General features: G+C 71.3%; 54 protein-coding genes, 1 tRNA gene and 2 pseudogenes (2 of these 57 only partly in view). 18 read left to right on the top strand and 39 right to left on the bottom strand.

Annotation, left to right across the window (positions count from 1 at the left end; translation table 11 throughout):
- From K311_RS17150 to rnr, 3 genes and pseudogenes are all read right to left on the bottom strand, one after another.
- On the bottom strand, positions 1 to 49 hold the 5' end (the start) of the coding sequence (locus tag K311_RS17150) for a CBU_0592 family membrane protein (RefSeq protein ID WP_051240185.1). The gene continues 260 nt to the left of window position 1, outside the view; only the first 49 of its 309 coding nucleotides appear in the window; it begins with the start codon at positions 47 to 49; its stop codon lies beyond the left edge, outside the window.
- Positions 46 to 798 carry a 23S rRNA (guanosine(2251)-2'-O)-methyltransferase RlmB gene (rlmB, locus tag K311_RS0113915; RefSeq protein ID WP_026817798.1) on the bottom strand — a complete coding sequence of 251 codons (753 nt, stop codon included), beginning with the start codon at positions 796 to 798 and terminating at the stop codon, positions 46 to 48. The genes K311_RS17150 and rlmB overlap by 4 nt, the downstream gene beginning before the upstream one ends.
- Before the next feature lie 57 nt (positions 799 to 855).
- Positions 856 to 3249: pseudogene (gene rnr / locus K311_RS17155) on the bottom strand (ribonuclease R); the annotation flags it as partial.
- Between the two features lie 117 nt (positions 3250 to 3366).
- On the opposite strand from rnr, the gene K311_RS0113925 reads away from it, so the two are divergent.
- From K311_RS0113925 to K311_RS0113935, 3 genes are all read left to right on the top strand, one after another.
- Positions 3367 to 3451 (top strand) — tRNA-Leu (locus K311_RS0113925).
- A 108-nt stretch (positions 3452 to 3559) separates the two neighbouring features.
- Complete coding sequence (locus tag K311_RS0113930) at positions 3560 to 5617, top strand: carbon starvation CstA family protein (RefSeq protein WP_026817799.1); 2058 nt, start codon at positions 3560 to 3562, stop codon at positions 5615 to 5617.
- The gene (locus K311_RS0113935; RefSeq protein ID WP_043797320.1) at positions 5614 to 5823 is read left to right on the top strand and encodes a YbdD/YjiX family protein; all 210 of its coding nucleotides are present in this window, start codon (positions 5614 to 5616) and stop codon (positions 5821 to 5823) included. Before K311_RS0113930 ends, K311_RS0113935 begins: the two co-directional genes overlap by 4 nt.
- Before the next feature lie 9 nt (positions 5824 to 5832).
- Here K311_RS0113935 and K311_RS0113940 read toward each other — a convergent pair whose 3' ends face one another.
- Complete coding sequence (locus K311_RS0113940; protein WP_026817801.1) at positions 5833 to 6183, bottom strand: DUF2200 domain-containing protein; 351 nt, start codon at positions 6181 to 6183, stop codon at positions 5833 to 5835.
- Positions 6184 to 6239: 56 nt separating this feature from the next.
- On the opposite strand from K311_RS0113940, the gene K311_RS0113945 reads away from it, so the two are divergent.
- Entirely contained in the window at positions 6240 to 6668 is a 429-nt protein-coding gene (locus K311_RS0113945) for a tetratricopeptide repeat protein (protein WP_026817802.1), read from the top strand.
- Positions 6669 to 6675: 7 nt separating this feature from the next.
- Here K311_RS0113945 and K311_RS0113950 read toward each other — a convergent pair whose 3' ends face one another.
- The 11 genes from K311_RS0113950 to rlmE all read right to left on the bottom strand — a co-directional run bounded on the left by K311_RS0113950 (position 6676) and on the right by rlmE (position 18329).
- Positions 6676 to 7968, bottom strand: coding sequence for an adenylosuccinate synthase (locus K311_RS0113950; RefSeq protein ID WP_026817803.1), 1293 nt, complete (start codon positions 7966 to 7968; stop codon positions 6676 to 6678).
- Between the two features lie 163 nt (positions 7969 to 8131).
- Positions 8132 to 8323 (bottom strand): DUF2065 domain-containing protein, encoded by a 192-nt coding sequence (locus tag K311_RS0113955; protein ID WP_026817804.1) that lies wholly within the window; start codon positions 8321 to 8323, stop codon positions 8132 to 8134.
- A 3-nt stretch (positions 8324 to 8326) separates the two neighbouring features.
- On the bottom strand, positions 8327 to 9202 hold the full coding sequence (gene hflC / locus K311_RS0113960; RefSeq protein ID WP_026817805.1) for a protease modulator HflC: 876 nt from the start codon (positions 9200 to 9202) through the stop codon (positions 8327 to 8329).
- 1 nt (position 9203) lies between these two features.
- A complete protein-coding gene (hflK, locus tag K311_RS17160; RefSeq protein WP_051240186.1) occupies positions 9204 to 10337 on the bottom strand; it encodes an FtsH protease activity modulator HflK in 1134 nt (377 codons plus the stop codon).
- A 58-nt stretch (positions 10338 to 10395) separates the two neighbouring features.
- Positions 10396 to 11739 (bottom strand): ribosome rescue GTPase HflX, encoded by a 1344-nt coding sequence (gene hflX / locus K311_RS0113970; protein ID WP_026817806.1) that lies wholly within the window; start codon positions 11737 to 11739, stop codon positions 10396 to 10398.
- On the bottom strand, positions 11736 to 12008 hold the full coding sequence (gene hfq, locus K311_RS0113975; protein WP_026817807.1) for an RNA chaperone Hfq: 273 nt from the start codon (positions 12006 to 12008) through the stop codon (positions 11736 to 11738). The genes hflX and hfq overlap by 4 nt, the downstream gene beginning before the upstream one ends.
- Before the next feature lie 122 nt (positions 12009 to 12130).
- A complete protein-coding gene (miaA, locus tag K311_RS0113980; RefSeq protein ID WP_026817808.1) occupies positions 12131 to 13075 on the bottom strand; it encodes a tRNA (adenosine(37)-N6)-dimethylallyltransferase MiaA in 945 nt (314 codons plus the stop codon).
- Positions 13076 to 13082: 7 nt separating this feature from the next.
- On the bottom strand, positions 13083 to 14573 hold the full coding sequence (putP, locus tag K311_RS17165; RefSeq protein ID WP_051240187.1) for a sodium/proline symporter PutP: 1491 nt from the start codon (positions 14571 to 14573) through the stop codon (positions 13083 to 13085).
- 216 nt (positions 14574 to 14789) lie between these two features.
- Positions 14790 to 15686: a dihydropteroate synthase gene (folP, locus tag K311_RS0113990; protein ID WP_026817809.1), complete on the bottom strand. Its 897-nt coding sequence runs from the start codon at positions 15684 to 15686 to the stop codon at positions 14790 to 14792.
- A gap of 123 nt (positions 15687 to 15809) precedes the next feature.
- Entirely contained in the window at positions 15810 to 17699 is a 1890-nt protein-coding gene (gene ftsH, locus K311_RS0113995; protein WP_026817810.1) for an ATP-dependent zinc metalloprotease FtsH, read from the bottom strand.
- Complete coding sequence (gene rlmE, locus K311_RS0114000; protein ID WP_026817811.1) at positions 17700 to 18329, bottom strand: 23S rRNA (uridine(2552)-2'-O)-methyltransferase RlmE; 630 nt, start codon at positions 18327 to 18329, stop codon at positions 17700 to 17702.
- A gap of 81 nt (positions 18330 to 18410) precedes the next feature.
- Between rlmE and yhbY the strand changes: the two genes are divergently transcribed.
- Both yhbY and K311_RS0114010 read left to right on the top strand, forming a co-directional pair.
- Positions 18411 to 18716, top strand: a complete 306-nt coding sequence (gene yhbY / locus K311_RS0114005) for a ribosome assembly RNA-binding protein YhbY (RefSeq protein ID WP_026817812.1) — start codon at positions 18411 to 18413, stop codon at positions 18714 to 18716.
- Positions 18717 to 18723: 7 nt separating this feature from the next.
- On the top strand, positions 18724 to 19110 hold the full coding sequence (locus tag K311_RS0114010) for an Mth938-like domain-containing protein (protein WP_026817813.1): 387 nt from the start codon (positions 18724 to 18726) through the stop codon (positions 19108 to 19110).
- Between the two features lie 51 nt (positions 19111 to 19161).
- On the opposite strand, the gene K311_RS0114015 is transcribed toward K311_RS0114010, so the two are convergent.
- From K311_RS0114015 to surE, 4 genes are read right to left on the bottom strand one after another with little or no spacing between them, the layout of a single operon-like run.
- On the bottom strand, positions 19162 to 20154 hold the full coding sequence (locus tag K311_RS0114015; protein ID WP_043797317.1) for a peptidoglycan DD-metalloendopeptidase family protein: 993 nt from the start codon (positions 20152 to 20154) through the stop codon (positions 19162 to 19164).
- Positions 20155 to 20198: 44 nt separating this feature from the next.
- On the bottom strand, positions 20199 to 20792 hold the full coding sequence (locus tag K311_RS0114020) for a YqaA family protein (protein ID WP_026817815.1): 594 nt from the start codon (positions 20790 to 20792) through the stop codon (positions 20199 to 20201).
- Positions 20793 to 21467: a protein-L-isoaspartate(D-aspartate) O-methyltransferase gene (locus K311_RS0114025; protein WP_026817816.1), complete on the bottom strand. Its 675-nt coding sequence runs from the start codon at positions 21465 to 21467 to the stop codon at positions 20793 to 20795. It abuts the gene before it with no gap.
- Entirely contained in the window at positions 21464 to 22243 is a 780-nt protein-coding gene (surE, locus tag K311_RS0114030; protein ID WP_026817817.1) for a 5'/3'-nucleotidase SurE, read from the bottom strand. Before surE ends, K311_RS0114025 begins: the two co-directional genes overlap by 4 nt.
- Before the next feature lie 78 nt (positions 22244 to 22321).
- On the opposite strand from surE, the gene K311_RS0114035 reads away from it, so the two are divergent.
- Positions 22322 to 22921: a Smr/MutS family protein gene (locus K311_RS0114035; protein ID WP_051240188.1), complete on the top strand. Its 600-nt coding sequence runs from the start codon at positions 22322 to 22324 to the stop codon at positions 22919 to 22921.
- A 4-nt stretch (positions 22922 to 22925) separates the two neighbouring features.
- Here K311_RS0114035 and K311_RS0114040 read toward each other — a convergent pair whose 3' ends face one another.
- From K311_RS0114040 to pyrG, 8 genes are all read right to left on the bottom strand, one after another.
- Positions 22926 to 23138 carry a hypothetical protein gene (locus K311_RS0114040; RefSeq protein ID WP_026817819.1) on the bottom strand — a complete coding sequence of 71 codons (213 nt, stop codon included), beginning with the start codon at positions 23136 to 23138 and terminating at the stop codon, positions 22926 to 22928.
- A gap of 80 nt (positions 23139 to 23218) precedes the next feature.
- A complete protein-coding gene (truD, locus tag K311_RS0114045) occupies positions 23219 to 24226 on the bottom strand; it encodes a tRNA pseudouridine(13) synthase TruD (protein WP_026817820.1) in 1008 nt (335 codons plus the stop codon).
- Positions 24223 to 24708, bottom strand: a complete 486-nt coding sequence (ispF, locus tag K311_RS0114050) for a 2-C-methyl-D-erythritol 2,4-cyclodiphosphate synthase (protein WP_026817821.1) — start codon at positions 24706 to 24708, stop codon at positions 24223 to 24225. The genes truD and ispF overlap by 4 nt, the downstream gene beginning before the upstream one ends.
- On the bottom strand, positions 24705 to 25409 hold the full coding sequence (ispD, locus tag K311_RS0114055; protein WP_026817822.1) for a 2-C-methyl-D-erythritol 4-phosphate cytidylyltransferase: 705 nt from the start codon (positions 25407 to 25409) through the stop codon (positions 24705 to 24707). Before ispD ends, ispF begins: the two co-directional genes overlap by 4 nt.
- Complete coding sequence (gene ftsB / locus K311_RS17170; protein ID WP_051240189.1) at positions 25409 to 25768, bottom strand: cell division protein FtsB; 360 nt, start codon at positions 25766 to 25768, stop codon at positions 25409 to 25411. Before ftsB ends, ispD begins: the two co-directional genes overlap by 1 nt.
- Before the next feature lie 4 nt (positions 25769 to 25772).
- Positions 25773 to 27059 carry a phosphopyruvate hydratase gene (gene eno, locus K311_RS0114065; RefSeq protein ID WP_026817823.1) on the bottom strand — a complete coding sequence of 429 codons (1287 nt, stop codon included), beginning with the start codon at positions 27057 to 27059 and terminating at the stop codon, positions 25773 to 25775.
- Positions 27060 to 27165: 106 nt separating this feature from the next.
- Positions 27166 to 27999, bottom strand: a complete 834-nt coding sequence (gene kdsA, locus K311_RS0114070; protein WP_026817824.1) for a 3-deoxy-8-phosphooctulonate synthase — start codon at positions 27997 to 27999, stop codon at positions 27166 to 27168.
- A complete protein-coding gene (pyrG, locus tag K311_RS17175) occupies positions 27999 to 29732 on the bottom strand; it encodes a CTP synthase (RefSeq protein WP_081683475.1) in 1734 nt (577 codons plus the stop codon). Before pyrG ends, kdsA begins: the two co-directional genes overlap by 1 nt.
- Positions 29733 to 30297: 565 nt before the next feature.
- Between pyrG and parE the strand changes: the two genes are divergently transcribed.
- Together parE and K311_RS0114085 are read left to right on the top strand one after the other, a co-directional pair.
- The gene (gene parE / locus K311_RS0114080) at positions 30298 to 32187 is read left to right on the top strand and encodes a DNA topoisomerase IV subunit B (RefSeq protein WP_026817825.1); all 1890 of its coding nucleotides are present in this window, start codon (positions 30298 to 30300) and stop codon (positions 32185 to 32187) included.
- 225 nt (positions 32188 to 32412) lie between these two features.
- The gene (locus K311_RS0114085; RefSeq protein WP_026817826.1) at positions 32413 to 33177 is read left to right on the top strand and encodes a hypothetical protein; all 765 of its coding nucleotides are present in this window, start codon (positions 32413 to 32415) and stop codon (positions 33175 to 33177) included.
- Between the two features lie 39 nt (positions 33178 to 33216).
- Here K311_RS0114085 and hutG read toward each other — a convergent pair whose 3' ends face one another.
- Genes hutG through K311_RS0114105 form a run of 4 tightly spaced genes read right to left on the bottom strand, consistent with a single transcriptional unit; the run spans position 33217 to position 37025 of the window.
- Positions 33217 to 33996 carry an N-formylglutamate deformylase gene (gene hutG, locus K311_RS0114090; RefSeq protein ID WP_026817827.1) on the bottom strand — a complete coding sequence of 260 codons (780 nt, stop codon included), beginning with the start codon at positions 33994 to 33996 and terminating at the stop codon, positions 33217 to 33219.
- 10 nt (positions 33997 to 34006) lie between these two features.
- Positions 34007 to 35299 (bottom strand): NAD(P)/FAD-dependent oxidoreductase, encoded by a 1293-nt coding sequence (locus tag K311_RS0114095; RefSeq protein WP_026817828.1) that lies wholly within the window; start codon positions 35297 to 35299, stop codon positions 34007 to 34009.
- The gene (locus K311_RS0114100; RefSeq protein ID WP_051240190.1) at positions 35296 to 36492 is read right to left on the bottom strand and encodes a DUF418 domain-containing protein; all 1197 of its coding nucleotides are present in this window, start codon (positions 36490 to 36492) and stop codon (positions 35296 to 35298) included. Before K311_RS0114100 ends, K311_RS0114095 begins: the two co-directional genes overlap by 4 nt.
- 53 nt (positions 36493 to 36545) lie before the next feature.
- On the bottom strand, positions 36546 to 37025 hold the full coding sequence (locus K311_RS0114105; RefSeq protein ID WP_026817829.1) for an FKBP-type peptidyl-prolyl cis-trans isomerase: 480 nt from the start codon (positions 37023 to 37025) through the stop codon (positions 36546 to 36548).
- A 142-nt stretch (positions 37026 to 37167) separates the two neighbouring features.
- Between K311_RS0114105 and K311_RS0114110 the strand changes: the two genes are divergently transcribed.
- The 5 genes from K311_RS0114110 to K311_RS17900 all read left to right on the top strand — a co-directional run bounded on the left by K311_RS0114110 (position 37168) and on the right by K311_RS17900 (position 42370).
- Positions 37168 to 37677, top strand: coding sequence for a C40 family peptidase (locus tag K311_RS0114110; protein WP_026817830.1), 510 nt, complete (start codon positions 37168 to 37170; stop codon positions 37675 to 37677).
- A 227-nt stretch (positions 37678 to 37904) separates the two neighbouring features.
- Positions 37905 to 38375 carry a Csu type fimbrial protein gene (locus K311_RS17180; protein WP_051240191.1) on the top strand — a complete coding sequence of 157 codons (471 nt, stop codon included), beginning with the start codon at positions 37905 to 37907 and terminating at the stop codon, positions 38373 to 38375.
- Positions 38375 to 39082, top strand: a complete 708-nt coding sequence (locus tag K311_RS17185) for a fimbrial biogenesis chaperone (RefSeq protein WP_051240192.1) — start codon at positions 38375 to 38377, stop codon at positions 39080 to 39082. The genes K311_RS17180 and K311_RS17185 overlap by 1 nt, the downstream gene beginning before the upstream one ends.
- Before the next feature lies 1 nt (position 39083).
- Positions 39084 to 41423 (top strand): fimbria/pilus outer membrane usher protein, encoded by a 2340-nt coding sequence (locus tag K311_RS17190; protein WP_051240193.1) that lies wholly within the window; start codon positions 39084 to 39086, stop codon positions 41421 to 41423.
- Complete coding sequence (locus K311_RS17900) at positions 41420 to 42370, top strand: Csu type fimbrial protein (protein WP_026817831.1); 951 nt, start codon at positions 41420 to 41422, stop codon at positions 42368 to 42370. Before K311_RS17190 ends, K311_RS17900 begins: the two co-directional genes overlap by 4 nt.
- Before the next feature lie 42 nt (positions 42371 to 42412).
- Here the strand turns inward: K311_RS17900 and K311_RS17200 are convergent, their stop codons facing one another.
- Together K311_RS17200 and K311_RS0114140 are read right to left on the bottom strand one after the other, a co-directional pair.
- Positions 42413 to 42841, bottom strand: a complete 429-nt coding sequence (locus K311_RS17200) for a YbaN family protein (RefSeq protein WP_051240194.1) — start codon at positions 42839 to 42841, stop codon at positions 42413 to 42415.
- 5 nt (positions 42842 to 42846) lie between these two features.
- The gene (locus K311_RS0114140) at positions 42847 to 43440 is read right to left on the bottom strand and encodes a YkvA family protein (protein WP_026817832.1); all 594 of its coding nucleotides are present in this window, start codon (positions 43438 to 43440) and stop codon (positions 42847 to 42849) included.
- A gap of 934 nt (positions 43441 to 44374) precedes the next feature.
- Here K311_RS0114140 and K311_RS0114145 point away from each other — a divergent pair.
- Complete coding sequence (locus K311_RS0114145) at positions 44375 to 45799, top strand: DEAD/DEAH box helicase (protein ID WP_026817833.1); 1425 nt, start codon at positions 44375 to 44377, stop codon at positions 45797 to 45799.
- A gap of 95 nt (positions 45800 to 45894) precedes the next feature.
- Here K311_RS0114145 and K311_RS0114150 read toward each other — a convergent pair whose 3' ends face one another.
- The 3 genes from K311_RS0114150 to K311_RS0114160 all read right to left on the bottom strand — a co-directional run bounded on the left by K311_RS0114150 (position 45895) and on the right by K311_RS0114160 (position 50672).
- Positions 45895 to 48945, bottom strand: coding sequence for a TonB-dependent receptor (locus K311_RS0114150; RefSeq protein WP_026817834.1), 3051 nt, complete (start codon positions 48943 to 48945; stop codon positions 45895 to 45897).
- A gap of 67 nt (positions 48946 to 49012) precedes the next feature.
- Positions 49013 to 50020 carry a FecR family protein gene (locus tag K311_RS0114155; protein WP_026817835.1) on the bottom strand — a complete coding sequence of 336 codons (1008 nt, stop codon included), beginning with the start codon at positions 50018 to 50020 and terminating at the stop codon, positions 49013 to 49015.
- Entirely contained in the window at positions 49998 to 50672 is a 675-nt protein-coding gene (locus K311_RS0114160) for an RNA polymerase sigma factor (RefSeq protein ID WP_245570672.1), read from the bottom strand. Before K311_RS0114160 ends, K311_RS0114155 begins: the two co-directional genes overlap by 23 nt.
- Positions 50673 to 50811: 139 nt before the next feature.
- On the opposite strand from K311_RS0114160, the pseudogene K311_RS18985 reads away from it, so the two are divergent.
- A pseudogene (locus tag K311_RS18985) lies at positions 50812 to 51420 on the top strand (cyanophycinase); the annotation flags it as partial.
- Between the two features lie 204 nt (positions 51421 to 51624).
- Positions 51625 to 52605, top strand: coding sequence for an isoaspartyl peptidase/L-asparaginase family protein (locus K311_RS18990; protein ID WP_425476589.1), 981 nt, complete (start codon positions 51625 to 51627; stop codon positions 52603 to 52605).
- A gap of 28 nt (positions 52606 to 52633) precedes the next feature.
- Here K311_RS18990 and K311_RS0114170 read toward each other — a convergent pair whose 3' ends face one another.
- From K311_RS0114170 to K311_RS0114180, 3 genes are all read right to left on the bottom strand, one after another.
- Complete coding sequence (locus tag K311_RS0114170; RefSeq protein WP_026817838.1) at positions 52634 to 53011, bottom strand: cupin domain-containing protein; 378 nt, start codon at positions 53009 to 53011, stop codon at positions 52634 to 52636.
- Positions 53012 to 53177: 166 nt separating this feature from the next.
- Positions 53178 to 54041 (bottom strand): DMT family transporter, encoded by an 864-nt coding sequence (locus K311_RS0114175; RefSeq protein WP_026817839.1) that lies wholly within the window; start codon positions 54039 to 54041, stop codon positions 53178 to 53180.
- Positions 54042 to 54051: 10 nt separating this feature from the next.
- Positions 54052 to 54501: a CopD family protein gene (locus K311_RS0114180; protein WP_026817840.1), complete on the bottom strand. Its 450-nt coding sequence runs from the start codon at positions 54499 to 54501 to the stop codon at positions 54052 to 54054.
- Between the two features lie 268 nt (positions 54502 to 54769).
- Here K311_RS0114180 and K311_RS17205 point away from each other — a divergent pair, with 268 nt between their 5' ends.
- Positions 54770 to 55542, top strand: partial view of a DEAD/DEAH box helicase gene (locus K311_RS17205; RefSeq protein WP_051240195.1) — the 5' end (the start) only. It continues 1039 nt past the right edge of the window; only the first 773 of its 1812 coding nucleotides appear in the window; it begins with the start codon at positions 54770 to 54772; its stop codon lies off the right edge, out of view.

Below are 55542 nucleotides of genomic sequence, written 5' to 3' on the forward strand. Positions count from 1 at the left end.
CCAGGCCGACGCCCGCCAGGCCGACCAGGTCGAACCACTGCAGGCTCACGCCGCGTTTCCGCGCTGGCGCACCGCCTCGAACAGGGCGATGCCGGTGGCGACCGACACGTTCAGGCTTTCCATCTCGCCGGGCATCGGGATCGCGACGAGGCCGTCGCAGGTTTCGCGGGTCAGCCGGCGCATGCCCTCGCCTTCGCCGCCCAGTACCAGGGCGACGTTGCCGCGCAGGTCGGTGGCGTGGATCGTCGCCGCCGCGTCGCCGGCGAGGCCGTAGATCCAGACGCCGAGCTTCTGCAGCTCGCGCAGGCTGCGCGCGAGGTTGGTGACGCTCACCACCGGCACGCGGTCGGCGGCGCCGGCCGAGGTCTTGCGCACGGTGGCGTTGACCGGCGCGGCCTTGTCCTTCGGGATCAGCACCGCCGTGACCCCGGCGGCGGCGGCGGTGCGCAGGCAGGCGCCGAGGTTGTGCGGGTCCTGCACGCCGTCGAGCACCAGCACCAGGGCGCGACCTTCCGCGGCCTCGATCAGGCCCGGCAGCTCCTTCTCGTCGACGCCTTTCGCCGCCTCGTAGCGGGCGATCGCGCCCTGATGGCGCAGGCCGCCGGCGATGCCCTCGAGCGCCTGCAGCGCGACCCGGCGCACCGGGACGTCGCGACGGCGCGCGGTCTCCTCGATCTCGACGATGCGCGGGTTCTTCGCGCCGGCCTCCAGCAGCACCTCGCGCACGTGTTCGACATCGTGCTCGAGCGCCGACGCGACGGCGTTGATGCCGGCGATCCACTGGTCTTTCCTGCTCATCCGCGCCTTTCCGTAGGAGCGCCTTCAGGCGCGATCCGCATTTTACCGCGGGGGAACGAGCTTGAAGTCGATCCGCCGGTCCTCGACGCTGGCCTTCAGCACCAGCACCCGCACCGGGTCGCCGAGGCGGAAGCGGCGGCCCTGACGCTCGCCGGTCAGCGAACGGCGCAGCGGGTCGAAGTGGTAGAAGTCGTGCGGCAGCTGGGTCACGTGCACCAGGCCGTTGACCTTCGACTCGGCGAGCTCGACGAACAGGCCGAAGTTGGTGACGCCGCTGATCACGCCGTCGAACTCGTGGCCGACGTGCTTCTCCATCCAGGCACTGCGGTAGCGTTCGTCGACCTCGCGCTCGACCTCGTCGGCGCGGCGTTCCAGTTCGGAGCAGCGCAGCGTCAGCGCCGCCATCTCGGCCTCGCTGTAGGTGTAGCCGTCGTCGCCGATCTCGAGCGCATGCTTGATCGCGCGGTGCAGCAGCAGGTCCGGGTAACGACGGATCGGCGAGGTGAAGTGGCCGTAGTGGCGCAGCGCGAGGCCGAAATGGCCGGTCTCGGAATCGGTCGAATACACCGCCAGGCTCTGCGAGCGCAGCAGCACGGTTTCCAGCAGCGCCGCGTCGGGACGCAGCCGGATCGCCTTAAGCAGCTGGGTGAAGTCCTTCGGCCGCACGCGACCCCAGGACGGCAGGCTCAGGCCGAACTCGGCGAGGTATTCGAGCAGGTCGGCGTACTTGGCCTCCGGCGGCTTCGCATGCACGCGGTACGGCGCCGGCACGCCCTTGCTGCTGATGTATTTCGCGGCTTCGACGTTCGCCGCGATCATGCATTCCTCGATCAGCTTGTGGGCGTCGTTGCGCGCCAGCATGCCGGCCTGCACGACCTCGCCGGTGTTGTCGAGCACGAAGCGCACCTCGCTCGACTCGAACTCGATCGCGCCGCGCTGGGCACGCGCCTTCGCCAGCACCTGGTAGAGCTGGTGCAGGCGCTGCACCTGCGGCAGCAGGCTGCCGATGCGGGCGATCGCGGCCTTGCCGTCCTCGGTGTCGGCTTCGCCGACCGCCTGCCAGACCTGGGTGTAGGTGAGCCGCGCATGCGAGCGCATCACCGCCTCGTAGAAGCGCGAGCGCGTCACCAGGCCGTCGAATCCGACCTGCATGTCGCAGACGAAGCACAGGCGGTCGACCTTGGGGTTCAGCGAGCAGATGCCGTTCGACAGCACCTCCGGCAGCATCGGCACGACGAAGCCGGGGAAGTACACCGAGGTGCCGCGCTTCTGCGCCTCGTCGTCGAGGTCGCTGCCGGGACGCACGTAATGCGAGACGTCGGCGATCGCGACGATCAGGCGGAAACCTTCGGGATTCGGCTCGCACCAGACCGCGTCGTCGAAGTCCTTGGCGTCCTCGCCGTCGATCGTCACCAGCGGCATGTCGCGCAGGTCGACGCGGCGCGCGGCCTCGGCGGCGGGCACTTCCAGCGGCACCTCGGCGGCTTCGACGAGCACCGGCTTCGGGAACTCGTGCGGCAGGTCGTGGCCGTGGATCGCGGCCTGCACGACCAGCGACGGCGTCAGGCGATCACCGAGCACCAGCAGCACGCGGCCGATCGGCGGCCGGCCGTTCTGCGGCGGATCGGTGACCTCGACGACGACCAGCTGGCCTTCTTTCGCGCCGTTGCGTTCGTCCGGCGGGATCAGCACCTCGGTCAGCACGCGGCGGTCGTCGGGCACGACCATGCCGATCCGGGAGCGTTCCTCGTAGCGGCCGGTGAGGCGGGTCAGGCGGTGTTCGAGCACGCGCACGATCGCGCCCTCGCGGCGGCCGCGGCGGTCGACGCCGGTGATGCTGGCGAGTACGCGGTCGCCGTGCAGGGCCTTGCGCATCTCGTGCGGCGGCAGGAACAGGTCCTCGCCGCCGTCCTCGGCCTTCAGGAAGCCGAAGCCGTCCGGATTGGCGATCACGTTGCCGGTGATCATGTCGAGCTTGCGCGCGGCCGCGTAGCCGCCGCGGCGGTTCACCAGCAACTGGCCGTCGCGCAGCATCGCCGCGAGGCGCCGGCCCAGCGCCTCGAAACGGTCGTCGGCGGTGAGGTCGAGGCGGCGGGCGATTTCGTCGGCCGACAGCGGGCCGGGACTGTCGCCCAGCAGTTCGAGGATCGCCTCGCGGCTGGCGATCGGCTGTTCGTAGCGCTGCGCCTCGCGGGCGGCGTGCGGGTCGGTGATCTCGCCGAAGCGGGCGGCGGCGCCGCGCTTCGGTGCACGCGCGGGGCGCCCGGCGGCGGCCGGCGCGCTGCGCGTGGCCTTCTTGCCCGGACGGGCTGCGGCCGACGCCGGTTTCGCGGCTTTCGTGGCCTTCTTCTTCGCGCCACCCCCCGGACCGGACGGGGCCTCGGCGTTGCGCAGGTTTTCCGGCATCCAGCCCGGCAGGCTGGTCCCTTTCTTCTTTGCGGGCTTTTTCATGCGCGGAGGATACACCCCGGCTTCTTCGCGCCCGGGTGAAATCAACGACGCGGCGTTGACAATCGCCGGGCCGATCTTTAGATTACGCGGCTCCCACGCCCCCGGCGTCGGACACCTGCCCAGGTGGCGGAATTGGTAGACGCACTAGTTTCAGGTACTAGCGGGTAAAACCGTGGAGGTTCGAGTCCTCTCCTGGGCACCATCTTCGAAAGCCCCGCTCCGGCGGGGCTTTTCTTTTGCGCTTCCGCAGCCCTGCCGCTTCCGGCGAAGCCTGGCCTAGACTGGCGCCACCTCGGGGAGGAGGCGTTCGATGGGCCATCTGCTGTCACGACTCGGCTGGGCACTGCTGGCGCTGCTCGGTGCCTTCGCGCTCGGCACGATCGCGCTGCGCCGCGGCGAGGCGATCAGCGCGCTGTGGATCGTCGCCGCGGCGGTCTGCTGCTACCTGGTCGCCTACCGTTACTGGGCGAAGTTCATCGCCGAGCGGGTGCTGCGCATCGACCCGGCGCGGCCGACGCCGGCGGTGACGCGCAACGACGGGCTCGACTTCGTGCCGACCCATCGGCACGTGCTGTTCGGCCACCACTTCGCGGCGATCGCCGGTGCCGGTCCGCTGGTCGGCCCCGTGCTCGCCGCGCAGATGGGCTACCTGCCGGGCACGCTGTGGCTGATCGCCGGCGTCGTCTTCGCCGGTGCGGTGCAGGATCTGGTGATCCTGTTCTTCTCGACCCGCCGCGACGGCCGTTCGCTCGGCGACATCGTGCGCAGCGAGATGGGCGCCGGCGCCGGCAACCTGGCGCTGTTCGGCTGCTTCGCGATCATGGTGATCCTGCTCGCGGTGCTCGCGCTGATCGTGGTCAAGGCGCTGGCCGGCAGCCCCTGGGGCATGTTCACGGTGATCGCGACGATTCCGATCGCGGTGCTGATGGGCGTGTACATGCGCTTCCTGCGCCCGGGCCGCGTGCTCGAGGTGTCGCTGCTCGGCGTGGTGCTCCTGGTCGCCTCGATCTGGCTCGGTGGCCACGTCGCCGCCGATCCGGTCTGGGGACCCCGCTTCAGCTTCACCGGCGTGCAGATCACGGTGATGCTGGTCGGGTACGGCTTCGTCGCCGCGGTGCTGCCGGTGTGGCTGCTGCTGGCGCCGCGCGACTACCTGTCGACCTTCCTGAAGGTCGGCACCATCGTCGCGCTCGCGGTCGGCATCCTGGTGCTGAACCCGGACCTGAAGATGCCGGCGCTGACCCAGTTCACCGACGGCACCGGCCCGGTGTGGAAGGGACCGCTGTTCCCCTTCCTGTTCATCACCCTCGCCTGCGGCGCGGTCAGCGGCTTCCACGCGCTGATCGCCAGCGGCACCACGCCGAAGCTGCTCGCGACCGAGACCGACATGCGCTACATCGGTTACGGCGGCATGCTGATGGAATCCTTCGTCGGCATCATGGCGATGGTCGCGGCGGCGGTGATCGAGCCCGGCGTCTACTTCGCGATGAACTCGCCGGCGGCGGTGATCGGTGCCGACGTGCAGGCCGCCGCGGCGACGATCTCCTCCTGGGGCTTCACGGTGACGCCGGAGATGCTCACCGCCACCGCTGCCGACGTCGGCGAATCGACGATCCTCGGCCGCGCCGGCGGCGCGCCGACGCTGGCGGTCGGCATCGCGCAGATCTTCCACCAGCTGATGCCCGGCGGCGCGTCGATGGCGTTCTGGTACCACTTCGCGATCCTGTTCGAGGCGCTGTTCATCCTCACCGCGATCGACGCCGGCACCCGCGTCGGCCGCTTCATGCTGCAGGACCTGCTCGGCCAGTTCGTGCCGGCGCTGCGCCGTACCGAATCCTGGAGCGCGAACCTGCTCGCGACCGCCGTCTGCGTCGGCGCCTGGGGCTGGCTGCTCTACCAGGGCGTGATCGATCCGCTCGGCGGCATCAATACGCTGTGGCCGCTGTTCGGCATCAGCAACCAGATGCTCGCCGGCATCGCGCTGATGCTCGCCACCGTGCTGCTGTTCAAGATGAAGCGCGACCGCCATGCCTGGGTCACCGCGCTGCCGGCCGCCTGGCTGCTGATCTGCACGACGGTCGCCGCGCTGTACAAGCTGTTCGACCCGAACCCGGCGGTCGGCTTCATCGCCCAGGCGCGGCGTTATGCCGATGCCGCCGCGGCCGGCGAACTGCTGGCCCCCGCGAAGGACATGGCGCAGATGCGGCACGTGATCTTCAATTCCTGGCTCGATGCCGGGCTCTGCCTGCTCTTCCTCGTGATCATGCTCGGCATCCTCGCCTGCTCGCTGCGGGCCATCGCTCAAGCCCGGCGCCGCGAAGGACGCAGCGATCAGGAAGCCGCCGTGCCGGCGGGAGCGCTCTCATGAGCGGCGAATTCGTGGCTTCCGTGAGCGCTTTCTGGCGGCGGGCCGCGCAGAGCGCGCGGCTGATGGTCGGCCTGCCCGATTACGACAGCTACCTCGCACACGTGCGCGCAGCGCATCCGGAACGCACACCGATGAGCCGCGCGGAATTCTTCCGCGTGACCCAGGAGGCGCGTTACGGCGGACGTGGCGGCGGGCGCTGCTGCTGAGCCGAGCGCTCAGCGCAGGATCTTCTCCAGCGCCTTGCCCTTGGCGAGTTCGTCGACCAGCTTGTCCATGGCCCGGATCTGCCGCATCAGCGGGTCCTCCACCGCCTCGACGCGCACACCGCAGACGACCCCGGTGACTTTCGCGGCATTCGCCTCCGCGGCCGGCGCCTGCGCGAAGAAGCCCTGCAGGTCGGTCTTCGCATCGACATGCGCCTGCAGCTGCGCGGCGTCGTAGCCGGTGAGCCAGCGGATCACCGCGTCGACCTCGTCGGTACTGCGGCCCTTGCGCGCCGCCTTCTGCAGGTACATCGGGTAGACGCCGGCGAAGGGCATCCGGAATACGCGTTCGTTCGTCGCCATGCTGTTCCCTCCGGGCAGCCTGCGCGTATCGTAGGCGCGAATCGGAGGCGATACGAATGGATACCGGCGCGCTGCTGCAGGAACTGGTACTGATCCGCTGGCTGCTGCTGTTCACCGCCGTGGCCGCCGCGGTCGGTGCGCTCGCCTTCCTGGTCATCGCCGTGAACGTCGTCGGCATGGCGCGCGAGGTGCGCACGATGCGCCGTTCCGAATTCCGTCGCGCCGAGATGGAAACCCTGCTCGCCTCCGGCCACTCGCGGGCGGCGAAATCCTCGGCGCTGGACTGGATCGTCGAACAGCCGCACAGCGCCGAGGCGCACTGGGCCCTGGCGAAGGCGCATGCCCAGCTCGGCGAGCTGACCGAGGCCAAGCAGGTGCTCGACGATCTGCGCCGGCTGGCCCCGGACGAGGACTACCGCATCGATGCCTGGCTGGACCGCCTCGACAGCGAGTTCCAGGAGCGCCGGCCGCGGCCGGTGCCCTGATCAGGCATCAGGCGAAGGGATCGCGCAGCACCATCGTCGATTCGCGGCCCGGACCGGTCGATACGATCGCCAGTTCGCAGCCGACCAGCTCCTCCAGCGAGCGCAGGTAGGCGCGCGCGGCCGGCGGCAGCTGGTCCCAGTCGGTGATGCCGGCCGTGCTCTCCTGCCAGCCCGGGAACTCGAGATAGACCGGCGTGCACTCGGCCCAGCCACCGGCATCCAGCGGCGCGTATTCGGTGCGCTTGCCGCGGTATTCGTAGGCGATGCACATCTTCAGCTTGTCCATGCCGTCGAGGATGTCGAGCTTGGTGATGCACAGGCCGTTGATGCCGTTGATCGCGACCGCGCGCTTGAGCGCGACGATGTCGATCCAGCCGCAGCGGCGCGGACGGCCGGTGGAGGCGCCGTATTCCTGGCCGCGGTCGCGGATGCCCTGGCCGACCTCGTCGTCGAGTTCGGTCGGGAAGGGGCCGCCGCCGACGCGGGTCGCATAGGCCTTGGCGATGCCGAGCACGTAGTCGATCGCGTCGGCGCCGACGCCGGTGCCGGCCATCGCGCCGCCGACGGTGGTGTTCGAGGAGGTGACGTAGGGATAGGTGCCGTGGTCGATGTCGAGCAGCGAGCCCTGTGCGCCCTCGAACATCACCCGCTTACCCTGCTTGCGCAGCTCGTGCAGGATGCCGGCGACGTCGGCCTTCATCGGGTCGACGTATTCGCCGAAAGCCAGGGCCTCGTCGAGCGTCTTCTGCACGTCGACCGCCTCGACCCCCAGGTACTTCGTCAGCACGAAGTTGTGGTAGTCGAGCGTGGTGCGCAGCTTTTCCTCGAGCTCGCGCGGGTAATGCAGGTCGGCGACGCGGATGCCGCGGCGCGCCACCTTGTCCTCGTAGGCCGGGCCGATGCCGCGGCCGGTGGTGCCGATCGCGTCCTTGCCGGCGGCTTTCTCGCGCGCCTGATCGAGGGCGATGTGGTAGGGCATGATCAGCGGCGTCGCCGGGCTGATCTTCAGTCGCGAGCGCACCTCGACGCCGTTGCCCTCGAGCTCGGCGATCTCCTTCTGCAGCGCCGCCGGGCTCAGCACGACGCCGTTGCCGATCAGGCACAGCGCGCCTTCGCGCAGGATGCCGGACGGGATCAGGTGCAGCACCGTCTTCTTGCCGTTGATCACCAGCGTGTGGCCGGCGTTGTGGCCGCCCTGGAAACGCACGACGGCGCCGATCTCCTCGGTCAGCAGGTCGACGATCTTGCCCTTGCCCTCGTCGCCCCACTGCGCACCCAGTACCACCACCGACTGACCCATGGCCCTACTCCAGACGTGGAAAAAGCCGGGCTCGCCCGGCTTTCGCGGATTATCCCCGGGTCGGGGACGGGTTTAAAGCAGTTCGTAGTTCGTACGAGGCAGGAGGTAGTCGTCGCGGCCTTCGCGGCGTCCCGCCGGCCAACTACCTCGTACCTCGTACGAACTACGAACTCGTCTTCACCAGGTACAGCGCTGCCAGCCCGATCAGCAGCAGCACGGCGCCGACCCGGCGCAGCCGCGCCGGATGCCAGTGCGTCATTTCCGCCATCGCGTGCCGCCAGAAGCGCGGCACGGCGAACAGCAGCAGGCCCTCGAGCACCGCGACCAGGCACAGCGCCGCGAGCAGTTCCTTCACGGCTCAGCGGCCGCCGGCGTTTTCGAAGTAGCGCAGGAACTCGGAATCCGGGTCGAGCACGAGCGTGGTCTGGCCACCGGCCAGCGCCTGCCGGTAGGCCTCCAGGCTGCGGTAGAAGCCGTAGAACTCGGCGTCGCGGCCATAGGCGGCGGCGTAGATCTCGGCGGCGCGGGCATCGCCCTCACCACGCAGCTTCTGCGCGTCGCGCTCGGCCTCGGCCAGCAGCACCGCGCTGGCGCGGTCGGCCTCGGACTGGATCTTGTCGCGCTGCTCCTGGCCCTCGGCGCGCAGCTGGTTCGCGACCTGGGTGCGCTCGGTGCGCATGCGATCGTAGACCGTGCTCAGGATCTGGCTGTCGTCGGGCAGGTTGATGCGCTTGATGCGCACATCCAGCACCTCGACGCCGAGCGCGGCGGCGCCGCGGTTGACCTGGGCCAGCAGGCTGCCGGCGAGCTCGGCGCGGCCGGCCGAAACCACTTCCTGCAGCGTGCGCTGGTTGATCTGCTCGCGCAGCGCGTTCTTCACGATCGGGGTCAGACGCTGGCGCGCGATCGCCTGGTCACCACCACCGGCGGCGCGGTAGTAGGTGGCGACGTCGCTGATGCGCCACTTCACGAAGAAGTCGACCTGCACGTCCTTCTTCTCGGCGGTCAGGTAGCGCTCCGGCGCGTCGTCCAGCGACAGGATGCGCTGGTCGAACTTGATCACGTCCTCGACGATCGGCCACTTGAAGTGCAGGCCGGGCTCGAGGTCGGCGCGCACCACGCGACCGAGGTTCAGGACGATCGCGGTCTGGCCTTCGCTGACCTGGAAGACCGAGCCCATGCCGGCGAGCAGCAGGAGGACGGCGGCGAAGATGGCGAGGGTGGGCGAACGCATGTCAGCGGCCTCCGGCGGTACGGCCACGGTCGCGCGGGTCGCGCTCGACGCGCGGCTCCGGCAGCGGATCGGCCTGGGTGGCCGGCAGGCGGATGACCGGCGCGTCGGCGACGCCCGGCGTGCGCGCCGGCGCGGGCGCGCCGACCGGCAGGTAGAGGATGTTGCCGTTGTCGGCAGCGATCACCTTCGGATTGTTCGCGAGCACTTCCTGCAGCGTTTCCAGGTACAGGCGCTTGCGCGTCACCTCCGGGGCGAGGCGGTACTGCGCGGCGAGCAGGCTGAAGCGCTCGGCCTCACCCTCGGCGCGGGCGATCACCGAGGCGCGGTAGCCTTCGGCCTCGGTGCGCATGCGGGCGGCACGGCCGCGCGCTTCGGGAACGACACGGCTGGCATAGGCGCGGGCTTCGTTCTCGATGCGGTTCTTGTCCTCGCGGGCGCTGATCGCATCGTCGAAGGCCTGCTTCACCTCTTCCGGCGGACGCGCGTCCTGCAGGTTGAAGTTAACCACCGTCAGGCCGGTGTTGTAGAGGGTCAGCGACTCCTGCAGGCGGTCGCGCGCGGCGATCACCAGTTCGGCGCGGTCGAACAGCACCGTGTCCATCGTGCTGCGCCCGACCACCTCGCGCACGGCGCTCTCGGCGGCGTCCTTCAGCGTCGCCTCCGGATCCGGCGAACCGTAGAGGTACAGGCGCGGATCGACGCGGCTGTACTGGGCGTTGAACTTGATGTCGATCAGGTTCTCGTCGCGGGTCAGCACGCGCACCTGGTCGCTGAGTTCGACGACGGCGGTGGCGTCCACCACGCGCACGGTCTCGACCGGCCACGGCCACTTGAAGTTCAGGCCCGGGCCCATCGTGCGGTTGTATTCGCCGAAGCGCAGCACGACGCCACGCTGGCGCTCGTCCATCATCTTCACGCTGTTGAAGAGCAGCCAGATGCCGACCAGCGCGAGCACCCACGGCAGCGCGTTGAACGCGCCCTGGGGCGCGCCGCCGCCGCGGCCGCGGCCACCACCGCCCGACGAGCCGCCGAACATGCCCTTCAGCCGGTTGATGAAGGCCTCGACCTCGTTGCCGGGGTCCTTGCCCTTCCAGGGGTCCTTGTTGCCGCCGTTGCCGGGCTGGTTCCAGGCCATGCTTGCTCCGTGCCACGGCCCCGGATGCGGCGGTCGACGCCGTCCGGGACGCGGTTTTTCAGTCAGTGTCGGGATTGTAGGTAGGGGCGTCGGGGGTCACAAGCAAGAGCGCCTGCAGCGGATGCCCGCCCGCTTCGGCCGCCAGCCGCTCGGCCGCGGCCAGGGCCAGGTCGATATCCAGCACGCTGTGGCCCTCGGCATCGACGCGTTCGGCGCGCACGGCGCCGGCATCGTGCAGGCGGGCACGCAGGCGGCCGTCGGCCGGTCCGAGCACCAGTTCGCCGGTGAAGCGATGTTCCTGGAAGCGGCGCTGCAGCAGGTCCAGCAGCAGGTCGAGGCCGAGCCGGTCGCGCGCCGACACCCAGACCCGGGCGCGGCCCTCGACCTCGGCATCGACCCGCGCTTCGGCGCCTTCGATGCGGTCGATCTTGTTGAACACCAGCACCTGCGGAATGTCGCCGGCGCCGATCTCCTCGAGCACCGCGTCGACCTGGCGGATGCGCTCGTCGCGCAGTTCGTCGGCGGCGTCGACCACGTGCAGCAGCAGGTCGGCCTCGCGCGCCTCGGCGAGCGTGGAGCGGAAGGCCGCGACGAGCTCGTGCGGCAGGTCGCGCACGAAGCCGACGGTGTCGCTGAGCACCAGCGGCGCCACACCTTCGACCCGGCGCACGGTCGGGTCCAGTGTCGCGAACAGGCGGTCGTCGGCGTAGACGCCCGAGCCGGTCAGCGCGTTGAACAGCGTCGACTTGCCGGCGTTGGTGTAGCCGACCAGGGCCACGCGCGGCACGGCGTTGCGGTTGCGCGCGCGGCGCATCTGCGTGCGCTGCACCTCGACCTTGTCCAGGCGCGACTGCAGCGATTCGATCTTGCGCTGCAGGATGCGCTTGTCCATCTCGAGCTGGGTCTCGCCGGGACCGCGCAGGCCGATCGCACCGCCGCGCTGGCGCTCGAGGTGGGTCCAGCCACGCACCAGCCGCGTCTGCCAGTGCTTGAGCTGGGCGAGCTCGACCTGCAGCTTGCCTTCGTGGGTCGCGGCGCGCTGCGCGAAGATGTCGAGGATCAGGCCGGTGCGGTCGACCACACGCAGCTTCAGCGCGCGCTCCAGGTTGCGCTCCTGCGCCGGCGACAGCGCATGGTTCACCAGCACCAGGTCGGCGCCGGTGGCGGCGACCGCCGACTGCACTTCCTCGACCTTGCCGCTGCCGATGTAGGTGGCGGCATTGGCGCGTTCGACCCGCGCGGTGATCGTGCCGACGATCGTCGCGCCGGCGGAACGCGCGAGTTCGGTGAACTCCTCGAGCAGGGCCGGATCGACCTGGCCCGGCGGATACGGCTGGATCAGCAGCGCGCGCTCGCCGCGGCGGGCGCGCTCGAACGCGGCGGAGCCCTGGGGGGTGCTCACTCGGCCTGGCCGTCCTCGTCCTCGCCACCGGCCGCGGCCACCTGGCCGCCGCCCGGCCCGACGCGGACGTTGCGCGCCGGTACCACGGTGGAGATCGCGTGCTTGTAGACCATCTGGCTGACGGTGTTGCGGAGCAGCACGACGAACTGGTCGAAGCTCTCGATCGTGCCCTGAAGCTTGATGCCGTTGACCAGGTAGATCGAAACCGGGATGCGCTCGCGACGCAGGGCGTTCAGGAAGGGATCCTGGAGGGACTGGCCTTTGGACATGGGGGTGGACTCCGATCTTCTTGTTGTGGCGCGCCAGCGTGGCGCGATGTGCGGCCAATGGGTCCGAGGCCGCGAACCGGCGGATTCTAGCAGCCGCCGGTGTGCAGGCCGGGTGGCGGTGGTCATGCCCCGGGCAGGAACAGGCGCAGCGCGTGGTCGAGTTCGCCGCGGTCGTGCTCCGGATCCAGCCAGCGGATTGCCGGCCGCGCGCGCAGCCAGGTCAGCTGGCGCTTCGCGAGCTGGCGGGTCGCGGCGACCGCCTCGGCACGGAAGGTCGCCCCGTCGGTCAGGCCATCGAGATGGCGCCAGGCCTGGCGGTAGCCGACCGCCCGCATCGACGGCAGGTCCGGATGCAGGCGCGGGTCGGCGCGCAGCCGCCGCATCTCGTCGAGGAAGCCGGCGGCGAGCATCGCGTCGAAGCGACGGGCGATGCGCCCGTGCAGGACTTCGCGATCGCGCGGCACCAGGGCCAGCACCAGCAGCCGGAACGGGAACGGCGCCCGCCGCTGCCGCGCGGCCGCCTGCCAGTCGCTGATCGGCCGGCCGCTGAGGCGCAGGACCTCGAGGGCGCGGGTGATCCGCTGGGCATCGGCGGGCCGGATGCGCGCCGCGGCCGCGGGGTCGGCGGCCGCCAGTTCGGCATGCAGGGCGGCCCAGCCGCGCTGTCCGGCCTCGGTGGCGATGAGCGCGCGCAGCGCCGGGTCGGCTTCCGGCATGTCGGCGAGGCCGTCGACCAGCGCACTGAAATACAGGCCGGTGCCGCCGACCAGCATCGGCACCCGCCCCGAGGCCGAGAGGTCCTGCATCGCCGCGAGCGCGTCGCGGGCGAACTCCGCCGCCGAATAGGTTTCGTGGGGATCGCGCAGGTCGATCAGCCGGTGCGGCGCCCGCGTCAGGGTCGCGGCATCGGGCTTGGCGGCGCCGATGTCGAGGCCGCGGTAGACGAGGGCGGAGTCGACGCTGACGATTTCGCTGTCGAGCCGCTGTGCCCACGCCACCGCCAGCGCCGTCTTGCCGCTCGCGGTCGGGCCGAGCAGCGCGATCGCCGGCGGACGCGGGTCCCGCATCGCGGACTCAGAGCCCGCTGCGGCGCAGCTCGCCGTGCACGTGGTCGAACAGGCCCAGCATCGCCGGCGTCGGCTTACCGAGCAGGCTGACGCCGAGCACCGTCAGGGTCGCGGCCGCGAAGGCCGGCACCATTTCGTACAGGCCGCTCGGCGCGGCATAGAACAGCTTCCACACGACCACGGTCACCGCACCGACGATCATGCCGGCGAGGGCGCCGTTGCGGGTCGTGCGGCGCCAGAACAGCGACAGCACCACCACCGGCCCGAACGCGGCACCGAAACCGGCCCAGGCGTAGCTGACCAGGCGGAGCACGCTGCTTTCGGGATTCGAGGCCAGCCAGATCGCCAGCACGGCCACCACCAGCACCATCGCCCGGCCGAACCAGACGCGTTCGGTCTGGCCGGCGTTCGGGCGCAGCAGGCCCTTGTAGAAATCCTCGGTCAGCGCGCTCGAGCACACGAGCAGCTGGCAGCTGAGCGTGCTCATGATCGCGGCGAGGATCGCCGACAGCAGGATGCCCGCGACCCAGGGATTGAACAGCACCGTCGCCAGCTGGATGAAGACACGCTCGGCGTTCGCCTGCACCGGCGCGGCCTGCTCCGGATGGCCGGCGAAATACGCGATGCCGAAGAAGCCGCAGGCCATGGCCCCGAGCAGGCAGAGCACCATCCACGTCATGCTGATCCGGCGCGCGGCCGGGATCCGGCTCGCGTGTTCGGCGGCCATGAAGCGCGCGAGGATGTGCGGCTGGCCGATGTAGCCCAGGCCCCAGGCCAGCAGCGACACCGTGCCGACCAGGGTGGCGCCGCGAAGGAAGTCGAGCTTGCCCGGATCGATCGCCTCGACCACCGCGACGCTCTCCACCGGCCCGCCGAGCGACAGCATCACGAACACCGGGGTGACGATCAGCGCGAAGATCATCAGCGTGGCCTGCACGGTGTCGGTCCAGCTGACCGCGAGGAAACCGCCGACGAAGGTGTAGAGGATCGTCGCGCCGGCGCCCCACCACATCGCCTGGGCGTAGGGAATCGCGAACACCGACTCGAACAGGCGCGCGCCGGCGACGATGCCGGAGGCGCAGTAGATCGCGAAGAAGAGCAGGATGATCGACGCCGAGACGATGCGCAGCAGCTTGTTGCGGTCCTCGAAGCGGTGGGTGAAGTAGTCCGGCAGCGTCAGCGCGTTGCCGCAGCGTTCGGTGTAGACGCGCAGCGGCGCCGCGACGTAGCGCCAGTTCGCCCAGGCACCGATCACGAGTCCGATCGCGATCCAGGCCTCGACGAGGCCACCGGCGTAGAGCGCGCCCGGCAATCCGAGCAGCAGCCAGCCGCTCATGTCGGAGGCGCCGGCGGACATCGCGGTCACGAACGGGCCGAGGGAGCGGCCGCCGAGGATGTAGTCGTCGAAGCTGCGGGTGAAATACCAGGCGGCCAAACCGATGCCGACCATGCCGAGGATGTAGATCGCGAACGTGACGTGCAGCGGCGAGTAGTCCATGGGCGAACCGGGTCCGTATCGGGGCCGGGGCAGCTTAACCGGCGGCGCGCGGCGATGCGCGACCCGCCAGGACGACCCGGATGTCATCCCCCGATCCGGGGCGGGCGATTTCCACAGGGGCTGTGGACAAGCCTGGGAGAACGCCTGTGGATGGATCGCGGAGCGACCGCAACCACGCGGCCCACGCCCGGTCTGGTCAAATCCTCGCCAGTGCACTCAGTCGTCGTCGGGCCAGCGGATCGCCGGCTTCGCCGCCGCCGGTTTCGGCGCCGGCATCGCCGCGACCGCGGCCTGCACCTTCAGCGCGTCGACGGTCGCGGCGACGTCGTGCACCCGCAGGATGCGGGCGCCGTATTCGGCCGCCAGCACCGCGGCGGCGACCGAGGCGTGGACGCGCTCGCCGACCTCGCGGCCGGTGAGCTCGCCGAGCGAGCGCTTGCGCGACCAGCCCGCGAGCAGCGGCAGGCCGAGGTCGAGCAGGCGCGTCTGCTGGCGCAGCAGCAGCAGATTGTGGTCGGTGGTCTTGCCGAAGCCGTAGCCCGGGTCGAGCACGAGCTGCTTCTTCGCGATGCCGGCCATTTCGCAGGCGAAGATGCGCTGGGCCAGGAAGGCGTGCACGTCGGCGACGACGTCGTCGTACGCCGGCGCGTCCTGCATCGTCCGCGGCTCGCCCTGCATGTGCATCAGCACGACCGCGGCGCCGCAGGTGGCAGCGGCCTCGAGGGCACCGTCGCGGCGCAGCGCGTAGACGTCGTTGATCATGCCGGCGCCGGCGGCGACGGCAGCACGCATCACCTCGGGCTTGGAGGTGTCGACCGAGATCGGCAGCGAGGTCTCCCGCGCCAGCCGTTCGATCACCGGCACGACCCGGCGCAGTTCCTCGTCGAGCGTCACTGCGGCGGCGCCGGGACGGGTGGATTCGCCGCCGACGTCGAGGAGGTCGGCGCCCTCCTCCGCCAGCCGCAGCCCGTGCGCGACGGCGGCCTCGACATCGGCGTGGGCGCCGCCGTCGGAGAACGAATCCGGCGTGACGTTGACGATGCCCATGACCCGCGGGCGGTCGAGGCGCAGCACGCGGCCGGCGCAGTCGAGCTGGGGAACGATGTCGAACATGCGGCTCTCCTCCGGAAACCCGCCCATTGTAGGAGCGCCTTCAGGCGCGATGCCGAAAAGGAAAGACCGCCTCGCGGCGGTCTTTCCGATGGTCCGTTTCCCGCGGCCGCTGGCCGCGCCGCCTCAGGTCTGCGGCGCCGGCCCACCGATCGCCGGCCCCGGGCCACGATCGTCGCGCGACTGCCGGCCGGAACGCGCCCAGTCGGCCGGCGGCCCCGGACGACGGCCTTCCATGATCGCGTCGATCTGCTGCGCGTCGATGGTCTCGTAGGTCAGCAGCGCCTCGGCCATGATGTGCAGCTTGTCGAGGTTGTCGGTGAGGATCTGCTTCGTGCGGCCGTAGGCCTTGTCGAGGATGTCGCGGACGACCTCGTCGATCCGGCGCGCGGTCTCATTCGACACGTTCTTGTGCTGCGTCACCGAGCGGCCGAGGAACACCTCGTCCTCGTCCTCGCCGAAGGTGATCGGGCCGAGCTCGGACAGGCCCCACTTGGTCGCCATGTTGCGCGCCATCTTGGTCGCGCGCTCGATGTCGTTGCTGGCGCCGGTGGTGACCTTGTCCTCGCCGAAGATCAGCTCCTCGGCGACGCGGCCGCCGTACAGCGAGCACAGCATCGACTCGATGTGCGTGCGGTTGTACGAGTACTTGTCGCCTTCCGGCAGGTACATCGTGACGCCGAGCGCGCGGCCACGCGGGATGATCGTGACCTTGTAGACCGGGTCGTGGTCCGGAACGATGCGGCCGACGATCGCGTGTCCGGCCTCGTGGTAGGCGGTGAGCTTCTTCTCTTCCTCGCTCATCGCCATCGAGCGGCGCTCGGTGCCCATCAGGATCTTGTCGCGGGCGCGGTCGAAGTGCTCCATGCGCACGTTGCGGGCGTTCTCGCGCGCCGCGAACAGCGCCGCCTCGTTGACGAGGTTGGCCAGGTCGGCGCCGGAAAAGCCCGGGGTCCCGCGCGCGATCGTCATCGGCTCGACGTCGACGTCGAGCGGCACCTTGCGCATGTGCACCTTCAGGATCTGCTCGCGGCCGCGGACGTCCGGCAGGCCGACGACGACCTGGCGGTCGAAGCGGCCCGGGCGCAGCAGCGCCGGGTCGAGCACGTCGGGCCGGTTGGTCGCGGCGATCACGATCACGCCTTCGCCGCCTTCGAAACCGTCCATTTCGACCAGCAGCTGGTTCAGGGTCTGCTCGCGTTCGTCGTGGCCGCCGCCGAGGCCGGCACCGCGATGGCGGCCGACCGCGTCGATCTCGTCGATGAAGATGATGCACGGCGCGTGCTTCTTCGCGGTCTCGAACATGTCGCGCACGCGGCTGGCGCCGACGCCGACGAACATCTCGACGAAGTCCGAACCGGAGATCGAGAAGAACGGCACCTTCGCCTCGCCGGCGATCGCGCGCGCCAGCAGCGTCTTGCCGGTGCCCGGCGGGCCGACCATCAGCACGCCGCGCGGGATCTTGCCGCCCAGCTTCTGGAAGCGGCCCGGGTCGCGCAGGAACTCGACGAGCTCGCCGACCTCCTCCTTCGCCTCGTCGCAGCCGGCGACGTCGGCCAGCGTGACCTTGACCTCGTTCTCGCCCTGCAGCTTCGCGCGCGACTTGCCGAAGGACATCGCGCCCTTGCCGCCGCCCTGCTGCATCTGCCGCATCATGAAGATCCAGAAGCCGATGATCAGCAGCACCGGCAGGAAATTGAACAGCAGGCCGAGCAGCACGTTGCGGCTCGGCGGTTCCTGCACGATCTGCACGTTCTGCTCGAACAGGGTGTCGAGCAGACGGTCGTCGCGCGGTGCCGCCGTCGTGAACTGGCTGCCGTCCTTGAGCTTGCCGACGACGGTGATGCCGTTCTGCGAGAACTCGACCGACTGCACGCGGCCGTCCTTCACCTGCGAGACGAACTGGTCGTAGGTCAGTTCACCCGGCTGGTTCGGCGAGGAAAAGGTCTGGAACACGCCGATCAGCACCACCGCGACGATGAGCCAGATCAGCAGGTTCTTCGCAAGATCGTTCATTCAATCCTTCCCTCGACGCCGGCCCGTCGCCAGCGCGTAGACTTCATTGGACCGGCGACGGGATGCCGCCGGCTTGCGGATCACCAGACGCTCGTAACGGCCGCGGAGATCCTTCACGTAGGCGTCGAAACCTTCGCCCTGGAACAGCTTGATCAGGAAGGCGCCACCGACCTTGAGATGACGGTCGGCGAAGTCCCTCGCCAGTTCCGCCAGGTACATCGCCCGCGCCTGGTCGACGGTATCCACGCCGGACATATTGGGGGCCATGTCGGAAAGCACAAGATCGACCTCCGCCCCGTCGAGCAACGCTTCCAGCTGCGAAAGTGGGCCTTCTTCTCTGAAATCGCCGTGAATGAACTCGACCCCGGCGATCGGCGGCATGTCGAGGATGTCGAGCGCGACGACGCGCCCGCGATCGCCCAGTTCACGCCGCACCACCTGCGACCAGCCTCCCGGCGCGGCGCCGAGATCGACCACCACCATGCCCGGTTTCAGCAGCCGGTCCTTCGCCAGCAGTTCCTCGAGCTTGTAGGCCGCGCGCGAGCGCATGCCCTCCGCCTGGGCCTTCTTCACGAAGGGGTCGGCGAAGTGCTCCTGGAGCCAGCGGGTGCTGCTGCGGCTGCGGGCCATCGGTCGGGGAGTCCGCGCGCGGACGGTGGGGTATGGCCTGCATGATACCCTAGCCGCCCTTTCCACCCCGTCCGGAACGTCATGGCCGTCGCCCTCAGCAATGCCCAGAAGCGCTACCTGCGCGGCCTGGCGCACGACCTCAAGCCGGTGATCCTGGTCGGGGCGAAGGGCGTCACCGACAACATCGTCGCCGAAACGGGCCTCGCGCTGGAGCACCACGAGCTGATCAAGGTGCGCATCGCCGCCGATGACCGCGAGCTGCGCGACGAGTGGATCGGCGAACTCGCCGCGCGCGCGCAGGCGCACCTGGTCGGCCGCATCGGCCATGTCGCGATCCTCTACCGTCGCAGCAGCGAGCGCCCGCTGATCGTGCTGCCGAAGGGCTGAGCCCGCCATGCAGCTGGTGCAGGACAACCCGGATTTCCGCTACGTCCTGCGCGGTGCCGACGGCGCTGCGGTGCGCGTCAACGAGCGCACGCTGACCAGGAGTTTCCTGCTCGCGCCCGATCGCCTGGTCGAGGACTGGCGGCCGCGGACCGTCGTCGAACTGGACCCGGCCGACTTCGAACCGGTGCTGGCGCTGGCGCCCGAACTGGTGCTGCTGGGCACCGGTGCCACCCATCGCTTCCCGGGGGCCGCCGCGATGGCCGCCCTGCTCACGCGTGGCATCGGCCTCGAGGCCATGGACAACGCCGCCGCGGCGCGCACGTTCAACGTGCTCGCCGGCGAGGGGCGGCGGGTGGTGGTGGCGTTTCTGCTCGACGCTGACGCCGGGTCGTAGTTCGTCCGAGGTAGTGGAGGATCGCGGCTGAAGCCGCTCCTACAGGCGCTTTCAGCGCGCGGGCAGCACCGTCAGCGGGTCGACCGGCTTGCCGGCGCGGCGCACCTCGAAATGCAGCATGTCGCGGCTGGTGCCGGAGCGGCCGAGTTCGGCGATCTGCTGGCCGCGGCGCACACTGGCGCCCTCGGCGACCAGGCGGACGCGGTTGTGGGCGTAGGCCGACAGCCAGTCGTCGCTGTGCTTGACGATGATCAGTTCGCCATAGCCGACGAGGCCGGCGCCCGAATACACGACGACCCCGTCCGCGGCCGCCCGCACCGGCTGGCCGGCGGTACCGGCGATGTCGAGGCCCTGGCGCTTCGGGTCGTCGGCAACGAAGCGGCCGATCAGCTGCCCCTCGGTCGGCCAGCTCCAGCCGCTGGCGCTGACCGCGCCGGGGTTGACCGGGACCGGCGTGGCGGGCGCGGGCGTGGCCGGTGACACGGTGGGCACCGTCGGCCGCGGCGGCGGCGATCCCGCATTCGCCGGCGGCGGGGTCCCTGCCGTCGCCGGTGGCGCGACCGTGTCCGGCGGTGTCGGAGCGGCGGCCGCCGGGCCGGGCGGAGTCGCGTCGACGAAACCCGGCGAGCTGCTGCGCGGCGGCGGCATGCCGGTCACCCCGGTATTCGCCGGCGTCGGGCTCGCCGGTGTCGGGCTCGCCGGTGTCGGGCTCGCCGGCGTCGCGGCTGGCGGCCGCGAGGCCACGGCGCCTTCGGGGCGCAGCCGCAGGCGCTGCCCGGGGTAGATCGTGTAGGGCGCGGCGATGCGGTTCCAGCCGGCGACGTCGCGATAGTCCAGGCCGTGGCGGAAGGCGATGCCGTAGAGGGTGTCGCCGCGCTGCACGGTATAGCTGTCGGCGCCGTCACGCACTGGCGCCGGCCGTGCCGACGAGGCCGGCCGCGCCCCCGGTTCGCGCTGCACCACCCGCGAATGCCCGCATCCAGCGAGCATCACGACGGCGGCGATCATCAGGAAGACGGCGGCGGGCGACGGCAGGCGCTTCATCCGGGGTCCGGCTGACTTCGATGCCATCAGGATAACGCGTCCGCTCATGCGCCCTGTGCCTGCCACACCAGCCAGCCGACCACGGCCGCCAGCAGCACCAGCGCGATCCAGCCGATCGGCTCGATGTGCCTGCGCAGCGCCGCCTCCGCACGCGCGCCGCCGAGGCGGATCGCCAGCGCCACGAGGAACACCCGCTTGCCGCGCCCGATCAGCGCGCCGATGAAGAACGGCAGCAGCGGCATGCCGACGGCGCCGGAGGCGATCGTGAACACCTTGAACGGCACCGGCGTGAAGCCGGCCAGGATCAGCAGCAGCAGCCCGTTCTCGGCCGCCTGCTGCTTGATCTGCTCGAACTGTCCGGCATAGCCGAGGCGTTCGACCAGCGGCATCGCCAGCTCGAGCGCGTAATAGCCGAGCGCGTAGCCGACGAACATGCCGACCATCGAGCCGGCCAGGCTCAGCGCCGCGAACCAGAACGCCCGCTTCGGCTGTGCGAGCGACATCGGCGCCAGCATCACTTCGGGCGGGATCGGGAAGATGATCGCCTCGAAGAAGCTCAGCGCGGTCAGGTACCACGGCGCGTGCCGGTGGGCGGCCCAGCGCAGGGCCCGTTCGTACATCGGTCGGAAGAGCTGCACTCAGAGGATTCCCGGCAACAGGGGGACGAAGACGACGCCACCGAGGTCGTCCTGGCGCAGTTCGCCGTCGCTGCGGCGGAAGCGCAGCAGGCGCTGCGAGCTCGCACTGCCCAGCGGCGCGACCAGGCGGCCGCCTTCGGCGAGCTGGTCGAAAAGCGGCGGCTCCAGGGCTGCGGCGCCGGCGGTGACGATGATGCCGTCGAAGGGTGCGTATTCGCCCCAGCCGGCGCGGCCGTCGTCGTGTTTCGTGCGCACGTTGAGGCCGAGGTGGCGGAAACGGCGGCGGGCGACCCGCAGCAGCTCCTCGATGCGCTCGACCGTCCAGGTCTCGATGCCGAGCGTCGCCAGCACCGCCGCCTGGTAGCCCGAGCCGGTACCGACTTCGAGCACGCGCGCCGGCATGCCGTCCTCGATCAGCGCCGCGGTCATGCGCGCGACCACGTACGGCTGCGAGATCGTCTGCCCCTGCCCGATCGGCAGCGCGGTGTCCTCGTAGGCGCGGCTGGCCAGAGCCTCGTCAATGAACAGGTGGCGCGGCACGGTGCGCATCGCGGTCAGCACGCGTTCGTCGGCGATGCCGGCCTCGCGCAGGCGTTCGACCATGCGGTCGCGGGCGCGCTGCGAGGTCATGCCGAGGCCCATCACCCCGGCCCGGTTCTGGAAGCGCGGGGTCATGCGTCCGGCCCGAGCGCCTGGCTCATGCCGCCGACCCAGCTGGCGACCTTCTCGAGCGCCTGGTAGCGGGTCAGGTCGACGTGGATCGGGGTGATCGAGATGCAGCCGCTGCGCACCGCGTGGAAATCGGTGCCCGGACCGGCGTCCTGCTCCGGACCGGCCGGGCCGATCCACCACAGTGGCCGGCCGCGCGGATCGGTTTCCTGGATGCAGGCCTCGGCGCGGTGACGGTGGCCGAGGCGGGTGACCTCGAAGCCGCGGATCTCGTCCCAGGGCAGGTCCGGCACGTTCACGTTGAGGATGGTGTCCGCCGGCAGCGGATCGACCAGCAGGCGCGCGGTGATCTGCAGCGCGGCGCGGGCGGCGCTGGCGTAGTGGCGCGGGCTGCCGTCGCTGGTGACGAGCGACATCGCGATCGCCGGCAGGCCGAGGAAGCGGCCTTCCATCGCCGCCGCGACGGTGCCCGAATAGATGACGTCGTCGCCGAGGTTGGCGGCGCTGTTGATGCCGGAGACGACGATGTCGGGATCCGCCTCCAGCAGGCCGGTCAGGGCCAGATGCACGCAGTCGGTCGGCGTGCCGGCGACGCGCCAGACGCGCTCGCCGAGCTCGGCGACCCGGATCGGCGAATCCAGCGTCAGCGAATTGCTGGCCCCCGACCGGTCGCGGTCCGGCGCGACCACCGTCACCTCGTGGCCGGCGGCACGCAATTCCTCGGCCAGGACGCGGATGCCACGGGCTTCCACGCCGTCATCGTTGCTGACAAGTACGCGCATCGGGGACCCATTCGAACGAGCCGGCATGATAGCCGCCGGCGCACGCCGGGGTCACCCGACGCGGGCGATAATCGTTGCATGGTCCGCATCCCGAAGCCGCCGAAACCCGTGAAGTCGCCGCCGGTCACGGCGGTCGACGACGACGATGCCGCGCTGTTCCGCAGCGCGATCGGCGACGTGCGCGAACTCGCTGCGCCGCCACCCCCGGAGAAACCGCGGCCGGCACCCGAACCGCGCATGCAGGAACGCGACGAGGCCGAGGCCCTCGCCCGCTCGCAGGCACTGGCCTGGAGCGAGGCGACGATCGACGCCGCCGAGGCCCTGGCCTGGCGCCGGGACGATGTGCCGGAAAAGGTGCTGAGCCAGTTGCGTCGCGGTGGCTGGAGCGTCGGCGCCGAACTCGACCTGCACCACATGCGCGTCGCCGAGGCCGAACGCTGGCTGCGCGACTTCCTGCGCGAGGCCCGCAGCGAGGGCGTCGCCTGCGTGCGCATCATCCACGGCAAGGGACCGCGCGGCGACGACGGCGGCTCGGTGCTGAAGGCCCTGGTCGACCGGATGCTGCGCCAGCGCGCGGAAGTACTCGCCTACGCCTCGGCGCCCGAGGCGATGGGGGGAACCGGCGCCGTGCTGGCGCTGCTCGCCAGGATGCGGCCCGGCGAGCAGCGCATCCGCTGACGGCTTATTCCGCGCTGTTCTGCCTTTCCGGCGGGTTGACCCAGATCACGCGGACGCGGACCGGAGCCTTGTTCGCCGCATGTTCCACCGCCGCCACGTAGGCGGAATCGACCTTCGACGTGGTGGTGGGGCTGACCATTGCGGTGCCACCGGAGCTGGCGCAGCCAGCGAGCGCGATCACGGCGGTGGCGACGACGAGCTTGCTTGCGGTGTTCATGGCGACCTCCTCTGAAGGAAAACCGCAGCGCCAGCCTACTCCTGCCGTTCCCGGGCGCAACCATCCCGGGCTCCGGGACGTCAGCGCATCGCGCCGAGTTCGGAAAGGAGTGAGGTGGCGTAGGCGCCCGGCGGGAGGGAGAAGGCGAGTTCGAGCGTGCTGGCGTCGGGCTGCTGCCAGCGCAGGTCGGCGGCACGGACCCGCAGTGCCCGCCGCTCCTGCTTCAGGCCTGCGGCGACGAGCCCGGTGCAGAGTTCCGGGAACTGCGCGGCCACCGCGAGTTCGCGTGCGAGCAGCGGCTCGCCGGAACGCGGCGTTCCGGCGCCCCACAGCGGCCCGGTCGGGTGGATGTCCTGGCGGGCGGCGCGCTCGCGCAGGGTGTCGTCGAGCGGCGCCGGGCCGAAGACGCTGTGCGTGCCGTCGAGCATCCACACCTCGCCGTCGCTGCCGTTCGCCCAGTCGCCGGCGGCGATGCGTTCGTCGAGCACGGCATTGAAAAGGTGTGAGCGCGCCGCCGACAGCAGCAGCGAGCGCTGTTCGCGGCGCATCCGTTCGCCGGCGAACATGCGGCGGGCGGCATCGACATTGTCGCCGTCGCGGCCGAAGCGCTGTTCGCCGAACCGGTTCGGGAAACCGTACGCGGCGATCGCCTGCAGGCGCACATCGATCGCCGCGGCCTCGCCCTCGACGTCGCGCAGGCGCAGTACGAAACGGTTGCCGGCGAGCGCGCCGCGCGGCAGCTTGCGCGCGTGCCAGGCGTGGTCGAGCACGCGCAGGTCCTCGCTTTCCAGCGCCGCGAGATCGGGCGCGACGCGCTTCGGCAGATGCACGCTGAGCCGCTGCCGGGTCACGGCGTGGCGATCCTTCAGGCCGGCGTAGCCGATCGCCGATTCGTGCACGCCGGCCCACTGGGCGATGCGACGCGCGGCGAAGGCGGTGTTCATGCCGCGCTTCTCGATCGTCAGCAGCAGGTGCTCGCCGCTGCCCGAGGCTTCGAAGCCGGGCAGTTCCTCGACGATGAAATCCTCCGGCGCCACCCGCAGGCGCGCCGACAGCACCGGTGGGCCGAACGCGCCCGGCGGGCTCACGCGCGCACCAGCAGCGCGACCGCCGTCGCCGCGAGGCCTTCGCCACGGCCGGTGAAGCCGAGCTTCTCCGAGGTGGTGGCCTTCACGCTGACCGCGTCGACGTCGATGCCGAGGTCGGCGGCGAGGTTCGCGCGCATGGCCGGTGCGTGCGCGGCGACCTTCGGGCGCTCGCAGACCACGGTGATGTCGACGTTGCCGGCGCGCCAGCCGCGTTCGCGCAGCAGGCCGTCGACATGGCGCAGGAACATGCGGCTGTCGGCGTCCTTCCAGCGCGGATCCGACGGCGGGAAGTGCACGCCGATGTCGCCGAGCGCGAGCGCGCCGAGCAGGGCGTCGCAGAGCGCATGGATGACGACGTCGCCGTCGGAATGCGCGAGCACGCCGCGCGCGTGCGGAATGCGGACGCCGCCGAGCACGACGTGATCGCCGTCGCCGAAGGCGTGCACGTCGTAGCCCTGGCCGATGCGGAATTCGCTGCTCATGGCGTGCTTCTCCCCTTGCCGCGCCCGGCGAGCAGGAATTCCGCCAGTGCGAGGTCGGCCGGCGTCGTGACTTTCAGGTTGTCGTCGCGGCCTTCTACCAGGCGCGGCTTCAGGCCCATGCGTTCCATCGCCATCGCCTCGTCGGTGACCGCGGCGCCGGCGGCGAGCGCCGCCTGCAGCGCGCGGGTCAGGCCGCCGCGGCGGAACAGTTGCGGGGTCAGTGCCCGCCACAGCCGTTCGCGCGGTTCGGTGCCGACGCTACGGCCGTCGTCGCCGGCACGCTTGAGGGTGTCGCGCACCGGCGCCGCGAGCAGCGCGCCGACCGCATCGGCGCCGCCGGCTTCGAGCAGGCGCGCGAGGTCGTCGCGGTGCAGGCAGGGCCGGGCGGCGTCGTGCACCAGCACCCACTGCGATTCGTCGACGGTCGCCGGCAGCGCCTGCAGGCCGGCGAGCACCGAATCGGCACGTTCGCCGCCGCCGATGCAGGACAGCACCGGCTTGCCGCCGACCTCGCGCCAGCCGGGCCAGTGCGGATCGTCGGCGGCGATCGCGATCACGGCGCCGTCGACGTCCGGATGGTCGAGCACCGCACGCAGGCTGTGCTCGAGCACGCTGCGGCCGGCGACTTCGTGGTACTGCTTCGGCAGCGCCGCGCCGAAACGGCGGCCGGCACCGGCCGCGGGAATCACCGCCCAGGCCATCAGGGATCGTCCCCCGGCGCCGGTTCGGCGGCGCCCTCGCCTTCCGGCAGCATCGCCGGCGGCGGCGCGTCACCGCCCGGGGTGGGTTCGACGACGCGGAAGAAGACCTCGCCGGGGCGGATCATCCCGAGCTCGCTGCGCGCGCGGTCCTCGATCGCCGCCGCACCCGACTTCAGGTCCTCTACCTCGGCCTCGAGGGCGTCGTTGCGCTGCTGCAGGCGCGCGTTCTCCTGCCGCTGCGCCTCGACCCGCGCCTGCAGCGCCTCGACTTCCGGAAAGCCGCCGTCGCCGCGCCACAGCTTGAGCTGCAGCCAGGCGGCGACCAGCAGCAACAGCGCGAGCAGGCCCCAGCGGCGCAATCGATCAGCGCTTCAGGCTGACGAACGCATCGCGACCGGCGTAGCGCGCCTTCGCACCCAGTGCTTCCTCGATCCGCAGCAGCTGGTTGTACTTGGCGACGCGGTCGCTGCGGCACAGCGAGCCGGTCTTGATCTGGGTCGCGGTGGTGGCCACGGCGATGTCGGCGATCGTGGTGTCCTCGGTCTCGCCGGAGCGGTGCGAGACGATCGCGGCGTAATCGGCGGCGTCGGCCATCGCGATCGCCTCCAGCGTCTCGCTGAGGGTGCCGATCTGGTTGACCTTGATCAGGATCGCGTTGGCGATGCCCTTGTCGATGCCCTCGCGGAAGATCTTCGGATTGGTCACGAACAGGTCGTCGCCGACCAGCTGCACCTTGCCGGAAAGGCGCTCGGTGAGCAGCTTCCAGCCGGCCCAGTCGTCCTCGGACATGCCGTCCTCGATCGTGATGATCGGGTACTGCGCGCACCAGCCGGCGAGGAAGTCGGTGAACTGCTCGCTGGTCAGGCGCTTGCCTTCGCCGACGAGGTTGTACTTGCCGTTGTCGAAGAACTCGGTGCTGGCGACGTCGAGGCCCAGCAGCACGTCCTCGCCGGCCTTGTAGCCGGCCTTGCCGATCGCCTCGAGGATCACCTCGATCGCTTCCTCGTTCGACTTCAGGTCCGGCGCGAAGCCACCCTCGTCGCCGACCGCGGTGGCCAGGCCGCGGCCCTTCAGCACCGACTTCAGCGCGTGGAAGATCTCGGCGCCGCTGCGCAGCGCGTCGGCGAAGCTCGCCGCCCCCACCGGCAGCACCATGAATTCCTGCATGTCGACGTTGTTGTCGGCATGCGCACCGCCGTTGATGATGTTCATCATCGGCACCGGCAGCACCGCCTCGCGGTCACCGGCCAGATGCGCCCACAGCGGCATCCGCTTCGAGGCCGCGACCGCATGCGCGTTCGCCAGCGACACGCCGAGCAGGGCGTTGGCGCCGAGGCGGCCCTTGTTCTCGGTGCCGTCCAGGTTCACCAGCTTGTCGTCGAGGCCCTTCTGGTCGGCGGCATCGAAGCCGGCCAGCGCCTCGGCGATCGTCGTGTTGACGTTCTGCACCGCCTTGCGCACGCCCTTGCCGAGATAGCGGCTCTTGTCGCCGTCACGCAGTTCCACGGCCTCCTTCGAACCGGTCGAGGCACCGGACGGCACCATCGCGCGGCCGAAGCTGCCGTCGGACAGGGTCACTTCCGCTTCGAGGGTGGGATTGCCGCGGCTGTCGAGGATCTCGCGGGCGTGGACTTTGGCGATCGTGGTCATGGTGGGCAGGGTCTCTCCAGATGGGATTTTCACAACGGATGAAAGCGGATTGCACGAATCGGGAAGCGGTCGGCCTTTATCGGCTCTGATCCGTTGTCCGATGCTTTCAGCTGTCCGATTCGAGGAAGCCGTTGGCCTTGGTGATGCGGTCGAGGTCCATCAGGGTGCGCAGCAGCGCTTCCATCTTTCCCAGCGGCCAGGCGTTCGGGCCGTCGCTGAGGGCCTTGTCCGGGTCCGGATGGGTTTCCATGAAGATGCCGCTGATGCCGACTGCCATCGCCGCGCGCGCCAGCACCGGCACGAACTCGCGCTGGCCGCCGGACTTGCCGCCGGCGCCACCCGGCAGCTGCACGCTGTGGGTCGCGTCGAATACCACCGGGCAGCCGGTGTCGCGCATCACGCTCAGCGAACGCATGTCGGAAACGAGGTTGTTGTAGCCGAAGCTGACGCCGCGCTCGCAGGCCATGATCGCCTCGTTGCCGGTCGCCTTCGCCTTGTCGGTGACGTGCTTCATCTCCCACGGCGACAGGAACTGGCCCTTCTTGATGTTCACCGGCTTGCCGGCGCGCGCGACCTTCTGGATGAAGTCCGTCTGCCGGCACAGGAAGGCCGGGGTCTGCAGCACGTCGACGACGGCGGCGACCTCGTCCATCGGCGTGTATTCGTGCACGTCGGTCAGCACCGGCACGCCGAGCTTCTGCTTCACCGTCTCCAGCACCTTCAGGCCGGCCTCGAGGCCGGGACCACGGAAGCTGGTGCCCGAGGTGCGGTTGGCCTTGTCGAAGCTGGACTTGAAGATGAAGGGAATACCGAGCCGGCCGGTGATCTCCTTCAGCGCGTGCGCCGTTTCCAGCTGCAGCTGCTCGGACTCGATCACGCAGGGACCGGCGATCAGGAAGAAGGGCCGGTCGAGGCCGACCTCGAATCCGCAGAGTTGCATCAGACGCCTCCTGTAGGAGCGGCTTCAGCCGCGATCTGCCCTGCCTTTTCGGCACCGGCACCGGAAGGGATCGCGCCTGAAGGCGCTCCTACGGTGGGTACGGGGGGGCGGGCGGCCTTGTGCTCGCGGGCGGCGCGCACGAAACCGATGAACAGCGGGTGGCCGTCGCGCGGGGTCGACAGGAACTCCGGATGCGCCTGGCAGGCGACGAACCACGGGTGGTCCGCGAGTTCGATCATCTCGACCAGCAGGTCGTCCATCGACTTGGCGCTGATCACCAGACCGGCGTCCTCGAGCTGGCTGCGATAGCGGTTGTTGAACTCGTAGCGGTGGCGGTGGCGCTCGCCGACTACGTCGCGCCCGTACAGCGCGCGGGCGCGGGTGCCGGGCTTGATGCGCTGGTCCTGCAGGCCCAGGCGCATCGTGCCGCCGAGGTCGGACTTCTCGTCGCGGCGCTCGATCTCGCCGCTGGCGGTGCGCCATTCGGTGATCAGGCCGATCACCGGATGCGGGCAGTTGCGGTCGTTCTCGGTGCTGTTGGCGCCCTCGAGGCCGGCGACGTGGCGGGCGAAGTCGACCACCGCCGCCTGCATGCCGTAGCAGATGCCGAAGTACGGGATCTTCCGCTCGCGCGCGTACTTCACCGTCTTCACCTTGCCTTCGAAGCCGCGGTCGCCGAAGCCGCCGGGAACGAGGATGGCGTCGACGCCATCGAGCACCTGCTCGCCCTCGGTCTCGACCTGTTCGGACTCGAGCCATTTCAGCCGCACCCGCGTGCGCTGGCGCAGGCCGCCGTGCTTCAGCGCCTCGGCCAGCGACTTGTAGGCGTCCTGGTGGTCGATGTACTTGCCGACGACGGCGACCGTGACCTCGTCGACCGGGTGCTCGACCGCGTCGACCACCGCCTCCCATTCGGAGAGGTCGGCCGGCTTCGCCTCCAGCCGCAGCCGCTCGACGACGATGCGGTCGAGCTGCTGGCTGTGCAGCCACAGCGGCAGCTCGTAGATGTTGCGCACGTCGACGCAGCTGATCACCGCGTTCTCGGGCACGTTCGTGAACAGCGCGATCTTGCGGCGCTCGGAGTCCGGCAGCGGCTGTTCGCTACGGCAGACCAGGATGTCGGGCTGGATGCCGATCGAGCGCAGTTCCTTCACCGAGTGCTGGGTGGGCTTGGTCTTCAGCTCGCCGGCCGCCGCGATGAACGGCACCAGCGTCAGGTGCATGAACAGCGCCTTGTCCGGACCGCGCTCGGTGCGGATCTGGCGGATCGCCTCGAGGAAGGGCAGCGACTCGATGTCGCCGACGGTGCCGCCGATCTCGACGATGCCGACGTCGAAGCCGTCGGTGGCCTCGAAGATCGCCGCCTTGATCTCGTCGGTGATGTGCGGGATCACCTGCACCGTGCCGCCGAGGTAGTCGCCGCGGCGCTCCTTGCGGATCACGTTCTCGTAGATCCGTCCGGTGGTGACCGAGTTCTTGCGGCTCAGGCGCACGCGCAGGAAGCGCTCGTAATGGCCCAGGTCCAGGTCGGTCTCGGCGCCGTCGTCGGTGACGTAGACCTCGCCGTGCTGGAACGGGCTCATCGTGCCCGGGTCGACGTTGATGTACGGGTCCAGCTTCATCATCGTCACCCGCAGGCCGCGGGCTTCGAGGATGGCGCCCAGGGACGCGGCGGCGATGCCCTTGCCCAGCGAGGACACCACGCCGCCCGTAACGAAGATCAACCGAGTCATCAGAGAGCCACCGCTGGAAAACCGCATTCTACCGGCCCGGCCCCCTCCCCGCGACCGCTTTCCTGACCGCCGGGGGACTTCCGGGCTGCCGCCGATGCGCCTTGCCCGCCGCGGACACGCCGCAAGTACGTCCATGTAGGCTAATCGGCGACGTCCCTGTCGCCGATTGTCCGCGGCGGGCAAGGCGCATCGACGGCACCGAATTTCGCGGCGGCGGCCAGGAAGTGCCCGCGGCTCCGGGTCGGGCGCCAGCATCCGGTTTCCGCCCACCTCCCCTGCGCAAGACCGAGTGAGCCGGCAACCGGCATTCACGCCGGACTTCGAATGCCAGCGAGTGCTTTCGTGGCGCGGCCCGGAAATCCGGGGTGGTGCTCGACGACTGGCCGGCCGGACAATCAGCGCCATGGATGGCGCTGATTAGCCTACATGGACGTACTCGCGGCGTGTCCGGGCGGCCAGTCGTCGAGCGCCGCAGCCTGCGTAGGCCGGCTCCGCGCCACGAAAAGGTCGCAGGCGGCGAGATCCGAGCGGGTAGAATCGCGGGCTTCACCGGATCGAAGAACGCATGAGCAGCCGCTACGACGCCGCAGATATCGAAGTCCTGTCCGGCCTTGACCCGGTCAAGCGCCGGCCGGGCATGTACACCGACACCACCCGCCCGAATCACCTGGCGCAGGAGGTGATCGACAACTCGGTCGACGAGGCCCTGGCCGGGCATGCGAAGACGATCGAGGTCACGGTCCATGCCGACGGCAGCGTCGAGGTCGCCGACGACGGCCGCGGCATGCCGGTCGACGTCCACCCGGAGGAGAAGATCTCCGGCGTCGAGCTGATCCTCACGCGGCTGCATGCGGGCGGCAAGTTCAGCAACCGCAACTACACCTTCTCCGGCGGTCTGCACGGCGTCGGCGTCAGCGTCGTCAATGCGCTGTCGAAGCGGCTCGAGGTGTTCATCAAGCGTGGCGGCCAGGAACACCGGATGGCGTTCCGTGACGGCGACCGTGCCTCGGCGCTGGAAGTGGTCGGCAGCGTCGGCAAGCGCAACACCGGCACCCGCCTGCGGTTCTGGCCCGATCCGAAGTACTTCGACAGCCCGAAGATCGCGGTGCGGGCGCTGCGCCACCTGCTGCGCGCCAAGGCCGTGCTCTGCCCCGGCCTGACCGTGAAGCTGTTCGACGAAGCGACCGGCGAGCGCGAGGAGTGGTACTTCGAGGACGGCCTGCGCGACTACCTGCGCGGCGCCCTCGCCGGCCGCGACACCCTCCCGGCCGAACTCTTCGTCGGCCACCTCGGCAAGGACACCGAGGTCGTCGACTGGGCGGTGGCCTGGCTGCCGGAAGGCGAGCTGGTGCAGGAGAGCTACGTCAACCTGATCCCGACCGCCCAGGGCGGCACCCACGTCAACGGGCTGCGCAGCGGTTTCACCGATGCACTGCGCGAGTTCTGCGACTTCCGCAACCTGCTGCCGCGCGGCGTCAAGCTGGCGCCGGAAGACGTCTGGGACCGGGTCGCCTACGTGCTCAGCCTGAAGATGACCGACCCGCAGTTCAGCGGCCAGTCCAAGGAGCGGCTGAGTTCGCGCCAGGCCGCCGGTTTCGTCGAGGGCGCGGCGCACGACGCGTTCTCGCTGTGGCTGAACCAGCACGTCGAGACCGGCCTGCAGATCGCCCAGCTGGCGATCGAGCGCGCGGCGGCGCGGCTGAAGACCGAGAAGCAGGTGATCCGCAAGAAGATCACCCAGGGTCCGGCCCTGCCCGGCAAGCTCGCCGACTGCATCAGCCAGGACCTGTCGCGCACCGAGCTGTTCCTGGTCGAGGGCGATTCGGCCGGCGGCAGCGCCCGCCAGGCCCGCGACAAGGATTTCCAGGCCATCCTGCCGCTGCGCGGCAAGATCCTGAACACCTGGGAAGTCGAATCCACCGGCGTGCTCGCCTCCACCGAGGTGCACGACCTCGCGGTGGCCATCGGCTGCGACCCGGGCTCGGAGAACATCGACGGCCTGCGCTACGGCAAGGTGATCATCCTCGCCGACGCCGACAGCGACGGCCTGCACATCGCCACTCTGCTCAGCGCGCTGTTCCTGCGCCACTTCCCGGCGCTGGTGCGCGCCGGCCACATTTTCGTGGCGATGCCGCCGCTGTTCCGCGTCGACGTCGGCAAGCAGGTCTTCTACGCGCTCGACGAGGAGGAGAAGCGGATCCTGCTCGACCGCATCGAGAAGGAGAGGATCCGTGGCGCGGTCAGCGTGACCCGCTTCAAGGGTCTCGGCGAGATGAACCCAGCGCAGCTGCGCGAGTCGACGATCCACCCGGATACCCGCCGCCTGGTCCAGCTCACCGTCGACGACGACGCCGCCACCCGCGGCCTGATGGACATGCTGCTGGCGAAGAAGCGCGCCGGCGACCGCAAGGCCTGGCTCGAGGCCAAGGGCGACCTCGCCTCCCTCGAAGTGTAGGAGCGCCTTCAGGCGCGATCGGCGCCTCCGCGCGCCTGACCCTCCCCGCACGCCTGCCCTCCCCGCACGCCTGCCCTCCCGCGCGCCTGACCCGCCCTGCACGAATGTGACGCGCGGCGTCAGCGCGCGCCGGCCGCCGTGCCGCGCCGCCCGCGCCGCGCCGGCCTCCCGGTGATGGCATGCGAATTGCATATTTCCGCCGATGACCGCTCCGACGACCCCGCGATGAGCTTCGACCGGCGCACGCTGACGCTGCAGCTCTGCGGCCTGATGTTCGCGGTCGCGATGGCGGTCGGGCTGCAGGCGCGCGAGAAGCTCGCGACGGTCGACCAGGCCTATCCCTACCGCGTCGCCGACAGCGTGCGCGGCGGCTGCGGCTTCGACTACATCGACCTCGACGGCCATGCGAGCCCGCTACCGCTGGCGATCACCGGCGACGACGCCGACGACACCGGTGCGCTGCTGACGCTGCGGGAGCCCTTCGAGCTGTACCAGCGCCCGAGTCCGAGTCTGGTGGTGTCCGGCAACGGCTACCTGGCGGCCGTCGACGCGCTGGCCGCCGACGACGGCTCCGATTTCGCGAATGCCTGTCCGGAGGACGTCGGCCGCCGCCCGCCGGGCGGCAGCCGCATCCTCGTCTACCACGACGACCTGCGCGCCCGCCCCGGCGGCGGCGTCCGCCACGCCTGGTTCCCGAGCTGCCCGCGCGCGTCCGACAGTGGCGAGCCCGAGCCCTGCACCGTCATCGAATGGAACGGCTACGAGCGGGTCAGCCCGCTGCCGAGCTCGCGTCCGCTGCAGGCGCAGGCGGTGCTGTACCACCGCAGCCACGAGATCGCCCTGCAGTACGCCTCGGTCGACGACAGCCATGCGGCGTCGGCGACGATCGGGGTGATGGGGCTCGAAGGCCGCGCCGCGCGCAGTGCCAGCTGCAATCTCGAGCAGCGGACGCTCGCGCGCAGTTCGGTCTGCTTCTTCGATCCGCGCTGAGCGCGGCGACCGGGTGTCGGTGACTTCGTCGCCGGCGGTTCAGGCCAGGCCGGCGCGGAGCATCGTTTCCAGCAGACCCTGCAGGTGCGCCGCCCGGGCGCGGTCGTACATGCCGGCGGCCTCGTCCATGTAGGTGGACTGCGCGAGCTCCAGCTGCACCGCATCGATGCGCTGCGCCGGGTCGCCGTAGTGGCGGGTGATGTAGCCGCCCTTGAAGCGGCCGTTGACCACCCAGCGGTAGTCCTGCTGCGCGGCCAGCACGGCCTCGATCCGCTGCTGCCGCGCCGGCGTGCAGCTCGCGCCGCCGGCGGTACCGAGATTGAGGTCGGGCAGCCGGCCCTCGAACAGGAACGGCACTTCGCTGCGGATCGAATGCCCCTCCCACAGCAGCACCTGGCCATGCTGCGCGCGCAGGCGCTGCAGTTCCGCCTGCAGGGCATCGTGATACGGCCGCCAGTACTGTTCGACGCGGGCGCGGACCTCGTCGGCATCCGGCTCCTGTCCCGGCAGGTAGACCGGGCCGCCGTCGAAGCGGCGCACCGGGCACAGGCCGGTGGTGTTCTGGCCGGGATACAGCGAGGTGTCGTCCGGTGGCCGGTTCAGGTCGACCACGTAGCGCGAGTACACCGGCACCAGCACCGAGGCGCCGAGCTCGCGCGCGAAGGCGTACAGGCGGGCGACGAACCAGTCGGTGTCCGGCACCGACAGCGCCCCGGAACTCAGGCGGTTGCCGAGGTCGCCCGGGATCGCGATGCCGTCGTGCGGCAGGCTCACCAGCAGCGGCGCGGTGCCGCGGTGCAGGGTGTAGACGTCGTCCATGCGGGCCAGTCTAGCCGCCCCGTGCGGCGAAGCGGGCCGGCGCGTACGGTGCCGGGTCGATCGGTGGCTCGCGGCCGGCGATCAGGTCGGCGAGCAGGCGCCCGGTGCCGGCGCTCATGCCGACGCCCATCATGCCGTGGCCACCGGCGAGCCAGAGGTTGGTGTAGCCGGGCGCGCGACCGATCAGCGGCACGTCGTCGGCGCACATCGGCCGCCAGCCGCACCATTCCTCGCGCTTCACCGGGCCCTCGGGCTCGTGCAGGTATTCGCCGGCGCCGCGCACCAGGGCGTCGAGGCGCACACGGTTCAGGCGGTGGTCGTAGCCGCTGAATTCCATCGTGCTGCCGAGGCGGAAACCGTCGGCCCAGGCGGTGACGCAGACCGCGCGCTCCTTCAGCACCAGCGGCCGCCGCGGCACCCGCGCCGGGAGGTCGTAGGTGATCGAATAGCCCTTGCCGGGCTGGATCGGGATCGGCAACTGCAGCTGCAGCGCGAACTCCGGCAACCAGGCGCCGAGCGCCAGCACGACCTTGCCGGCGCGCCGACGGCCTTCGCTGGTGTGCACCGCGGTGATGCCGTTGCGGTCGCGCTCGCAGCCGGTGACGCAGACGCCCTCCTCGATCACGCCGCCGGCGGCACGCACCAGCCGCGCCAGTTCCGCGACGTAGCGGTCGGGACGCAGCTGGGCATCGCCGGGGAAGAACAGCGCGCCGGCCATGCCCGGCTTCAGCGCAGGCTCGTCGGCGGCGAGCGCGGCGCCGTCGAGGACCTTCGCGGCGATGCCGAGCTCGGCCAGCAACGGCAGGTCGCGCTGCTGCTTCTCGAGCGCGCGCGGATCGCGGAACACGTAGTGGAAGCCGTTCGCCTCGTAGCCGCAGTCGAGGTCCTGGCCATAGACGAGATCGGCGACCAGCGCCCGCGACAGTTGCAGCAGGCGCCCCTTGGCCATGCCACTGCGGTGCCAGCTGCCGGCATTGCAGCGGCGCGCGACCTGCCACAGCCAGCGCAGCATCGCCGGATCCCAGCGCGGGGCGATGTACAGCGGCGCCGCCGGGTCGAACATCCAGCGCAGGGCCTGGCCGATCATGCCCGGCGCCGCCAGCGGCGGGGCGTGGCTCGGGGTCAGGGTGCCGCAGTTGCCGTGCGAGGCGCCGCCGCCGACCCGGCCCTGCTCGAGCACGCGCACCGAGCGTCCGTCGGCGAGCAGGTAGAACGCGCAGGCGAGGCCGACGACGCCGCCGCCGACCACCAGGACGTCGGCATCGCCGCGGGACTCCGCAATGTCCGGGACGGTCGTGCTCATGTGATCTTTCGCCGGAAGGCCGGCCACTGCAGCCACGTCAGCGCGCGCCACAGCCACTCGGCCGGGCCGAAACGGTAGCGCGCCAGCCACCACGCCGAAAGCAGGCACTGCACGAGGGTCAGCGCCAGCACCAGGCCGACCTGGCCGGGTCGCGACACCTGCCCCCACAGGCCGAAGCCGTAGCCGTAGAACAGCGTGCTGAACACCGCCGAGGCCATCAGGTAATTGCTCAGCGCCATGCGGCCGGCCGGCGCCAGCCAGCGCTGCAGGACGTTGGCGACCGCCGGCACCTGCATCGCCAGCACGACCACGCCGATGTAGCCGAGGGTCATCGGCAGTGCGCCGACCCAGTGCGTCCATTGCGCGACCAGCGCGGCGCCGGCATCCGGCGCGTCGGCCATGCCGGTCGCGCGGCTGGCGCCGGCGACGGTGACCGCCAGTCCCAGCGGCAGCAGCACGAACGCGGCGATGCGGTGGAAACGCAGGTGCCGTTCCGGCTGCGCGAGCCGCCCGGTCTCGAGCAGCCAGCCGCCGAACAGGAACACCCCGAGCGCGACCGGCACCAGGAAGAACTCGAACGCCAGCGCCTGCACGAAGTCGCGCCCGCGCTGCGCCGTCACCGTCCACCAGTCACCGGCGGCGTAGGCGGTGGCCGCCTGGGCGAGTTCGGCGCTGCGGTCGACCGCCGGCAGCATCGCCGCCGCGGCGGTCTCGCCACCGACCAGCACCACCAGCACCATCAGCGTCAGCCAGGCGGTGAACAGCAGGAACAGCACCGCACCGAGGCTCAGGCGCAGGGTCGGCCCGAGCCGCGGCTCCAGTTCGCTGACGGGAACCAGCACCAGCAGGCCGAGGGCGGCGATCGCGTAGCTGTGCAGGATGTCGCCCGGCCACAGCAGCAGCGCGTGGGCGATGCCGAAGGCGAACAGCGCCGCCGTCCGCCGCAGGTAGCGGGCCAGGAAAGGCTGCCGCGCCGCCGCCAGCCGATGCCGCATCACCATGAAGCCGGCGCCGAACAACAGCGCGAACAGCAGCCAGAACTTGCCCTGCACCAGCACGTGCACCAGCCAGCCGGTGGCGTACTCGAGGCCTTCGGCCTGCGCCGGCACGCCGTCGCCGAGCTCACCCGGCGGCCGGGTGAACCACTCGATGTTCATCAGCGCGATCCCGGGCAGCGCGAAGCCGCGCAGCACGTCCAGCAGCGGCAGCCGCTGCTGCAGGTAGGTCGGGACCGGCGCGGCGGCGGTCAGTGCTGCGCGCCGCCTTCGCCGTGCACGTGGCCGTGCTCGATCTCGACCGCCTCGGCCTCGCGGACTTCGACGATCTCGACGTCGAAATGCAGCGACTTGCCGGCCATCGGGTGGTTCATGTCGACGTCGACGACGGTGGCGCCGACCTTGACCACGGTCACCGGGCGCGGGCCGATGCGGGTGTTGATGACGATCTCCTGGCCCGGCAGCAGGCGCTTCTCGCGGATGTGCTTCTTCGGCACGCGCATGACCATGCCCTCGCGGCGCTCGCCATAGGCCTGTTCGGCTTCCAGGGTCACTTCGAAGCGGTCGCCGGCGGCCTTGCCCTCCATCGCCGACTCGAGGCCGGGGATGATGTTGCCGTGGCCGAACAGGATCGCCAGCGGCGCCCGCTCGCGCGAGGTCTCGATCGCCGGCTGGCCCGGCTCGGAGACGGTGTAGTGGAAGCGGACGACGCGGTTCTTCTCGATGTTCATGCGATTTCCGTTGGTGGCGCGGCCGGCCCCGGCCGGCCGCACATGGCTGGCCGGTGACGTGTCCGGCGGGATCGGGCAGACTCGGCCCGTGACTGCGGACGCGCATTATCCCGGCCCCTCCCGCCCGGCGCCAGCCGCGCCGATGCGGCCCCTTCATTCCCTCACGATCCTGCTGGCGGCCCTGCTGCTGGCGGCCTGCGCGTCGGCGCCGGAACGCCGCACCGGCGGCACGGCGCCGGCGCCGATCCGCATCGTCGACGTGTCGCCCGACGATCCGCTGCGCGCCAACGAGGTGCTGATCCGCGCGATCGGCCTGGTCGGCACCCCCTACCGCTGGGGCGGCAACACGCCGGCCGGCGGCTTCGACTGCAGCGGCCTGGTCGGCTACGTCTTCCTCGACGCGGCCCGGCTGCCGTTGCCGCGCACCACCGGCGAACTGGCGCGCGCCCCGGGCAGGAGCCCGCCGCGCGACCGCCTCGCACCCGGCGACCTGGTGCTGTTCGCGGACCGCGGCCAGGTCTTCCACGTCGGCATCTACGTCGGCGAGGGGCGCTTCGTGCATGCGCCGAGCAGCGGCGGCACGGTGCGCCTGGACCGCATCGATTCCAGCTACTGGAGCCGCGTCTATGCCGGGGCGCGACGGATTCTCTGAACCGAACCGGACGGACTTCCGGTAACCGGGACTGACTTGTTTCCCGCGGCGACCGATGTGACGCGAACATCGGAACACCCCCGAAAGCGGGCACAATGTGACGCAGTTGGTCATTTCACCTGGGGTGAGTCGCCGTTACTTTCGCGGAATGAGGCTTGGCACGGTCCTTGCCAGTGGCCCATCGCGACCGGTTTTCCGGCCGAACCCGAACCCAACAGGACCCGACCATGACCAAGTTCCGCAGCTCCCTCCTCGCGCTCGCCGCCGGCGCCGCGCTGTTCGCCGGCAACGCCGGTGCCGCCACCACCAGCAGCAGCTTCACCGTTTCGATCCAGGTGCAGAACAACTGCACGGTCGCGGTCGGCAACATCGACTTCGGCACCGTCAACGACCTGAGCGCGGTGCACACCGCCTCGTCGACCGCGACGGTGACCTGCTCCGGCAACGGCGGCTGGGACGTCGCCTTCAGCGCCGGCGACAGCAGCAACCAGGCCGCCCGCTCGATGGACGGCGCGGTCGCCTACAACCTGTACACCGCCGCGGTGGCCGGCTCGGTCCTCGGCGACGGCAACGGCGGCACGGTCAAGCCGACCGGCAACGGCTCCGGCAGCTTCACCGTGTACGCGCGCACCGTCGCCGGCCAGCCGATGGTCAACGGCACCTACAGCGACTCGATCACCGCGACGCTGACCTACTGATGTCCGCACGCGCCGCCCTCGTCGCCGGTGCCGTGCTGCTGCTCGCCGCGGGCGGCGTTTCCGCCCGCGGCCAGCTGCAGGCCGGCCCGACCCTGCTCGAGATCCCGTCCGGGGCGAACGCCACGCGGCTGCAGCTCGGCAACACCGGCGACGCCACCGTGGCGGCCCAGGTGCGCGTCTACGCCTGGGTGCAGGAGGACGGCGAGGACCGCCTGCTGGAAACCGAGGCCCTCGTCGCCAGCCCGCCGATCGCCGAGGTCGAGGCGGGCGGCGAGCACCTCGTACGCCTCGTCCTCACCGGCACGCCGCCGGCCGGCACGGTCGACGCGACCTTCCGCGTCGTCGTCGACGAACTGCCCGGCGACCCGCAGGTGGGCGAAACCGGCGTGCAGATGCGCATGCGCTACGTGATCCCCGCCTTCGTGCGCGCCGCCGCGGCGACGCCACCGGCGATCGAATGCGAACTCCGCGCCAGCGAACTGAGCTGCCGCAACCGCGGCGGCCAGGCCGCCCAGCTCGCGGTGACCGCGCTGCGCGGCGCCGACGGCCCGGCGGTGGTGCTGAGTTCCGGCCTCTTCGGCTACGTGCTGCCGGAAAGCGAGCGGCGCTGGACGCTGCCCGCCGGCACCGGGATCCCCGTCGGCCCCCTCCTTCTCGACACCCAGCTCAATGGCCAGGCCGCGACGATCGACGTCCGCCGGCCCTGAGTTGCTCGCGCTCGCGATCGCCGCCGCCCTCGCGGGCAGCGGCAGCGTGCGCGCGGCGACCCCGGCGGGCGCCTATGCCAGCCTGGACCAGCATCCGGCGGCGATGGACGCGCTGCAGGAACAGCGGCTGTTCCTCGAGGTCTTCCACGGCGAGCGCCCGACCGGGCTGATCGCCGAGTTCCGCCTGCGCGACGGCAGCCTGGCGGCGACGCCGGCCGAGCTGGCCCAGATCGGTCTCGTGCTGCCGGCGGGGGTGTCCGCCGACGCGCGCGGCCTGGTGCCGCTGGACGCCCTGCCCGGCCTCGCCTGGCATTACGACGCCGCCGCGCAGCGCCTGCATCTGCGCATCCCAGCCGCGCTGCGCCCGCAGCAGGCCCTGGGCTACACACCGCCGCCGGCGGTGATGCCCGACCGCGCCCGCGGCTGGACGCTCGGCTACGACAGCTACCTGCACCGGCAGGCCGGCCAGCGCACCGCCGCGGTGTCGACCGCCTTCGCGGTCTTCGGCGACTGGGGCACCTTCGAACTCGAGGGCGTCACCCACTTCGGCGACGCCGTGGCCGGTGGCGAACGCGGCTTCCGCCGCCTCGGCAGCCGCTGGCGGCACAGCGACCCGCAGCGGCTGACGACCTGGACGGTCGGCGACCTCGACAGCGGCGGCCTCGGCTGGACCCGGCCGGTGCGCATGGCCGGCCTGCAGTGGCGGCGCAACTTCGCGACCCGCCCGGACCTGGTGACGACGCCGCTGCCGCAGTTCAGCGCCGACGCCACCCTGCCCTCGTCGGTCGAGCTGTACGTCAACAACGTGCGCCAGTTCGGCAGCGAGGTGCAGGACGGCCCCTTCGTGCTCGACGCGGTGCCGACGATCGGCGGTGCCGGCGTCGCCCAGCTGGTGGTCACCGACGCCCTCGGCCGCACCACCACGACCTCGGTACCGCTGTACGTCGACGCCCGCCGGCTCGCGGTCGGGCTGAGCGATTTCAGCATCGAGGCCGGCGTACTGCGCCGCGGCTGGGGCGCCGACGACGGCTACGGCGACATCCCGGCGGCGAGCGCGAGCTGGCGCCGCGGCGTGCGCGACCGGCTGACCGTCGAGGCGCATGCGGAGGCGACCCGTGGCCTGTGGCTCGGCGGCGCCGGCGCGGTCTGGTCGCCCGGCAACCGCTGGGGCCTCGTCACCGCCGCGCTCGCGCGCTCCGGCGGCGACCACAGCGGCTGGCAACGCAGCCTCGGCTACCAGTGGCATGCGCCGGCCTGGGGCCTCGACCTGGCGACGACCCGCCGCAGTAGCGGCTTCCGCGATCTCGGCGACGCCAGCGTGGTCGCCGGCGGCGCCCCGAGCTCGGCGCGTGCCGAGGATCGGGCGTCGGCGTGGACGAGCGGCGCGGCCGGCACCCTCGCCGCCAGCTGGATCCGCTACCGCGACCGCCGCGACCAGGTCACGACCGTGCGCAGCCTGTCGTGGTCGCGCCAGTTCGGCACCCGCGCCCACGTCGCCGCCTCGCTGTTCGCCAGCAACGGCGACGGCGGCGGCGGCCTGACCCTCAGCCTGCCGCTCGGCCGCGACCGCCACGCGACGATCGGCGTGCAGCGCGCCGGCGACGATTTCGACACGACCGCGACGTATCGCCGCAGCGCCCCCTACGAGGGCGGCTTCGGCTGGGGCGTGCTCGCCGGCGACCGCCATGGCGGCGAGGGCCGGGCGACGCTCGAGTACCGCGGCGACCGCATCGAGGCCAGCGCCGGCGTCGAACGCCTCGCCGGCCGGGACGGCGCGTTCGCGCAGGCGCGCGGCAGCGTGATCGGCCTCGGCGGCGGCGTGTATGCGGCACGCGCGCTGACCGACGCGTTCGCGGTGGTCGACGCGGGCGAGGCCGGGGTGCCGGTGCTGTACGAGAACCGCCTGTACGGCCACACCGGCGCCGACGGTCGCCTGCTGGTCACCGATCTGCGCGGCTGGCAGCGCAACCGGCTGGCGATCGATCCGGATGCGCTGCCGGCCAACTTCCGCGTCGGCGAGATCGAGCAGACCGCGGTACCGGTCGACCATGCCGGCGTCGTCGTCCGCTTCGAGGTCGAGCGGCGGGCGCCGGCGATCCTGCGCCTGCTCGGACGCGACGGCGCGCCGGTGCCCGCCGGCACCCGCGTCGCCGCCGGCGGGCGATCGCTGATCGTCGGCTTCGACGGCGAAGCCTTCCTCGAGTCCGCCGCCGCGGATACGGTGCTCGAGGGCCGGCTCGACGGCGGCCGCTGCCGCTGGACCGTCGCCGCGGTCGAGCTGCGTGCCGACGGCGCGCCGGCCCGGCCGCCGCCGCTCGCCTGCCACTGGAGTGCGCCATGAAGCCCCTGCTGCGTCTTTTCGCCGTGCTCGCCCTGCTGGCCTTCGCGCCGCTGGCGGCGGCGCAATCCTGTTCGATCGATACCCAGTCGCTGCAGTTCGGCGTGCAGCAGGGGCTGCCGACCGGCCAGATCGACATGACCACGACCATCGTCGTGTCGTGCCCGCGCGGCATCGGCGCGATCATCACCGGCTACAACGTCTGCGTGTCGATCGACGCCGGCAGCGGCAGCGGCAGCACGGTCGCCGACCGCCGGATGTCGCTCGCCAGTCCGGCCGGCAGCTTCCGCTACCAGCTGTACACCGACGGCGCCCATTCGCAGGTGTTCGGCAACACCGCGGCGACCGGCGTCAACGTCACCTTCCCGTGGCTGGACGGCACTCCGAGCCGGTCGATCGTCGTGCACGGGCGCGTACCGGCGAACCAGAACGGCCAGGCGGTCGGTACCTACACCTCGCAGCTGACGGTGACGATGTACGAACAGGGCGCCCTGTTCGGCACGCCGGCGAGCTGCGGCAATGCGCCGGCGGCGACGCGCACCTTCCAGGCCAGCCTGCAGCTGCAGCCCTCCTGCACGATCACCGCACAGCCGCTGGACTTCGGCGTCTACTCGCCGACGGCCGCGCGCGACGGTGCGACGAACCTGTCGGTGACCTGCACCCGCAACGGCGCGTGGTCGCTCGCCCTCGACGGCGGCAGCGTCGCCGGCGACGTCAACAACCGGCGCATGCGCCTCGGCGCCGGGCCGGCGACGATCAACTACCAGCTCTACAGCAACGCGGCGCGTACCAGCGTCTGGGGCGCCGCGGCGATCTGTCCGCCCGGGGTGAGCTGCCTGGGGACTGGCGCCGCGCAGTCGGTGCCGGTCTACGGCCGGGTGCCGGCGGGCCAGGGGGCGAAGGCGTCGGGGACCTACGTCGACACGGTGACGGCGACGGTGACGTATTGAGGGATGGCTCCCGGGGGTGGGGCATCGCGCCTGATGGCGCTCCTACAGGAGGGCCGAGGGAGGTGTCGGGGGAGGTGTCGAGGGGGGCGGCGGCGGTGCGGACGGCGGTTCCGGGCGGCGCCAGAGCCAGGTGCCGACGACCAGCATGACCGTGCTGCCGGTCGCGGCCATCCAGACTTTCGGCGCGGTCAGGAACATCAGCGCCGCACACAGCAGCATCGACACCGTCGCCGCCCACTTCGCCCGCCGGCTCACCGCGCCGCTGGCCTGCCAGTCGCGGATCATCGGCCCGAACAGCCGGTGCGCGAGCAGCCAGCGGTGCAGGCGCGCCGAGCCGCGGGCGGCGGCGTAGGCGGCGAGCAGCACGAACGGGGTCGTCGGCAGCCCCGGCAGCACGATCCCTACCACCCCGAGCGCGAGCGCGAGCCAGGCCACCAGCAGCCACAACAGCCGCACCGGCGCGCTCGCCATCGTCGTCAGCCGGCGTCCGCGCCTTCGACCAGGGTCTCGTCGCCGGCGCGGTCCTCGCCGGAACGCCCGGCGACCCCGGCCAGCGCGTCGCGCAGCGTGCGCTTGCGCATGCGCGCGTGCAGGCGGTCGCGGCGGCGGGCGAGTTCACGCGCCAGGCGCACGCGGTCCTCGGGGTCGGCGGCCTCGGGCTGGGCGTCGCGCGCGGTGCAGAACTCGCCGTAGGCGGTCATCACGTGGCGGATCCGCTTCATCAGCAGCTCGAGCATGATCGCGTCGTCGAGCAGGCCGATCACCGCGACGTCGTCGGGGATCAGGTCCTCCGGATCGCTGAAGTAGGCGAGCAGGCGCAGCACCTCGGCGCGCTCGACCTGCGGCAGCGCCCAGGCCTCGTCCTCCAGCATCGCCAGCAGGTGCTCGACCTCGAGGATGCGGCGGCGGATGTAGCCGGGCGCGCTGAGGATCGGCAGCGTTTCCAGCGCATGCCGCGCGGCGTCGACGATGTCGTGCTCGTCGGCGCAGGCCACCCGCTGCTCCGCCCGCGCCAGCGCCTCATGGAAGCGCTCGATGTCGTCGGGTTCGAGCTCGAAGCTGATCTTCATGGCTGCATGGTAATGCCTCGGCCGACGGTCGGCACCGCGACGCAGGGGGCGCATTTGCGCGGGTCCGGGACGGGGGTCCGGGCGCGCGGTCCTGGCCCGCCGTCGAGGTTTCGCCGGGTTTGCGGACGAGCGCCTTGCGCAGCGATCGTGGCCTACACCGCATCCCGGTCTACCGATCCGTGCGCGCGCTCGCCTGAGCGCGTCGGCCGGGTCCGCGGTGACCGGAGCGCAATACCGCGCCTGCGGTGCGTCTCTGATTCCTGGGTATCGACGAAGTGACGCGGAGCCATCGCCGCCGACCCCTTCGCGGTTCCTGCGCCGCCATGCGGGATGCGACGGTCGCGCCGCGAAACGCCGTCGATACCCGGCATCCAGAGACGCGCCGCAGGCGCGTGTCGCGCTCAGGTCACCGCGCTCCGACCGACGCGCTCAGGCGAGCGCGCGCCCGGATCGGTAAACCGGTGCAGGTGAAAGCCGCCGGTCGCCACACCGGCGGTTCGTCCGCAGACCCCGGCCATTACGCCGGTAACGCCCCTCGCGCGCTGACGTACCGGGTTCCGGAGCGTACGCGTAGCCGCCACGGCGGTGCCGCGCCGCAGGGGTGCGCTTCTGCCGACATAAGATGCTCCACGGAGGCAGAAGCGCACCCCTGTGGCGCGGTACCGACCGGCGCCCGGGCGTCAAGGTGAACCCGCGGTTCAGGACGGCGGGCGCGGGACGTCGGATGCGGCTACAATCGCCGCGTTTGCTGCACGGCTGACCGTTTTCCCCCGGTTGCCCGCCTACCGCCGGCTCCCCCGAGCCGCGGCCACGGCCCACTCCGCACGACTTTCGCTGCGCAAACCGGCGGACCAGCCTGGTCCCTCGCCAACATGCGGTACCACCCACAGCGCGGTTTCAGGGAACGCTCCGGGTGACTCAACGGAGCTCCACCATGTCCTTCGAAACCCTCGGGCTCGCGCCCGAGCTCGTCCGCGCGCTGGGCGAAATCGGCTACACCTCCCCGACCCCGATCCAGGCGGAAGCGATTCCGCTGGTGCTGGCCGGCCACGACCTGATGGGCGGCGCCCAGACCGGCACCGGCAAGACCGCCGCCTTCGCGCTGCCGCTGCTGCAGAAGATCGCCGCCGGCACGACGTCGGCGCGTGGCCCGCGCAAGCCGCGCGCGCTGGTGCTGACCCCGACCCGCGAGCTGGCGGTGCAGGTGCACGACAGCCTGCGCGCCTACGGCAAGCACCTGAAGTTCAACAGCACCACCGTCTACGGCGGCGCCGGCATGCAGCCGCAGGTGGACGCGCTGCGTCGCGGCGTCGACATCCTGATCGCCTGCCCGGGCCGCCTGCTCGACCACATGCAGCAGCGCAGCGTCGACCTGTCGCAGGTCGAGATGCTGGTGCTCGACGAAGCCGACCGCATGCTCGACATGGGCTTCCTGCCCTCGATCCGCCGCATCCTCGACAGGCTGCCGAAGCAGCGCCAGACGCTGCTGTTCTCGGCGACGTTCGAGGACGACATCCGCAAGCTGGCGCTGGATTTCCTGCGCGAGCCGAAGGAAGTGCAGGTCGCCGTGCGCAATGCGGTCGCGGCCAGCGTCACCCACGTGATGCACCCGGTCGACGGCAGCCGCAAGCGCGACCTGCTGGTCGACCTGCTCAGCCAGCGCTGGCAGGACCAGATCCTGGTGTTCGGCCGCACCAAGCACGGCTGCAACCGCCTGGCCGAGCAGATCGGCAAGGCCGGCATCAGCGCGGTCGCGATCCACGGCAACAAGAGCCAGGCGCAGCGGCTGAAGGCGCTGCGCGACTTCAAGTCGGGCGATGCGCGCGTGCTCGTCGCCACCGACGTCGCCGCCCGCGGCCTCGACATCCCGTTGCTGCCGCTGGTGATCAACTACGACCTGCCGATGGTCGCCGAGGACTACATCCACCGCATCGGCCGCACCGGCCGCGCCGGCGCCAGCGGCGAAGCGATCTCGCTGGTAGAGGCCGACCAGGCGCCGCTGCTGCGGCAGATCCAGCGCCTGCTGAAGACCGAGGTGGCGCTGGTGGAGGTCGACGGCTACGCGCCGACACGGCCGATCCGCATGGGCAACGACGGCCCGTCCGGCGGTCGTGCGGCCGGCAACGGCGCCCCGCGCCGCGGCCAGGGCCAGCCGCGTGGCAACGGCGGTCATGGCGGCAATGGTGGCAACGCCGGCAACGGCGGCAACGGCGAGCGCAGCGGCCGGCCGGCGCAGCGGCACGCGCGTCGCCCGCATGCCGGCAACGGCGGCGGTCATGCCCACGCCGGTCCGAAGGCGCACGGCGGTGGCCAGCGCGACGGCGGCAACCGCGGTGGCGAGCGCAACGGCACCCGCTGACCGCGCAATCCGGTTCGCGGATCTGATCGCGGAAAAAAAGAGCCCGCCTTTCGGCGGGCCGGGAAAAAACGATCCGATGACCCGCTGGCGGGGCGCTACAGCGCCTCGCCACCGAACTTGTGCGTGTACTGCAGATAGAAAGTGCGGCCCTCGGTGTCGAACCACGAGATGTCGTAGTACGGGTACGAGGTATAGGTCGGGTCGGCCGGCGGCATCGCGTCGAACAGGTTGACCACCGTCAGCGTCAGCCGCGCGTGGTCGCTGAAGCGGAAGCCGAGCGTCGCGTTGTAGCGGTAGGTCGCCGGGATCGTCGGACCCGGGTCGCCGTCCTCCCACACCTCGTCGTAGGACCAGCCGTTCGGCAGGCTGCCGAGACGGCGGCCCTGGATCGACGCGCTCCAGCCCTGGCGTTCCCACGACAGCCGCAGGCTCGCCTTGCTGCGCGGAATGTCGTAACCGCTGTTGACCGCGAACATGTCGACGATCGCCTCGTCCGGGTACTCCTGGATCTGGTGCTCGCGCACCCAGGTATAGCCGGCGGCGACGCGGAACAGGCCGAAGCGGGTGTCCCAGCGCAGATTGGCGGTGACGTCGACGCCCTCGGTGTTCTCGCGGGCGATGTTGATCGGGTTCACGTGCACGCCGTAGATCGCCCCGGTCGGCGTGCGGGTGATCCGCGCGAGCATCTGCTGGCAGGTGTCGGAGCCCGGATCGACGCCGTTGACGCCGAGGCGGCAGTCGCGCTCCCAGCGCATCACCTCGTTGGCGCGCAGGTCCTGCACCTGGTCGCGCATGTCGATGCTGAACCAGTCCAGCGACAGGTCCACCCACTCCGCCGGCGACCACACGAAACCGGCCGTCCACGAATCGCTGGTCTCCGGCTCGAGGTCGCGGTTGCCGACGCGGCTCCGGATGATGCCCTCGTCGCCCCAGCTGCAGTCGTCGTAGTCCTCGCCCGGCTCCTGGGTGTCGCAGCGGTAGTAGTCGGTGACCGAGGTCTCGTCGTTGCCCGGACCGGTGAACACGTAATGCAGGTCCGGCGCGCGGAACGCGGTGCCGTAGGAACCGCGCACGAGCACGCTGTCGACCGGCCGCCACTCGACACCGGCACTCCAGGTGAAGCGGTTCGGATCGTTGCCGGCGAATCGGTACTGGTCGAAACGCCCGGCGAGGCTCAGGTTCAAGGTCTCCAGCACCGGCATGCGCAGCTCGCCGGCGAGCGCCCAGCGGTTGCGGCTGCCCTTACCGTCGGAATCCTTCCAGCTGTAGTAGTAGTACTGCGTCGCCAGCGGATCGGGCTTCAGGTCGTAGGACTGATGACCGAGTTCGGCGGTCGCGGCGAAGCCGGCGGCGCCGCCCTGCAGTTCGAACAGCGCGGCGTTGGTCAGCGTGAACGACAGCGTCTGCGTCTCGGACTGCGGGTGGTAGGTGGTGCGGGCGAAGATGCTTTCGTACTCGGCGCGGGTCAGCGGCGTGTACATGCGGTCGTAGGGCGCGTCGTAGATCGGGTAGCCGTCGGCGTCGTAGCCGAGTAACGGGCCCAGGAACAGGTCGTTCGCCGCCGAAGCGACGATCTGCGGCCAGCTGATCTCGGCGCGGTACTGCGAATGGCTCAGCGCCGCCTCGAAGTCCCAGGCCTCGCCGAGCGTGCCGGAGAAGCCGGTGGTGATGCCGAAGGTCTTCTGCACCGTCTCGACCATGCCGTTGCGCAGCCCGCCCATCTCCTCGACGGTGAACTGCCGCTGCCAGTATTCGAGCTGGTCGGTATTGCGGTTGTAGAAGTAATCCCACTCGACGCCGTCGGGGGTCATCAGCGCCCAGCTGCGCGGCGCCCGGAACAGCTTCACCTCGTGCCGGCCGGCCTGCACGTCGGCGAACCAGCGCAGGCCGTCGCCGAGGTCGTAGCCCATCGACATGAACAGGTTCACGCCGTCGCGTTCGCTCTTCATCGTGCGGTAGGCGACCGCGCGGTCGCTGCCGCAGTAGTAGCCGTAATTGCGGCGGTAGGCGTAGTGCATCGAACCTTCGTTGAGCTGCGACAGGCCGTCGCAGGTCGCCTCGCCCGGATCGATGTAGTCGTCCCACCAGTCGGTGATCAGGAAGTTGCGCGGCGGGTAGCCGTAACGGTCGGGATTCGGCGCGTCGTAGCTGGAATCCTGCTGCTCGCGCTGGTAGCCCCAGAGCGGATCCTGGCGGCGGTATTCCAGGCCGGCGACGAAGTCGAAGCGGTCGGTGCCGAAACCACCGCTGAGGTTGAGCTGGTGCGATTCGCCGTCGCCCTCGCCGGTGACGCCGTAGCGGTAGTCGACCATCGCACCGTCGGCGCGACGCTTCAGGATCACGTTGACGACGCCGGAGATGGCATCCGAGCCGTAGATCGCCGAGGCGCTGCCGGTCAGTACCTCGATGCGCTCGATCATGCCCAGCGGCAGGCTGGAAATGTCGGTGAAATTGCTGCGGCCGCCGAAGGGCAGCGGGAAGTCGGCGATGCGGCGGCCGTTGACCAGCACCAGCGTGTGATTCGGACCGAGCGCGCGCAGGTCGACCTGCTGCGCACCCGGCGAGAAGTCGGCGCCGCCGGCGGACTGCTGGCTCTGCGTCTCGCCGCCGTTCTGGGTCAGTGCCTGCAGCACGTCGGGCACGCTGGTGAAACCACCGGCCTGGATGTCGGCGGCGGTCATCACGGTGATCGGCGCCGGGCCCTCGACCTGCGCGCGCGGAATGCGCGATCCGGTCACCTGCAGCGTTTCCAGCGTCGTCGGTTCCTCCTCCGGCGGCGGCGCCGGCGCGGGGGTCGGCGCGGGGGCGGCGCGCGGCGGCGCCGGCGCGGCGGCCGGGGCGGCTTCGCGCACGATCACCACGGCGCCACCGTCGCCGCGGCGGGCGCGGAAACCGCTGCCCTGCAGCAGCGCATCGAGGGCCTGGTCGGGACTCAGGTTGCCGTGCACGCCCGCGGTCTGGACGCCGCGCAGCTGGTCGGCCGGATAGACGACCTGGGTGCCGGACTGCCGAGACAGTGCGTCGAGCGCACCGGCGAGGCTGCCGGCCGGAATGTCGAAAGCCTGCGCCGGCAGTTCCTGCGCCTGCACGGACAGCGCGGCGGAACAGGCCAGGCTCAACAGCAGAAGTCGGAACGGCGAACGCATGATCTCCCCCGGTGGCGCACGCGACGGCGCCTTCAGAAAGCGGGGACGAACGAGACCGGCGAATCCCCTAGCGGCAGTGCGGATCGCCGGCGGTGTACAGGACGATCCGCTCCGGGGCACGGGCGGCGCAGACCGGGAAACCGGCCTCGAGCAGCCCCACGAAGCTGTCCAGTTGGTCCCAGCGGAAGCTGCCGCCGATGCGTAGCGCGCCGGCGGCGGCGTCGCCGATCTCGAGCCGCCGCGCGTTGTAGCGGTTGAATTCGTCGGCGGCGGCGGCCAGCGCGCTGTCCTGGAACACCAGGAAGCCGTTGCGCCAGTCGACCAGGCGCGCGACCTCGGCCAGCGGCTGCGAGCGCACCAGCACGCCGCCGCCGCCGGTGGTGGCGACGCTGCCGGCCGGCAGCAGCAGGCCCTCGCCGGGATCGCTGCCGGCGGCGACCAGGCGCACGGTGCCCTCGGTGACGACGATGCGGATGCCGTCGTCCTGCCGGCGCACCGAGAACGCGGTGCCGACCGCGATCACCTCGTGGCTGCCGGCGGCGACGACGAAGGGCCGGTCCGGCGCCTTCGCGACCTCGAAAAAGCCTTCGCCGCGGGCGAGCGCGATGCGCCGCTCGGCGCGGTCGAGACGCACGCTGATGTGGCTGTCGGTGCCGAGGGTCGCGCGCGAGCCGTCGGACAGGGCGACGGTTTCGATGCGCCCGAGGCCGCTGCGGAAATCGGCTTCCTCGACCGGCCCGCGCCAGCGGTCGCCGAACACGCCCACAGCGAGCGCCAGCAGCGCCGCGGCGGCCGCGGCCGCCGGCAGCCGCCAGCGGCGCCGGCGCGGTGCCGGCGCACGCACGCGCAGCGGCGCCGCGGCGGCCCAGTCGGCGGCCGGCAGTGGCGGTCGCAGCGCCTTCAGCCGCACCGTTTCGTCCCACGCCGCCTGCAGACGCAGGAAGGCGACCCGGTGCGCGGGCTCGGCACCGAGCCAGGCCTCCAGCGCTGCCTCGTCGGCCGCCTGCCAGCCTTCGCCGTCGCGCCGCGCCAGCCAGTCGGCGGCGGCGCGCTCAGCCCGCGTGCCCGCGTCCATCGCGTTCCCCGCGGGCCGCCGCCACGGCGCTGCCGACCTCGTCGCCACCGGCGCCGAGGAGGCCTTCCGCCATCAGTCGCATGCCCTTCGCCAGATGCTTCTCCACCGTCTTCTCGCTGATCCCGAGCCTGGCCGCGACCTGCTTCTGCGACAGATCCTCGACGCGGCGCAGCCACACCACCTCGCGGCAGCGTGGCGGCAACCGGTCGAGCGCCTCGGACAGCCGGCGCAGGCCCTGGCGGGCGCCGCACCAGTGTTCCGGCGACAGCCCGTCCACCATCAAGACGCTCAGCGACTCGAAATCACCCATCGTCTCGATCGACACGACGCGACTGCGGCGGATGCGGTCGGCGATCAGGTTGCGCGCGGTGGCGAACAGGAAGGCCTTCGGCTGCTCGGGCAGCGCCTTGCCGGCGGCCTCGTAGACGCGCACGTAGATCTCCTGGCGCAGGTCGGCGAGTTCGTCGCGCTGCGGCCAGCAGCGGCGCAGCACGTGCATCAGCAGCGCCTCGTGGACGAGGATCTCGCGGACGAACCAGGCATCGAGCGCGGCGGGCATCGGCGCAGCGTAGCCGAGGCGGGCGCGCCGCGGGTGGGGGAAGATGGTCGTACGTTCGTCCAGTTCCATGAACACACCGAAGGAGTGCGGCATGACGTTTCCCTGGCTGCGGGCCCTGGCCCTGAGCTTCGCCCTGCTCGCCCCGGCGGCGTCGGCCGCGGACCTCGTCCGCCACACCATCGGCGACCTCGACGCGGCGACGCCCGGCGAGGTGCGGCCGGGCCTGCTGCTGATGGGCGGTGGCGACCGCAACCAGGATGCGCTGCGCTGGTTCTTCGAACGCGCCGGCCACGGCCACCTCGTCGTGCTGCGCGCATCCCAGGGCGGCGAGATCGGGGTCGAGTTCCACGACGAGGTCGGCGGCGTCGCCTCGGTCGAGACCTTCGTGTTCGGCAGCCGCGATGCCGCCACCGATCCGGCGGTGCTGCGCGCGCTGGGTCGCGCCGACGGCATCTTCATCGCCGGCGGCGACCAGTCGAACTACGTGCGCTACTGGAAGGACACCCCGGTCGCCGCGGCGCTCGACGCGCATGTGCGCGCCGGCAAGCCGCTCGGCGGCACCAGCGCCGGGCTGGCGATGCTCGGCGAGTTCCTCTACGGGGCGATGGACGGCGGTAGCCAGACCAGCCCGCCGGCGCTGGCGGATCCGCTCGGCGCCGCCAACACGATCGAGCGCGATTTCCTGCACATCGACCTGCTGAAGGGCGTGCTCACCGACACCCACTTCCGTGAGCGCAACCGCCTCGGCCGGCTGATCGCCTTCGTCGCCAAGGCGGAAACGCTGGCCGGTCCGGGGCGCACGCTGATCGGCCTCGGCGTCGACGAGGACGCCGCGGTCGGCGTCGAGGGCGACGGCCGCGCGCGGGTGTTCGCGGCCGCACCGGGCGCCGGCGCCTGGGTCGTGCACGGCGGCTTCCCGCGCGGGCAGCGCGAGGACGAGCCTATGCAGCTCGGACGCGTCGAGGTGGTCGGCGCCGGTGTCGGCTCGACCCTGCGCCTGCCGTCCGGCGAGGTCGAAGCCCCGCAGTTCCGCCGCGAGTACGCGGTGCGCGACGGCGTGCTGGTCGCGCTGCACCAGCCGCTGCTGGTGATCCACGGCGGTGCCGGCGTCGAACGCGCCGGCCTGTCGGCGGAAGAGGAAGCGGCCGCGCGGGCGGCGCTGGCGGACGCCCTGCGCGCCGGCCATCGCGCGCTGATGGACGGCAAGCCGGCGCTCGACGCCGTCACCGCCGCGATCACCGTGCTCGAGGACGCGCCGCAGTTCAACGCCGGCCGCGGCGCGGTGTTCACCCACGACGGCCGCAACGAACTCGATGCTTCGCTGATGGACGGCCGCAGCGGCCGCGCCGGCGCCGTCGCCGGGGTCGGCCGCGTGCGCAATCCGATCCTCGCCGCGCGGGCGGTGATGGAGCGCTCGCCGCACGTGATGATGGTCGGCGCCGGCGCCGAGACCTTCGCCGGCGAACAGGGTCTCGAACTCGTCGACCCGGCGTACTTCCGCACCGACAAGCGCTGGCAGCAGCTGCAGCGCGCGCTCGAGGAAGAGGCGCGCGCGGCGGAGGCGCAGGCAGTCCTGGAGCTGCCGGCCACCGCCTGGTTCGGCACCGTCGGCGCGCTGGCGCTGGACGCCGACGGCCACCTCGCCGCCGGCACCTCCACCGGCGGCATGACCAACAAGCGCTACGGCCGTGTCGGCGACTCGCCGGTGATCGGCGCCGGTACCTGGGCCGACGCGCGTTGCGCGGTTTCCGGCACCGGCTGGGGCGAGTACTACATCCGCGCCGCCGCCGCCCACGACATCTGCGCCCGCGTGCGCTACCGCGGCGACCGCCTGCAGCGCGCCGCCGACGACGTGATCAACGCGGCGATTCCGGCGGCCGGTGGCGACGGCGGCGCGATCGCGCTCGGCGCCGACGGCAGCGTCGCCTTCCCGTTCAATACCGAGGGCATGTACCGCGGCTGGATCGGCGCGGACGGGGTGCCGCATGTGGCGGTGTTTCGCGGCGAGGAACTCGCGGAGCCTTGAGTTGGTGCAGTCGCCAGGAGCGGGGGGATCAGATCCAGACGTCGTTCGGCGCGGTCATCGCGCCGCCGGCGTCGCCGGTGTTCACCACGCCGCGCGGCTCGACCAGCATGATCGCGCACTCGCCGTGCGCGACCGGCCGGTGCTCGACACCCTTCGGCACCACGTACATCTGCCCGGCCTTCAGCGGCACCGCGTGGTCGCGGAACTCCAGCACCAGTTCGCCGTCGAGGATGATGAACACCTCGTCGGTATCCTCATGCGCATGCCAGACGAACTCGCCCTGCACCTTCGCGAGCTTGAACTGGTAGTCGTTCATCTCGGCGACGACGCGCGGCGACCAGTGCTCGTGGATGCGCAGCAGCTTTTCCTTCAGGTCGATCGCAGCGGCAGTCGTGATCTCGTGCACGGTGAGTCCTCGGGGTCGGCGTCAGCCGCGACAGCTTCGGGGCCGCCGGCGGGGCGGCACCACTACCCTTCGTCACCCTCGGCGCCGAATTGGCCGGCACGACCCGCGTCGTCGACGCCAGATATTTCCCGGGCAGGTGCCGGGCGCACCGGGCACGGCAGCCGAACTACGCTTTCCGCGTCACCGCCAGCCCCGCCCCCGCGAGCAGCAGGCCGACCGCCACCGCCTGCGTCCAGTGCGGCGCGCCGCGGCCGAAGGCCAGCAGCCAGCCGGTCGACAGCACCGGCGCCGCGTAGCCGAGGGCGCCGAGCACGGCGATGTCGCCGCGCTTGGTGCCGACGTCCCACAGTCCGAAGGCGATGCCGGTCGGGCCGAGGCCGATCGCGATGATCGCCAGCCACTGCCCGGCCGTCGGGGCCACCCAGGTTTCGAACAGCGCATGCGCGAGCCCGCCGATCACGGCGACCGCCAGGCAACTGCCGGCCATCGCCGTCACCGGCACCGCCGCGAAACGGCCGTTGAGCACCGAGTACAGCGACCAGACCAGGGCGGCGCCGATCGCCGCGGCATAGCCGAGCGCGTGCCGCTCCTCCAGCGCGAAGGCCTGGCCGCGGCTGACCAGCAGCACCGCGGCGGCGAGCCCGAGCGCGGTGCCCAGCCACTGCCCCGCCCGCACCCGCTGGCCGCCGATCAGCGCGGCGAACACCACGATCAACAGCGGCCAGAGGTAGTTCAGCAGGTTGGCCTCGACCGCCGGGGCATGCTTCAGCGCCGTGAAGTAGAGCGCGTGGTAGCCCGCCAGCGCGGCGATCGTCAGGGTCGCCGCCGCCGCAGGCTGGCGCAGTGCCCCGGCCCCCGGCCCGCCCGGGCGCAGCAGCCAGCCGACGCCGGCGATACCGGCGATCCCGAAACCGAGGGCGAGCAGTTGGAACGGCGGGATGCCGGCCGTTGCGGTGGTCAGCACCGCCAGCGTCGACCACAACAGCACGGCGGCGAAGCCCGCCAGGGTCGCCCGGGAACCGGGGATCATCGCGATGCGGTCAGAACGGCTTGGCGAGGACCAGCCAGACCAGCGGGATCAGCAGCAGCAGCGGGATCTCGTTGAACCAGCGCAGCGTCGTCGGCGACGGCAACGCGCCGCCGGCGGCCGCGCGCTTCAACCAGCGCCCGGTGACGATGAAATAGACCAGCAGCAGGACGACCAGGCCCAGCTTGGCGTGGATCCACTTCATGTCGCCGACCAGGTTCGGCAGCCACGCCGGCAGCAGCCGCCAGCCCAGCCACAGCGCCGCCCCGAGCAGTACCGCGACACCGAACATGTGGTGGCCGAAGCGGTACAGCCGCCGCCCCATCAGTGCCAGCCGCGCCTGCACCTCCGGCTGCCCGGTGCTCTCCGCGAGGTTCACGAGGATCCGCGGCAGGTAGAACACCGTCGCCATCCAGGCGATCACGAAGACCAGGTGGAACGTCTTTACCCAGAGATAGGCCATGGCTGCAGGAACAAAGGATACGGGGACGTAGGAGCGGCTTCAGCCGCGATCCCACCCCGCAAAGGGTACCCGACTCCCGCATCCGCCATCCCCCTGCGCGAGCGCCCCCCGCCGTCGGCGGGGGCTCACTCGATCCTCGTTCCTCGTTCCTCGTTCCTCGCTCCAGGCGGCGCATTCAGCCAGCCGGCGCTAGAATGCAACCCCTTCGCGCTCCTCCGTGGTCCGATTCCGGCATGCGACGAAGCTCCCAGACCCGACCGGATTCCCGATGAACGACACCTCGCCCGAAGCGCCGAGCGCGCCGCTGCTTTTCCGTGATCTCGCGCTCGGCGAGCCGCTGCTGAAGGCCCTGGCCGACGTCGGCTACGAGGCCCCCTCGCCGATCCAGGCCCAGACCATCCCGCACCTGCTGGCCGGCCGCGACGTGCTCGGCCAGGCCCAGACCGGCACCGGCAAGACCGCCGCGTTCGCGCTGCCGGTCCTCGCCCGCATCGACCCGGCACAGAATTCGCCGCAGGCGCTGGTGCTCTGCCCGACCCGCGAACTCGGCATCCAGGTCGCCGAGGCGTTCCAGAAGTACGCGGCACACATGCCGGGCTTCCGGGTGCTGCCGATCTACGGCGGCCAGAGTTACGGCCCGCAGCTTCAGGCCCTGCGCCGCGGCGCGCACGTGGTCGTCGGCACTCCGGGCCGGATCATCGACCACCTCGACAAGGGTTCGCTGGACCTGTCGCAGCTCAAGACCCTCGTGCTCGACGAGGCCGACGAGATGCTGCGGATGGGCTTCATCGACGACGTCGAAGCGATCCTGAAGAAGATGCCGGAGCAGCGGCAGACGGCGCTGTTCTCGGCGACGATGCCGCATGCGATCCGACGCATCGCCCAGACCTACCTGCGCGAGCCGCAGGAAGTGACGATCGCCGCGAAGACGCGCACCGCCGAGAACATCGAGCAGCGCTACTGGGAAGTCAGCGGCCTGCACAAGCTCGACGCGCTGACCCGCATCCTCGAGGCCGAGCCCTTCGACGCGATGATCGTGTT

The organism is Arenimonas composti TR7-09 = DSM 18010 (assembly GCF_000426365.1).
Lineage (GTDB): Bacteria > Pseudomonadota > Gammaproteobacteria > Xanthomonadales > Xanthomonadaceae > Arenimonas > Arenimonas composti.

Coding starts and splice junctions, on each gene's coding strand:
- rlmB (WP_026817798.1), bottom strand. CDS start 798: ATGAGCAGGAAAGACCAGTGGATCGCCGGCATCAACGCCGTCGCGTCG.
- K311_RS0113930 (WP_026817799.1), top strand. CDS start 3,560: ATGGGCCATCTGCTGTCACGACTCGGCTGGGCACTGCTGGCGCTGCTC.
- K311_RS0113935 (WP_043797320.1), top strand. CDS start 5,614: ATGAGCGGCGAATTCGTGGCTTCCGTGAGCGCTTTCTGGCGGCGGGCC.
- K311_RS0113940 (WP_026817801.1), bottom strand. CDS start 6,183: ATGGCGACGAACGAACGCGTATTCCGGATGCCCTTCGCCGGCGTCTAC.
- K311_RS0113945 (WP_026817802.1), top strand. CDS start 6,240: ATGGATACCGGCGCGCTGCTGCAGGAACTGGTACTGATCCGCTGGCTG.
- K311_RS0113950 (WP_026817803.1), bottom strand. CDS start 7,968: ATGGGTCAGTCGGTGGTGGTACTGGGTGCGCAGTGGGGCGACGAGGGC.
- hflC (WP_026817805.1), bottom strand. CDS start 9,202: ATGCGTTCGCCCACCCTCGCCATCTTCGCCGCCGTCCTCCTGCTGCTC.
- hflK (WP_051240186.1), bottom strand. CDS start 10,337: ATGGCCTGGAACCAGCCCGGCAACGGCGGCAACAAGGACCCCTGGAAG.
- hfq (WP_026817807.1), bottom strand. CDS start 12,008: ATGTCCAAAGGCCAGTCCCTCCAGGATCCCTTCCTGAACGCCCTGCGT.
- miaA (WP_026817808.1), bottom strand. CDS start 13,075: ATGCGGGACCCGCGTCCGCCGGCGATCGCGCTGCTCGGCCCGACCGCG.
- putP (WP_051240187.1), bottom strand. CDS start 14,573: ATGGACTACTCGCCGCTGCACGTCACGTTCGCGATCTACATCCTCGGC.
- folP (WP_026817809.1), bottom strand. CDS start 15,686: ATGTTCGACATCGTTCCCCAGCTCGACTGCGCCGGCCGCGTGCTGCGC.
- ftsH (WP_026817810.1), bottom strand. CDS start 17,699: ATGAACGATCTTGCGAAGAACCTGCTGATCTGGCTCATCGTCGCGGTG.
- rlmE (WP_026817811.1), bottom strand. CDS start 18,329: ATGGCCCGCAGCCGCAGCAGCACCCGCTGGCTCCAGGAGCACTTCGCC.
- yhbY (WP_026817812.1), top strand. CDS start 18,411: ATGGCCGTCGCCCTCAGCAATGCCCAGAAGCGCTACCTGCGCGGCCTG.
- K311_RS0114010 (WP_026817813.1), top strand. CDS start 18,724: ATGCAGCTGGTGCAGGACAACCCGGATTTCCGCTACGTCCTGCGCGGT.
- K311_RS0114015 (WP_043797317.1), bottom strand. CDS start 20,154: ATGAAGCGCCTGCCGTCGCCCGCCGCCGTCTTCCTGATGATCGCCGCC.
- K311_RS0114025 (WP_026817816.1), bottom strand. CDS start 21,467: ATGACCCCGCGCTTCCAGAACCGGGCCGGGGTGATGGGCCTCGGCATG.
- surE (WP_026817817.1), bottom strand. CDS start 22,243: ATGCGCGTACTTGTCAGCAACGATGACGGCGTGGAAGCCCGTGGCATC.
- K311_RS0114035 (WP_051240188.1), top strand. CDS start 22,322: ATGGTCCGCATCCCGAAGCCGCCGAAACCCGTGAAGTCGCCGCCGGTC.
- K311_RS0114040 (WP_026817819.1), bottom strand. CDS start 23,138: ATGAACACCGCAAGCAAGCTCGTCGTCGCCACCGCCGTGATCGCGCTC.
- ispF (WP_026817821.1), bottom strand. CDS start 24,708: ATGAGCAGCGAATTCCGCATCGGCCAGGGCTACGACGTGCACGCCTTC.
- ispD (WP_026817822.1), bottom strand. CDS start 25,409: ATGGCCTGGGCGGTGATTCCCGCGGCCGGTGCCGGCCGCCGTTTCGGC.
- eno (WP_026817823.1), bottom strand. CDS start 27,059: ATGACCACGATCGCCAAAGTCCACGCCCGCGAGATCCTCGACAGCCGC.
- kdsA (WP_026817824.1), bottom strand. CDS start 27,999: ATGCAACTCTGCGGATTCGAGGTCGGCCTCGACCGGCCCTTCTTCCTG.
- pyrG (WP_081683475.1), bottom strand. CDS start 29,732: ATGACTCGGTTGATCTTCGTTACGGGCGGCGTGGTGTCCTCGCTGGGC.
- parE (WP_026817825.1), top strand. CDS start 30,298: ATGAGCAGCCGCTACGACGCCGCAGATATCGAAGTCCTGTCCGGCCTT.
- K311_RS0114085 (WP_026817826.1), top strand. CDS start 32,413: ATGAGCTTCGACCGGCGCACGCTGACGCTGCAGCTCTGCGGCCTGATG.
- hutG (WP_026817827.1), bottom strand. CDS start 33,996: ATGGACGACGTCTACACCCTGCACCGCGGCACCGCGCCGCTGCTGGTG.
- K311_RS0114095 (WP_026817828.1), bottom strand. CDS start 35,299: ATGAGCACGACCGTCCCGGACATTGCGGAGTCCCGCGGCGATGCCGAC.
- K311_RS0114105 (WP_026817829.1), bottom strand. CDS start 37,025: ATGAACATCGAGAAGAACCGCGTCGTCCGCTTCCACTACACCGTCTCC.
- K311_RS0114110 (WP_026817830.1), top strand. CDS start 37,168: ATGCGGCCCCTTCATTCCCTCACGATCCTGCTGGCGGCCCTGCTGCTG.
- K311_RS17180 (WP_051240191.1), top strand. CDS start 37,905: ATGACCAAGTTCCGCAGCTCCCTCCTCGCGCTCGCCGCCGGCGCCGCG.
- K311_RS17185 (WP_051240192.1), top strand. CDS start 38,375: ATGTCCGCACGCGCCGCCCTCGTCGCCGGTGCCGTGCTGCTGCTCGCC.
- K311_RS17900 (WP_026817831.1), top strand. CDS start 41,420: ATGAAGCCCCTGCTGCGTCTTTTCGCCGTGCTCGCCCTGCTGGCCTTC.
- K311_RS17200 (WP_051240194.1), bottom strand. CDS start 42,841: ATGGCGAGCGCGCCGGTGCGGCTGTTGTGGCTGCTGGTGGCCTGGCTC.
- K311_RS0114140 (WP_026817832.1), bottom strand. CDS start 43,440: ATGAAGATCAGCTTCGAGCTCGAACCCGACGACATCGAGCGCTTCCAT.
- K311_RS0114145 (WP_026817833.1), top strand. CDS start 44,375: ATGTCCTTCGAAACCCTCGGGCTCGCGCCCGAGCTCGTCCGCGCGCTG.
- K311_RS0114150 (WP_026817834.1), bottom strand. CDS start 48,945: ATGCGTTCGCCGTTCCGACTTCTGCTGTTGAGCCTGGCCTGTTCCGCC.
- K311_RS0114155 (WP_026817835.1), bottom strand. CDS start 50,020: ATGGACGCGGGCACGCGGGCTGAGCGCGCCGCCGCCGACTGGCTGGCG.
- K311_RS0114160 (WP_245570672.1), bottom strand. CDS start 50,672: ATGCCGCACTCCTTCGGTGTGTTCATGGAACTGGACGAACGTACGACC.
- K311_RS0114175 (WP_026817839.1), bottom strand. CDS start 54,041: ATGATCCCCGGTTCCCGGGCGACCCTGGCGGGCTTCGCCGCCGTGCTG.
- K311_RS0114180 (WP_026817840.1), bottom strand. CDS start 54,501: ATGGCCTATCTCTGGGTAAAGACGTTCCACCTGGTCTTCGTGATCGCC.